54 protein-coding genes and 1 pseudogene (1 of these 55 running past the window's edge) are annotated in these 57,671 nt (G+C 51.3%); 26 read left to right on the top strand and 29 right to left on the bottom strand.

All coding sequences use genetic code 11. The features are described 5' to 3' along the window. The 3 genes in view from DFR42_RS26420 to DFR42_RS26410 are tightly spaced (at most 9 nt apart) and all read left to right on the top strand, a layout consistent with a single transcriptional unit that may run on beyond the window. Positions 1–885, top strand: the 3' portion of a protein-coding gene (locus DFR42_RS26420) for an efflux RND transporter periplasmic adaptor subunit (protein WP_170133703.1). It extends 180 nt beyond the left edge of the window; only the last 885 of its 1,065 coding nucleotides appear in the window; the start codon falls outside the window, past its left edge; its stop codon occupies positions 883–885. 9 nt (positions 886–894) lie between these two features. Beyond that, complete coding sequence (locus DFR42_RS26415; RefSeq protein ID WP_110258066.1) at positions 895–4,104, top strand: efflux RND transporter permease subunit; 3,210 nt, start codon at positions 895–897, stop codon at positions 4,102–4,104. Next, positions 4,101–4,310: a YgaP family membrane protein gene (locus DFR42_RS26410; protein ID WP_110258065.1), complete on the top strand. Its 210-nt coding sequence runs from the start codon at positions 4,101–4,103 to the stop codon at positions 4,308–4,310. Before DFR42_RS26415 ends, DFR42_RS26410 begins: the two co-directional genes overlap by 4 nt. 12 nt (positions 4,311–4,322) lie before the next feature. On the opposite strand, the gene DFR42_RS26405 is transcribed toward DFR42_RS26410, so the two are convergent. Together DFR42_RS26405 and DFR42_RS26400 are read right to left on the bottom strand one after the other, a co-directional pair. Next, positions 4,323–4,631: a hypothetical protein gene (locus DFR42_RS26405; RefSeq protein ID WP_110258064.1), complete on the bottom strand. Its 309-nt coding sequence runs from the start codon at positions 4,629–4,631 to the stop codon at positions 4,323–4,325. Between the two features lie 126 nt (positions 4,632–4,757). After that, positions 4,758–5,468, bottom strand: a complete 711-nt coding sequence (locus DFR42_RS26400) for a queuosine precursor transporter (RefSeq protein WP_110258063.1) — start codon at positions 5,466–5,468, stop codon at positions 4,758–4,760. Positions 5,469–5,647: 179 nt separating this feature from the next. Here DFR42_RS26400 and DFR42_RS26395 point away from each other — a divergent pair, with 179 nt between their 5' ends. Both DFR42_RS26395 and DFR42_RS26390 read left to right on the top strand, forming a co-directional pair. Next, the gene (locus DFR42_RS26395; protein WP_110258062.1) at positions 5,648–6,940 is read left to right on the top strand and encodes a cyclic di-GMP phosphodiesterase; all 1,293 of its coding nucleotides are present in this window, start codon (positions 5,648–5,650) and stop codon (positions 6,938–6,940) included. Positions 6,941–6,990: 50 nt separating this feature from the next. Next, entirely contained in the window at positions 6,991–8,049 is a 1,059-nt protein-coding gene (locus tag DFR42_RS26390; protein ID WP_110258061.1) for a hypothetical protein, read from the top strand. A gap of 33 nt (positions 8,050–8,082) precedes the next feature. Here the strand turns inward: DFR42_RS26390 and DFR42_RS26385 are convergent, their stop codons facing one another. Continuing rightward, on the bottom strand, positions 8,083–8,736 hold the full coding sequence (locus DFR42_RS26385) for a GntR family transcriptional regulator (protein WP_110258083.1): 654 nt from the start codon (positions 8,734–8,736) through the stop codon (positions 8,083–8,085). A gap of 196 nt (positions 8,737–8,932) precedes the next feature. Here DFR42_RS26385 and dctP point away from each other — a divergent pair, with 196 nt between their 5' ends. The 11 genes from dctP to DFR42_RS26330 all read left to right on the top strand — a co-directional run bounded on the left by dctP (position 8,933) and on the right by DFR42_RS26330 (position 18,680). Beyond that, complete coding sequence (gene dctP / locus DFR42_RS26380; protein WP_110258060.1) at positions 8,933–9,955, top strand: TRAP transporter substrate-binding protein DctP; 1,023 nt, start codon at positions 8,933–8,935, stop codon at positions 9,953–9,955. Further along, positions 9,952–10,524 carry a TRAP transporter small permease gene (locus DFR42_RS26375; RefSeq protein ID WP_110258059.1) on the top strand — a complete coding sequence of 191 codons (573 nt, stop codon included), beginning with the start codon at positions 9,952–9,954 and terminating at the stop codon, positions 10,522–10,524. Before dctP ends, DFR42_RS26375 begins: the two co-directional genes overlap by 4 nt. After that, positions 10,521–11,870 (top strand): TRAP transporter large permease, encoded by a 1,350-nt coding sequence (locus DFR42_RS26370; RefSeq protein WP_110258058.1) that lies wholly within the window; start codon positions 10,521–10,523, stop codon positions 11,868–11,870. Before DFR42_RS26375 ends, DFR42_RS26370 begins: the two co-directional genes overlap by 4 nt. Then, positions 11,870–13,534 carry a malonate decarboxylase subunit alpha gene (gene mdcA, locus DFR42_RS26365; RefSeq protein WP_110258057.1) on the top strand — a complete coding sequence of 555 codons (1,665 nt, stop codon included), beginning with the start codon at positions 11,870–11,872 and terminating at the stop codon, positions 13,532–13,534. Before DFR42_RS26370 ends, mdcA begins: the two co-directional genes overlap by 1 nt. A gap of 8 nt (positions 13,535–13,542) precedes the next feature. Continuing rightward, positions 13,543–13,857, top strand: a complete 315-nt coding sequence (gene mdcC, locus DFR42_RS26360; RefSeq protein ID WP_110258056.1) for a malonate decarboxylase acyl carrier protein — start codon at positions 13,543–13,545, stop codon at positions 13,855–13,857. Continuing rightward, positions 13,854–14,753, top strand: coding sequence for a biotin-independent malonate decarboxylase subunit beta (locus DFR42_RS26355; protein WP_110258055.1), 900 nt, complete (start codon positions 13,854–13,856; stop codon positions 14,751–14,753). The genes mdcC and DFR42_RS26355 overlap by 4 nt, the downstream gene beginning before the upstream one ends. After that, positions 14,746–15,459 (top strand): biotin-independent malonate decarboxylase subunit gamma, encoded by a 714-nt coding sequence (mdcE, locus tag DFR42_RS26350; protein WP_110258054.1) that lies wholly within the window; start codon positions 14,746–14,748, stop codon positions 15,457–15,459. The genes DFR42_RS26355 and mdcE overlap by 8 nt, the downstream gene beginning before the upstream one ends. 3 nt (positions 15,460–15,462) lie before the next feature. Next, a complete protein-coding gene (gene mdcG / locus DFR42_RS26345; protein WP_110258053.1) occupies positions 15,463–16,164 on the top strand; it encodes a malonate decarboxylase holo-[acyl-carrier-protein] synthase in 702 nt (233 codons plus the stop codon). A gap of 38 nt (positions 16,165–16,202) precedes the next feature. After that, complete coding sequence (gene mdcB, locus DFR42_RS26340; RefSeq protein ID WP_245937099.1) at positions 16,203–17,081, top strand: triphosphoribosyl-dephospho-CoA synthase MdcB; 879 nt, start codon at positions 16,203–16,205, stop codon at positions 17,079–17,081. Then, a complete protein-coding gene (locus tag DFR42_RS26335) occupies positions 17,074–18,009 on the top strand; it encodes an ACP S-malonyltransferase (RefSeq protein WP_110258051.1) in 936 nt (311 codons plus the stop codon). Before mdcB ends, DFR42_RS26335 begins: the two co-directional genes overlap by 8 nt. Before the next feature lie 86 nt (positions 18,010–18,095). Beyond that, positions 18,096–18,680, top strand: a complete 585-nt coding sequence (locus DFR42_RS26330; protein ID WP_110258050.1) for a carboxymuconolactone decarboxylase family protein — start codon at positions 18,096–18,098, stop codon at positions 18,678–18,680. Positions 18,681–18,781: 101 nt separating this feature from the next. On the opposite strand, the gene infA is transcribed toward DFR42_RS26330, so the two are convergent. The 4 genes and pseudogenes from infA to DFR42_RS26310 all read right to left on the bottom strand — a co-directional run bounded on the left by infA (position 18,782) and on the right by DFR42_RS26310 (position 21,567). Next, positions 18,782–19,045, bottom strand: coding sequence for a translation initiation factor IF-1 (gene infA / locus DFR42_RS26325; protein ID WP_110258049.1), 264 nt, complete (start codon positions 19,043–19,045; stop codon positions 18,782–18,784). Between the two features lie 525 nt (positions 19,046–19,570). Next, positions 19,571–19,681: pseudogene (locus DFR42_RS26320) on the bottom strand (LysR family transcriptional regulator); the annotation flags it as partial. Positions 19,682–19,721: 40 nt separating this feature from the next. Next, positions 19,722–20,594 carry an alpha/beta hydrolase gene (locus DFR42_RS26315; protein WP_110258048.1) on the bottom strand — a complete coding sequence of 291 codons (873 nt, stop codon included), beginning with the start codon at positions 20,592–20,594 and terminating at the stop codon, positions 19,722–19,724. A 43-nt stretch (positions 20,595–20,637) separates the two neighbouring features. Next, positions 20,638–21,567, bottom strand: a complete 930-nt coding sequence (locus tag DFR42_RS26310) for a LysR family transcriptional regulator (RefSeq protein WP_110258047.1) — start codon at positions 21,565–21,567, stop codon at positions 20,638–20,640. Positions 21,568–21,723: 156 nt separating this feature from the next. On the opposite strand from DFR42_RS26310, the gene DFR42_RS26305 reads away from it, so the two are divergent. Continuing rightward, positions 21,724–22,698: an MBL fold metallo-hydrolase gene (locus DFR42_RS26305; protein WP_110258046.1), complete on the top strand. Its 975-nt coding sequence runs from the start codon at positions 21,724–21,726 to the stop codon at positions 22,696–22,698. 69 nt (positions 22,699–22,767) lie between these two features. Here DFR42_RS26305 and DFR42_RS26300 read toward each other — a convergent pair whose 3' ends face one another. From DFR42_RS26300 to DFR42_RS26285, 3 genes are all read right to left on the bottom strand, one after another. Further along, positions 22,768–23,640, bottom strand: a complete 873-nt coding sequence (locus DFR42_RS26300; RefSeq protein ID WP_170133702.1) for an alpha/beta hydrolase — start codon at positions 23,638–23,640, stop codon at positions 22,768–22,770. A 266-nt stretch (positions 23,641–23,906) separates the two neighbouring features. Further along, positions 23,907–24,626, bottom strand: coding sequence for a LytR/AlgR family response regulator transcription factor (locus tag DFR42_RS26290; protein WP_110258043.1), 720 nt, complete (start codon positions 24,624–24,626; stop codon positions 23,907–23,909). A gap of 27 nt (positions 24,627–24,653) precedes the next feature. After that, positions 24,654–26,288: a sensor histidine kinase gene (locus DFR42_RS26285; protein ID WP_170133701.1), complete on the bottom strand. Its 1,635-nt coding sequence runs from the start codon at positions 26,286–26,288 to the stop codon at positions 24,654–24,656. Between the two features lie 140 nt (positions 26,289–26,428). On the opposite strand from DFR42_RS26285, the gene DFR42_RS26280 reads away from it, so the two are divergent. After that, complete coding sequence (locus tag DFR42_RS26280) at positions 26,429–28,681, top strand: serine hydrolase domain-containing protein (protein WP_211324432.1); 2,253 nt, start codon at positions 26,429–26,431, stop codon at positions 28,679–28,681. Here DFR42_RS26280 and DFR42_RS26275 read toward each other — a convergent pair. Together DFR42_RS26275 and DFR42_RS26270 are read right to left on the bottom strand one after the other, a co-directional pair. Next, entirely contained in the window at positions 28,678–30,408 is a 1,731-nt protein-coding gene (locus DFR42_RS26275) for a response regulator (RefSeq protein ID WP_425450906.1), read from the bottom strand. The genes DFR42_RS26280 and DFR42_RS26275 overlap by 4 nt on opposite strands. Further along, positions 30,389–31,903, bottom strand: a complete 1,515-nt coding sequence (locus DFR42_RS26270) for an ATPase domain-containing protein (protein ID WP_110258040.1) — start codon at positions 31,901–31,903, stop codon at positions 30,389–30,391. The genes DFR42_RS26275 and DFR42_RS26270 overlap by 20 nt, the downstream gene beginning before the upstream one ends. A gap of 717 nt (positions 31,904–32,620) precedes the next feature. On the opposite strand from DFR42_RS26270, the gene DFR42_RS26265 reads away from it, so the two are divergent. Continuing rightward, on the top strand, positions 32,621–34,456 hold the full coding sequence (locus DFR42_RS26265; protein ID WP_110258039.1) for a DUF4214 domain-containing protein: 1,836 nt from the start codon (positions 32,621–32,623) through the stop codon (positions 34,454–34,456). A 235-nt stretch (positions 34,457–34,691) separates the two neighbouring features. Then, a complete protein-coding gene (locus tag DFR42_RS26260; RefSeq protein WP_110258038.1) occupies positions 34,692–36,194 on the top strand; it encodes a serine hydrolase domain-containing protein in 1,503 nt (500 codons plus the stop codon). Between the two features lie 204 nt (positions 36,195–36,398). Here the strand turns inward: DFR42_RS26260 and lipA are convergent, their stop codons facing one another. The 5 genes from lipA to DFR42_RS26235 all read right to left on the bottom strand — a co-directional run bounded on the left by lipA (position 36,399) and on the right by DFR42_RS26235 (position 40,180). Further along, a complete protein-coding gene (lipA, locus tag DFR42_RS26255; protein ID WP_110258037.1) occupies positions 36,399–37,382 on the bottom strand; it encodes a lipoyl synthase in 984 nt (327 codons plus the stop codon). Positions 37,383–37,404: 22 nt separating this feature from the next. Then, a complete protein-coding gene (gene lipB / locus DFR42_RS26250) occupies positions 37,405–38,070 on the bottom strand; it encodes a lipoyl(octanoyl) transferase LipB (protein ID WP_110258036.1) in 666 nt (221 codons plus the stop codon). Between the two features lie 235 nt (positions 38,071–38,305). Next, positions 38,306–39,205: a PhzF family phenazine biosynthesis protein gene (locus DFR42_RS26245; RefSeq protein WP_211324431.1), complete on the bottom strand. Its 900-nt coding sequence runs from the start codon at positions 39,203–39,205 to the stop codon at positions 38,306–38,308. A gap of 76 nt (positions 39,206–39,281) precedes the next feature. Then, a complete protein-coding gene (locus DFR42_RS26240; RefSeq protein WP_245937097.1) occupies positions 39,282–39,866 on the bottom strand; it encodes a cysteine hydrolase family protein in 585 nt (194 codons plus the stop codon). Continuing rightward, positions 39,863–40,180 carry a DUF2917 domain-containing protein gene (locus tag DFR42_RS26235; protein WP_170133699.1) on the bottom strand — a complete coding sequence of 106 codons (318 nt, stop codon included), beginning with the start codon at positions 40,178–40,180 and terminating at the stop codon, positions 39,863–39,865. The genes DFR42_RS26240 and DFR42_RS26235 overlap by 4 nt, the downstream gene beginning before the upstream one ends. A 171-nt stretch (positions 40,181–40,351) precedes the next feature. Here DFR42_RS26235 and gcvA point away from each other — a divergent pair, with 171 nt between their 5' ends. Further along, positions 40,352–41,287, top strand: a complete 936-nt coding sequence (gene gcvA, locus DFR42_RS26230; protein WP_110258032.1) for a transcriptional regulator GcvA — start codon at positions 40,352–40,354, stop codon at positions 41,285–41,287. Between the two features lie 107 nt (positions 41,288–41,394). On the opposite strand, the gene DFR42_RS26225 is transcribed toward gcvA, so the two are convergent. Both DFR42_RS26225 and DFR42_RS26220 read right to left on the bottom strand, forming a co-directional pair. Then, complete coding sequence (locus tag DFR42_RS26225; RefSeq protein WP_110258031.1) at positions 41,395–41,676, bottom strand: HP0495 family protein; 282 nt, start codon at positions 41,674–41,676, stop codon at positions 41,395–41,397. A 97-nt stretch (positions 41,677–41,773) separates the two neighbouring features. After that, a complete protein-coding gene (locus tag DFR42_RS26220) occupies positions 41,774–42,733 on the bottom strand; it encodes a LysR family transcriptional regulator (protein ID WP_110258030.1) in 960 nt (319 codons plus the stop codon). 105 nt (positions 42,734–42,838) lie between these two features. Here DFR42_RS26220 and DFR42_RS26215 point away from each other — a divergent pair, with 105 nt between their 5' ends. Beyond that, a complete protein-coding gene (locus tag DFR42_RS26215) occupies positions 42,839–43,504 on the top strand; it encodes an NADPH-dependent F420 reductase (protein WP_110258029.1) in 666 nt (221 codons plus the stop codon). 154 nt (positions 43,505–43,658) lie between these two features. Here the strand turns inward: DFR42_RS26215 and DFR42_RS26210 are convergent, their stop codons facing one another. The 10 genes from DFR42_RS26210 to DFR42_RS26165 all read right to left on the bottom strand — a co-directional run bounded on the left by DFR42_RS26210 (position 43,659) and on the right by DFR42_RS26165 (position 53,747). Further along, positions 43,659–44,507 (bottom strand): D-amino acid aminotransferase, encoded by an 849-nt coding sequence (locus DFR42_RS26210; RefSeq protein WP_110258028.1) that lies wholly within the window; start codon positions 44,505–44,507, stop codon positions 43,659–43,661. A gap of 139 nt (positions 44,508–44,646) precedes the next feature. Beyond that, on the bottom strand, positions 44,647–45,795 hold the full coding sequence (locus DFR42_RS26205; protein ID WP_110258081.1) for a D-alanyl-D-alanine carboxypeptidase family protein: 1,149 nt from the start codon (positions 45,793–45,795) through the stop codon (positions 44,647–44,649). 149 nt (positions 45,796–45,944) lie between these two features. Next, positions 45,945–46,583, bottom strand: coding sequence for an alpha/beta hydrolase (locus DFR42_RS26200; RefSeq protein ID WP_110258027.1), 639 nt, complete (start codon positions 46,581–46,583; stop codon positions 45,945–45,947). A 5-nt stretch (positions 46,584–46,588) separates the two neighbouring features. Beyond that, positions 46,589–46,906, bottom strand: a complete 318-nt coding sequence (locus DFR42_RS26195) for a (2Fe-2S) ferredoxin domain-containing protein (RefSeq protein WP_110258026.1) — start codon at positions 46,904–46,906, stop codon at positions 46,589–46,591. Positions 46,907–46,982: 76 nt separating this feature from the next. Next, positions 46,983–48,176 carry a VanZ family protein gene (locus DFR42_RS26190; protein WP_110258025.1) on the bottom strand — a complete coding sequence of 398 codons (1,194 nt, stop codon included), beginning with the start codon at positions 48,174–48,176 and terminating at the stop codon, positions 46,983–46,985. 59 nt (positions 48,177–48,235) lie between these two features. Continuing rightward, a complete protein-coding gene (locus DFR42_RS26185) occupies positions 48,236–48,820 on the bottom strand; it encodes an ABC-type transport auxiliary lipoprotein family protein (RefSeq protein ID WP_170133698.1) in 585 nt (194 codons plus the stop codon). Between the two features lie 70 nt (positions 48,821–48,890). Beyond that, complete coding sequence (locus DFR42_RS26180; RefSeq protein WP_110258023.1) at positions 48,891–49,832, bottom strand: MlaD family protein; 942 nt, start codon at positions 49,830–49,832, stop codon at positions 48,891–48,893. Between the two features lie 3 nt (positions 49,833–49,835). Further along, positions 49,836–50,627, bottom strand: coding sequence for an ABC transporter ATP-binding protein (locus tag DFR42_RS26175; RefSeq protein ID WP_110258022.1), 792 nt, complete (start codon positions 50,625–50,627; stop codon positions 49,836–49,838). After that, a complete protein-coding gene (locus DFR42_RS26170) occupies positions 50,627–51,751 on the bottom strand; it encodes an MlaE family ABC transporter permease (protein WP_110258021.1) in 1,125 nt (374 codons plus the stop codon). The genes DFR42_RS26175 and DFR42_RS26170 overlap by 1 nt, the downstream gene beginning before the upstream one ends. A gap of 85 nt (positions 51,752–51,836) precedes the next feature. Further along, a complete protein-coding gene (locus DFR42_RS26165; protein ID WP_110258020.1) occupies positions 51,837–53,747 on the bottom strand; it encodes a phosphoethanolamine transferase in 1,911 nt (636 codons plus the stop codon). Between the two features lie 520 nt (positions 53,748–54,267). On the opposite strand from DFR42_RS26165, the gene rpsL reads away from it, so the two are divergent. From rpsL to DFR42_RS26145, 4 genes are all read left to right on the top strand, one after another. Beyond that, positions 54,268–54,651 (top strand): 30S ribosomal protein S12, encoded by a 384-nt coding sequence (gene rpsL / locus DFR42_RS26160; protein ID WP_110258019.1) that lies wholly within the window; start codon positions 54,268–54,270, stop codon positions 54,649–54,651. Positions 54,652–54,796: 145 nt separating this feature from the next. Continuing rightward, a complete protein-coding gene (rpsG, locus tag DFR42_RS26155) occupies positions 54,797–55,267 on the top strand; it encodes a 30S ribosomal protein S7 (RefSeq protein WP_110258018.1) in 471 nt (156 codons plus the stop codon). A 128-nt stretch (positions 55,268–55,395) separates the two neighbouring features. Next, a complete protein-coding gene (gene fusA / locus DFR42_RS26150) occupies positions 55,396–57,501 on the top strand; it encodes an elongation factor G (RefSeq protein ID WP_110258017.1) in 2,106 nt (701 codons plus the stop codon). Positions 57,502–57,579: 78 nt separating this feature from the next. Further along, a partial coding sequence (locus DFR42_RS26145; protein ID WP_005434227.1) for a GTP-binding protein occupies positions 57,580–57,671 on the top strand: 92 nt, incomplete at its 3' end.

The raw sequence follows: 57,671 nt of genomic DNA, 5'->3' as shown, positions 1-57,671 counted from the left end.
GTCATTGCAGCACAGGTGTCTGGTGCCATTACAGATTTACCCGTCAAAGCGGGTGACAGCATAAAAGCCGGACAAATGTTGGCGCGCCTGGATGGCAGCGCCGCCAGCCAGCAGGCCAATGCCAGCCAGGCCCGGGTCGAGGCTGCACGCGCCAGCCTGCAAGTGGCGAGCAAGGATTATGAAAGACAGAAACAATTGTTTTCTCGTCTATACATCAGCCAGGCGCAACTCGATCGTGCTGAGGCACAGTTCAATTCTGCGACAGCAGATGCCAATTCACTCATTGCTCAGGCTGGCGCAGTGCAAACACAATCAGGTTTTTATAAACTGACCGCTCCCTATACGGGCCGCATCGCGGATGTCTATATCAGCCACGGTGATATGGTGACGCCAGGAAAGGCATTGATGGCTGTGTTTGACCCCAGGGCCCTGCGGGTGACTGCAACGCTGCCGGAAGCACAGCTCGCCAGGCTGGCGCATGATCAGGCAATCACTATAGAGATCCCCGCTTTGCCTGCAGAACTGCGCCTCATCAAAGTAGACAAATTCATCATTTTGCCAGTAACGGATGCCAGCACCCATACGGTGCAATTACGCCTGGATTTGCCGCCACTCAATGGACTGGCGCCAGGTATGTTCGCACGCTTGCAATTCCCGGCCAAGGCGATGGTGAAAAGTGAGGATGCGCGTTTGTATGTACCTGTCAAAGCAGTTATCCGCAGGGCAGAATTGCATGCCGTCTATGTCATCAATCCGCAAGGCCGGGCCATGCTACGGCAGATCAAGCCAGGTCCTCTCTCTGGTAGTGAGCAGGAAGTGCTGGCGGGAGTTTCTGCGGGTGAAAAAGTGCTGATCAATCCCCTGGCTGCAGCCCAGCCGCATTAAGGAGATTTCATGCCTGCACAATTGGGATACTCTGGCCGCATCGCACAATATTTTCAAACGGCACAAATAACACCCTTGCTGGCCTTGCTGGCTTTTTTACTTGGGGTGTTTGCCGTCATCGTCACTCCGCGTGAAGAAGAGCCGCAAATCAATGTGACGATGGCGAATGTCTTGATCCCATTTCCAGGTGCATCGGTGGCACAGGTAGAGCAGCAAGTCGCGATACCGGCTGAGCAAGTCCTGGGACAAATTGCCAATGTCGAACACGTAATGTCTGTATCGCGACCAGGCATGGCCATCATGACAGTGCAATTTGAAGTTGGTGTGCCGCGCACCGAAGCGCTGGTGCGTTTGTATGATGTTGTGCACAGTAATCGCGACTGGTTGCCCGCCAAACTGGGCACGCTGGAAGCCATTGTCAAACCCAAGGGCATAGATGATGTACCGATAGTCGCACTGACTCTATGGAGCAAGAATCCGCAGGTCGCAGCCTATGATCTGGAAAGGGTGGCCCATAGCATGGAAGCCGACCTCAAACGGGTCAAAGGGACACGCCAGATCAGCACCATAGGCGGTTCTGGCCACGCTATCAATATTGAACTTGATCCAGCGAAGCTCGCAGCGAACGGCCTGACCGTCACAGACTTGCAAGCCAGCTTACAAGCAGTGAATCTGGGCTCGCCAGTTGGTGAGCTGACGCTTGCCAATCAGAGCATCGCCCTTGATGCCGGGCCATTTTTACAAGATGCACGTGCTGTGTCTGAAGTGGTGGTTGGTGTCAAGGCAGGCAAGCCCATTTTCATGAGTGACATCGCCAGGATAGTCGACGGCTCTTTACCAGGCAGTAGTTATGTCTGGCATGGTCAGGCCGGCAAGGATGCTGCTGAGTATCCCGCGGTCACCATCGCCATCGGCAAGCAGCCTGGCCAAAATGCAGTCGCTGTTGCAGATGCCATTCAACTGCGAGTAGCTGAGTTACGCAATACCTTGATACCGGATGGTGTTGAAATCAGCATGACGCGCAACTATGGCCAGACTGCTGACGACAAGGCAAAAAAACTCATACAGAAATTATTGTTCGCCACTGTATCGGTTGTGGCGCTGGTCTTCATTGCACTGGGACGGCGCGAAGCAGCGATCGTCGGTACGGCAGTGATCCTGACATTGACCGTCACCCTGTTTGCATCCTGGGCCTGGGGTTTTACCTTGAATCGTGTATCGCTTTTTGCCCTGATTTTTTCCATCGGTATCCTGGTTGACGATGCCATCGTCGTCGTTGAAAACATACACAGGCACCAGACACTCTTCCCGGACAAGTCACTGACTGAAATCATACCTGCTGCTGTCGACGAAGTTGGCGGCCCGACTATCCTGGCGACGCTGACAGTGATCGCAGCACTTTTGCCCATGGCCTTTGTCAGCGGACTCATGGGGCCGTACATGAGTCCCATACCCATCAATGCCAGCATGGGCATGTTATTGTCGCTGGCGATAGCCTTTATCGTCACGCCCTGGCTGGCGCGCATCTGGATGAGAGGTGAGGGCGGTACACACGAGAGTCCGTGGCAGAAGACGCTGGCGGGTATGTTTATCAGGGTATTCCGGCCTTTCCTTGATGAAAGCAAGGGACGCATGAATAGCTGGAAACTGACGCTAACTATTTTTACACTCATCGCCATGTCGGTGATCCTGCCAGTGCTTGGCTGGGTGCAATTGAAGATGCTGCCATTTGATAATAAATCAGAGTTCCAGGTCATCGTCGATATGCCAGCAGGTACGCCAGTAGAAAAAACCGCAGCAGTATTACGAGAACTGGGTACTTACCTGGCCAGAGTGCCGGAAGTGGCTCATTACCAGGCCTATGCAGGTATAGCAGCGCCGATCAATTTCAATGGCCTGGTACGCCAGTATTATTTGCGTACTGGTGGTGATGTCGGAGACCTTCAAGTCAATCTGGTAGACAAACAGAAACGCAGTGAACAAAGCCATGTCATTGCCAGCCGCTTGCGCCCGGCACTGCAAGAAATCGGCAGGCGCTATGCCGCGAATGTCAAAGTGGTGGAAGTGCCGCCTGGCCCGCCAGTGATGGCAGCCATCGTGGCTGAAATTTATGGGCCAAGCGATGATGGCAGGCAGCAAGTTGCCAAAGCCGTACGAGCGGTGTTCAATAAGACGGCAGGTGTGGTGGATGTGGACGACAGTAGTATCACCAGTGCGCCACGCAAAATCTTGCTGATAGACCAGCGCAAGGCTGCTGCACTGGGTATCAGTCAGTCCACCATCGTAACGACGCTACGTACTGCCTTGCATGGTGAAGCGGCCAGCTATCTGCACGATCAAAGCAAATTTGCGACGGCCATACAATTGCAATTGCCAGTAACTGAACAAGGTAGTCTGGACAGCTTGCTAAGTCTGAGTGTCAGGTCAGCACAGGAGCGACTGGTGCCTGTGCGTGAGCTGGTCAATGTCTCTGACACTCTGCGCGAACAGCCCGTGTTTCACAAAGACGGCTTGGCCGTCAACTATGTCTTTGCTGACATGGCTGGTGCGATAGACAGCCCGCTTTACGGTATGTTTGCCATGCGTGCTGAGATTGCAAAAATCATCGCACCGGATGGCGGCAAGCTGAATGAATTTTTTATCCATACCCCGTCTGACCCCTACCGTGGTTTCAGCCTGAAATGGGATGGTGAATGGAAGGTCACCTATGAAACCTTCCGCGACATGGGCGCTGCCTATGGCGTTGGCCTGATCTTGATTTACCTGCTGGTTGTGGCGCAATTTGGGTCTTACCTGACGCCACTGATCATCATGATTCCCATACCACTGACCATCATCGGCGTCATGCCGGGTCATGCCTTGCTGGGTGCACAATATACTGCAACCAGCATGATAGGCATGATAGCCCTGGCGGGTATCATCGTCCGGAACTCTATCCTGTTGGTGGATTTTATCCATGTGCAGGTGGCGAAAGGCATGGCATTCAAGGACGCAATAGTCAGCTCGGCCATCACGCGTGCTCAGCCGATTGCCTTGACCGGTTTTGCAGCCATGCTGGGCGCTTTCTTCATTCTTGATGATCCGATTTTCAATGGCCTGGCGATTTCGCTGATCTCCGGCATTTTTGTCTCCACCTTGCTAACCCTGGTGGTGATACCCCTGTTGTACTACCGCGCTTATAAAAACCATCCTGATTTTCAACAAGGAGCTCCATCATGACCAGTTGGCAAATCGTACGCATCATTGCAGGCTGCTTTATCCTCTTAAGTCTGGCGCTGGGCATACCCGGTAGCCCGCTGTTTCTTGACCAATGGTGGCTTGCCTTTACCGCCTTCGTGGGCATCAACCTGTTGCAGAGTGGTTTTACCAAATGGTGCTTGATGGAAACCATGATGCGCAAGCTCGGTGCAAGAGCGGGCAACTAAGAAGGCGCAGCACTAGCCCTTGATGGAAAAATGGATGCGTGAATTTGGTGCTGCGAGTTTGTCGCTCAGGCGCCGGCCGGGGTCTTTTCGCCTGCCTTGTAATTTGCGGGTATTGAGCAAAATGGCTTGCTGTTTTTCGCGGCGATCAGCACTGCGTCGGTTTTCAATTTGACGACGCTCGACATCTGGCCAGGTGGCTTCCTCACTGGCAGATTTACCATCATGTGCTTGCCCATGCGAAACTTGGCGGCGGTACTGGCTGGTGGCATGCGGCGTTTCTGCGGCTTGCTCGAAGATACGGAATACTTTCAATGGAAACATGACATAAGTGCTTGTAGTAAGGCTGTTCGCTCTTAGAACGGTCAAATTGCCTAAAACTTTAGCAGCCCACTTTTGCCGGTGCACTCCAGTTCCAGAAGAATTTCCAGGGTGAAATGTTTTTGCAGCTTAGACTTTTAATTGGAAAGGTGTGAAATTGGTATCTTTGTCATAATAGTCTTCATTCTCTTTACGCTTCAGGAAAGCAACGACTTTATAAGTCACCGGTGTCATGACAACTTCCCAGCTGGTTTTCAAAATATATTGTGCCACCATGACTGTGACTAACTGGCTGTCTGACCAGATACCATAAAAGGCAATCACATAAAACAGGCTGGAATCGACAAACTCGCCACAGATGGTCGAGCCTATAGTGCGCATCCACAAATGCCTGCCCTGCATCGCCAGCTTCATCTTGGCCAATACATAGCTGTTGACAAAACTGCCACACCAGAAGGCCGTGACTGAGCCCAGGATGATCCTGGGGGTATTGCCAAATACTGCATTCAGATGGGTCTGGTATTCGGTATTGAAAGGGTCTGCTGCCGGTGTCAGTGCCAGCACCACCATGGACATGATGGCGGCAAACAGCACCGCACCAAAGCCCGCCCAGATCACACGGCGGTCACGGCCATAGCCATAGACTTCAGTCAGCACATCGCCAAAAATATAAGAGATGGGGAAAAACAGCACACCGGCACCAAAAGTGACCGTCCCCAGCACAGGCAGGGTCACCTGCGCCGCTTTGGCTGCCCCGATCAGGTTGGAGCACAGCAAGACCGTCACAAAAGCGGCCATAACAAAGTCATAATATTTATAACTGGCAAGTGAACGTGTCATCAGATTTATCCTGGAATATCGCTATCGTTATTATGTTTGCAAGCAAAGAGAGTCTTCAGGCATATTCATGCAGGTTGCGCAAACTTGTCAACCTGGCCCGGTGTTTTTGTTGGAAAATGCGCTATCGCATTTTGCTACAATGAGCTTAGTCCAGTTCAATCCAGTTTTTAAGTGTTTACATGTGCGCAGCTTCAACGACGGTCAATGTCCCGGTAGAACAATTATGCATAGGCTTGTATGTGCATCTTGATATTTCATGGCTGGAGCATTCTTTTGCCCTGAACAGTTTCAAGATCAAGAGCCAGGAAGAAATCAATGCGATCAAGCACCTGGGTTTGAAAACCATCAGGGTCAGCCCGGCCAAGTCAGATAATCGTCCATTGCCGCCGCAGCCCAAATCTGCAGATATGGCAGAGCCTGAGCCTGCCATCGTACATACGCCAGAAGAACTGGCGCTGATCGCAGAAAAAAAAGCACGCATAGAACGACTGATCAAGGAGCGTAACGACATCGCTCAATGTGAAAAGCAATTGCTGAAGGCAGCCAATACACTCAAGAACATTACCAGGAACCTGTTTTCACGACCGCAAGAGTCAGTGCGGGAAGCGGACCAACTGGTGCAGCAAATGCTGGATTCCTTGCTGGTTGATAAAGACATTGCCATCCATCTCATGAACGACAAGATCGTTGGCGAAGAGTCTTATTATCATTCCCTGAATGTCGCTGTACTGACCATGATGCTGGCGAAGGAATTATCTTTCCCGGCAGACGACATCAAGCAACTAGGCATGGGTTGTATGTTCCATGACATAGGCAAGATAGAAATCCCTGACCGTATCGTCAACAAGACTTTTGCACTGACCAAGGCCGAGCAAAATCTCTTGCAGATGCATAGCCATTATGGACAGCAAATCGCCGAGAAGCTGAACTTGTCCAAAGGCGCGACAGATATCATCGCCCAGCATCATGAAATGGTGGATGGCAGTGGTTATCCGCAGCAACTCAAGGCTGAACGCATCTCGCCACTGGCACGCATAGTCGCTATTACCAATGCCTACGATAATCTGTGTAATAAACCAAATCCGGCAGATTCACTGAGCCCGTATGAAGCCATGTCATATATGTTTGCCCATCAGCGCAAGCAATTCGATGCCCCTGCACTGAACCTCTTCATACGCTGCATGGGCGTGTATCCGCCAGGCACCATCGTCAAGCTCAGTGATGGCACTCTCGGCATGGTGGTGGCGGTGAATTCTGGCAAGCCGCTGCGTCCCAGCGTCTTGATTTACGACCCCAGTGTGCCCAAGTCCGAAGCCATCATCATCGACCTGATACACGAACCCATACTCGACATCACGTCCAGCCTCAAGCCCGGCCAGTTGTCGCCAGAAGTGTATGACTACCTGAGTCCACGCAAGCGCATGACTTATTTCTTTGATACACAAAAAGCAGAAAATCAGCGCAAGCCATAGTAGAATTATTGGCATTCATAAATGCCAATAATTCTACTGAAGGGACTCTCATGCGCAAGAAGCAGCTACTGCAATACATCCTGATCGCAGTGACATTTGCTGGCCTCGCCAGCAGCAGTTGCGCCGCATCGAATGAGAGCTTGCGTGCCATGTACGAGGCAGATCAGAGCGAGCGCAAATCAGTACAGAATGACTTTTCACACATCATCAATAATGACAGGGATAGACGTGCTGCGGTCCTGCTCATGCTGCAAACTGCGAAACTGAATAGTGCAGAAGATTATTTTCACGCAGCCATGATTTACCAGCATGGCACGACGCTGGAAGATATACGCCTCGCATACAGTCTCATCAATATTGCCGTGACTCTCCAGGCTGATCAGGTGCGTTACCAGCGTCTGCGCGCTTTGGCCTGGGACAGAATGATGATGATGTTGAACAAGCCGCAGTGGTATGGTTCGCAGACTATCCAGCATGGTAGCCTGCAGCCATGGAAATTATATGAAGTCGATGAAACAGCAGTGACGGACCAGGAAAGAAAAGCACTGGGCATACCCACGCTGGCAGAAGCCAGGGCAGATGTGGCCAGACGCAACGCCGATCTGGAAAAAGAACGGAAGCCAGAGACTGAAAAACCAAAAGAAAAAACGACCATCAAACCTGCCGTCGTCAGTTTCCAGCGTGATCCTGGTACAGGGCATCAGTTGCTGGCCATTGATCGCTGCCTGGCCATGTTCTGGATACGACTCAGCGACAGAGGGCTGACAGAAAAATTGATGGCACAACAAAGAACTGCCCAGCCACGCATGATGGTGCTGCGCAAGGAAGAAAGAGATGTGCTTGCCCTGCTGGATGGAAAAACCAAATTGATTTATCCGGAAATGAGTGGCGAAGCCTGCTTTTTTGATTATGTCGCTTATGCAGATGAAAATCGCCATCTGGTCCTGGACCTTATGCTGGATGACAAGGTCGTGCCCGGTCCTACTTATGAAGTGAAACCGTACAAATATTTTCGCATCAGACTGGGGCAACTGGATGCGGATTTACAAGGCAGGCAAGTTAAATTATTGACCGCCGAAAAAATCAAGCATGAAGACCTGGGGCAGTGATTGCATTATTGCCGGGGACACCTGCTTAGTGGTTCAGGAACTTTGGCGCGGTAGCGACGCAATCAAGTCTGCAAAACGCTGACCCTGTATCATGATATGGCCGCGCAATAAATTTGCGGTAAGTTCAGCCTCGCCTTGCAAGATAGCCTGTACCACCTGGTCATGTTCGTTATACGAATTGGCAACACGGTCACGTACGCGCAGTTGCAGGCGACGGTAAGGCCGCAGGCGGCGGTGCAGGTTAATCGCCTGCGTCTCCAGAAAATCATTATGGCTGCCGCGATAAATCAGGTAGTGAAACACTTCATTCTTGTAAAAATATTCGTCCGGGTCTTCCGCATCACGCGCTTCTTTGCAGGCTTCATGGGCAGTTTTTAAATCAGCCTGTTCCTGTTTCGACATGCGGCGTGCCGCCATGCGGCCACACATGGCTTCAAACTCTGCCATGACTTCAAACATCTCCACCAGTTGCTGCGGGCTGATCGTGGCGACTTGAGCCCCGCGCCTTGGCCGCATTTCTATGATGCCCATCGATGCCAGTTGTATCAGTGCCTCACGGATGGGTGTGCGCGATACGCCAAAGCGCTCGGCCAGCTCTGTTTCATCGAGATGATGGCCAGGCTGTAGTTGCCCTGTTGCTATCAACTCTTCTATTTCTTCTCGCAGGCTGGCTGAACGGTTTTTCATTTTGCTGTGCATTTAAGTAATTCATGCGTCCAGTATATATTCAAGTTGACTTTGAATGCAAAATAGTCGATCTTGTATACAAGAATTTTAATAAAGCATACAAAGCAGAGCTTTAAGCGGGATATGCAAAGAGCAAAGACAGGGAAAAACCTTGTCAAAAAGAGATGTCGCATCCATAAAAACCTTAGGAGTAATCATGTCGCAACTGAAGAGAAGAACAGTCTTGCAAGCTTTAAGTCTGACACCCTTGGCGGCGGCATGGTCGCCATCATGGGCGCAAAGCACAGCCTTAAAGATTTCCCACCAATTCCCTGGTGGCACGCTGGAAGAAGGCGATTTTCGTGATCGCCTGTGTCGCATGTTTGCCGCAGAAGTACAAAAGCGCACGAATGGCAGCCTGAAGTTTGAGGTTTACCCCGGTTCTTCTTTGATGAAGACCAATGCGCAATTCTCATCCATGCGTAAGGGCGCGCTGGATTTGTCGCTGGTGCCTTTATCGTATGCCGGTGGTGAAGTACCAGAAGTGAATATTGGCCTCATGCCCGGCCTGGTGCCATCCTATGAAGTTGGTGCAGCATGGAAAAATGCTGAAGTCGGCAAAGAGCTTAATAAACTCTTGCTCGACAAGGGCATCGTTATAGTTAGCTGGATCTGGCAGGCGGGTGGCGTGGCATCGCGCACCAAGGCCGTGGTGGACCCGGATGATGTCAAGGGCATGAAGATACGTGGTGGTTCACGTGAAGTCGATCTGGTATTAAAAGCTGCTGGTGCTGCCGTCGTATCCCTGCCATCGAATGAAATCTATGCTGCCATGCAGACAGGGGCGATGGAAGCAGCCATGACTTCATCGACTTCCCTGATTTCTTTCCGCCTCGAAGAAGTATCCAAGTTCCTGACCAGTGGCCGCGGCCAAAGTTACTGGTATATGTTTGAGCCCTTGATGATGTCGAAAGTGATTTTTGACAAGCTGACGAAAGACCAGCAAAACGCCATCATGACCGTTGGTGCAGAACTGGAAGCTTTTGCCATCAAGGCTGCCAAGCAGGACGATATTGCAGTTGCCACCGTCTATGAAAAGAAAGGTGCCAAGGTCGTCGACCTGAATGCCGCCACCGTCAAGAAATGGCAAACTATTGCCCGCACAACGGCCTGGAAAGACTATGCCGACAAAAATGAAAACTGCGCCAAATTGCTGAAACTGGCGGAGAAATTACTATGAGCCATGGCTTTGAAATGGAAGGCAAGGGAGGGCCTTCAGGTCCCCCGGTTCCGGACGATCCCTTTGTGGCAAAAATAGCGAAAGTGCTGGACTGGCTTAACAAAGCCATCGTCAGTATATCCATGTTTGCCATGTTGCTGACGGCCTTCATCCTCACTTATTCTGTCGTCACGCGCTATTTGTTCAAGATACCGACAGACTGGCAGGATGAAGCATCGGTATTCATGCTGATAGGCGTGACTTTCTTTTCTGCGGCTTACGTGCAGTCTTATCGTGGTCATATAGGTATAGAAGTCTTGTCATCCATCCTGCCTCCGGCAGTCAACCGCTTTCGCCTGTTGCTGGTAGATATCATCAGTGCGACATTCTGCATGTTCTTTTCCTGGAAATCCTGGACGCTGTTCCATGAAGCCTGGGTAGATGGGCAAACGACTTCATCGACATTCGCTCCACCCTTGTGGATACCCTATGCCATGATGGCGACTGGCATGACCCTGCTGTCGTTGCAAATCCTGGTGCAGTTACTGGCTGCCGCCACCAATACAAGCAACAAAGGGAGGCCAGCATGAGTCCGCTTACCCTTGGCGTCTTATATGGCATTGTGACCCTGGTCGTGATGTTTTCCGGCATGCCCATCGCCTTTGCTTTGGGTGTAGTGGCCACTGGCTTCATGTACTTTTTCATGCCTGCTGCGTCACTCGATACCATCACCCAGAACGTCTATGAAGAAATGGCATCGATCACCTTGCTGTCGATACCGCTGTTCATTTTAAAAGGTGCGGCGATAGGCAAATCACCTGCCGGACGTGACCTGTATTCTGCCATTCATGCATGGTTGCACAAGGTGCCGGGTGGTCTGGGTATCGCCAATGTATTTGCATGCGCCATGTTTGCGGCCATGGCTGGTTCTTCGCCTGCGACTTGCTCGGCCATCGGTTCTGCTGGCATCCCTGAAATGCGCAGGCGTGGTTATTCACCGGGCTTTGCTGCAGGCATTATCGCTGCTGGTGGTACTCTGGGTATTTTGTTGCCGCCATCAATCACCATGATCCTGTATGCGGTTGCCGCTGAACAGTCTTTGGGGCGTTTGTTTTTGGCTGGTATAGGACCTGGCATCTTGCTGGTGATTTTATTCTCTGGCTATGCGGTCTACAGGGCGCGTCGTGAGTATGCGATTGCGTATAAGGCTTACGAACAGGGCGGTGTCAAATCAGCTTATCTGGAAGAGGAGCATTTCAGCCTCGCACAAAAAGTCGAGATGCTGCCACGGGTTTTGCCTTTCGTCATCCTGCTCATCGGTGTCATGGTGGCCTTGTATGGCGGTTATGCAACACCGTCCGAAACAGCAGGTCTCGGTGCCTTGCTGGCCATGGTGCTCATCGCTGTCGTGTATGGCGTCTGGCGACCAAAAGATATTTCACCCTTCATCACTTCAACGATCAAAGAATCGACCATGCTGCTGTTCATCATAGGCATGTCGCTGTTATATTCTTATGTCATGAGTTATTTGCACATCAGCCAGTCAGCCGCGCAATGGGTGGTCGATCTGCACCTCAGTAAATGGATGTTGCTGACGGTGATCTTGCTGATGGTGGTGGTGTTTGGTTTCTTCCTGCCGCCGGTATCGATTATCCTGATGATGTGTCCCATCATCTTGCCGCCATTGAAGGTAGCTGGCTTTGATCTGATCTGGTTTGGTGTGGTCATGACCATCGTCATGGAGATGGGTCTCATACATCCACCTGTGGGTTTGAATATTTTTGTCATCAAGAATATCGCACCCGATATACCCTTGAAGGATATCGTCTGGGGTGTCATGCCTTTTCTGTTATTGATGCTGGTGGCCGTGATTTTATTATGCATATTTCCACAGATCGCCACCGCATTTCCTGATGCCTTGATGGGAGCAAAATAATGACCGCAGCCGGTCGCTGGAACACCCTGCAAACCAACCGCCAGCAGCGCCTGCAAAGGGCTGCCGTCGTACTGGGTAATGATTTGCAGGGCAAACTATTGCCGCAGCAGCGCATAGGTGATTGCCTGCATGCGGTACTGGAAGCAGGCGACCGGGTTTGCCTGGAAGGGAATAACCAGAAGCAGGCAGATTTTCTGGCCAAAGCACTCACCAGACTGGATGCAACACGCGTGCATGATTTGCACATGCTGCTATCCGTGCTGGCCCTGCCTGAGCATCTGGATGTATTTGACAAGGGCATCGCCAGCAAGCTGGATTTTTCTTTTTCGGGACCACAAGCGGCACGCCTGGCCAAACTGGCCTCGGCAGGTAAATTGAATATCGGTGCCATCCATACTTACCTGGAATTGTATGCACGCTATTTCGTTGACCTGACACCGCGCGTGGCCCTGGTGGCTGCGCAATCGGCAGACCGTGCAGGTAATTTATATACCGGTCCCAATACTGAAGATACGCCGACGATAGTAGAAGCCACGGCATTCAAATCCGGCATCGTGATTGCCCAGGTCAATGAAATAGTCGATGTCTTGCCGCGTGTCGATATCCCCGCAGGCTGGGTCGATTTCGTCGTGCAGGCACCGACACCGCATTACATAGAGCCCTTGTTCACCCGTGACCCGGCCTTGATCTCCGAGATACAGGTCTTGATGGCGATGATGGCTATCAAGGGCATCTATGCAGAATATGAAGTCAAACGCCTCAACCACGGCATAGGCTTTGATACTGCCGCGATAGAATTGCTCTTGCCCACCTATGCGGCATCGCTGGGGCTGAAAGGCAAGATCGCCAGCCACTGGGCGCTGAACCCGCATCCGGCCCTGATCCCCGCGATAGAAGCGGGCTTTGTTGAATCCGTGCATTCCTTCGGTTCTGAACTGGGTATGGAAGACTATATCCGCGCCCGGCCAGATGTTTTCTTTGTTGGTGCCGACGGCAGCATGCGTAGTAACCGTGCGCTGTCACAGGCAGCAGGACATTATGCCTGCGACATGTTCATAGGTTCCACCCTGCAAATCGATTTGCAGGGCAATTCATCAACGGCTACTTTGGGCCGCATCGCCGGTTTTGGTGGTGCGCCGAATATGGGGGCAGACGCACGTGGTCGCCGCCATGCCAGCCCCGCATGGCTAAAAGCAGGGCGCGAAGCACGTGCAGGCAGCAAGCAGATACCGCGCGGGCAAAAACTGGTGGTGCAAATGGTAGAGACTTTCCGCGAGCATATGCAACCAGCCTTTGTGGAAAAACTCGATGCCTGGCAATTGGCAGAGCAAGCGAAGATGGCGATTCCACCTGTCATGATTTATGGTGATGACGTCACTCATATACTGACTGAAGAAGGCATCGCCAATCTTCTTTTATGTCGCAGTGAAGAAGAGCGCGAACAAGCCATACGCGGTGTCGCAGGTTACACGCCAGTCGGCCTGGCACGTGACAAACGTATGGTAGAAAACCTGCGTGACCGCGGCATCATCAAACGCGCAGAAGACCTGGGCATAGACAAGCGCCTGGCCACGCGCGATCTGCTGGCCGCAAAGAATATGAAAGACCTGGTGCGCGCATCGGGCGGTTTATATCAGCCGCCTAAACGCTTCAGGAACTGGTAAGGATCATCATGGAAACTTTGGTATACCGTTTTGAGCAAGGGCAACGCAAGCTGGGGTCTGCTACGCAACTGGTCGGCGTGGTCAGCTCGGGCAATCTCGAAGTATTGGTGCAGACTGTGGATTTGCAGTTAGCCTGCGAGATAGAAATCAGCACGGCGGCTACTGGCTTTGGTGCGATCTGGCAAGCAGTCATGCATGACTTTAACCAGCGCTGGCAACTGGCTGATTGCCGCATTGCCATTAACGATATGGGGGCCACTCCTGCGGTGGTCAGCCTGCGCATGGACCAGGCCATAGAAGCCTGTCTGGAGCAAGTCAAATGAGCAGCTATCTGGAAGCAACGGCCAGGCAAAGAGTGGCCGCACTGATCAGCGATTTCACAGAATTTTTACCGCCTGCAAAAGAATGGACCAGCCCACATCTGCCACAACTGAACGCACCGGTTTCTTTTGATGATGGCGTCGTCATCGGTCGCGGCACTATCGATGGCAGACAGGTCTATGTCGCTGCTCAGGAAGGTGGTTTCATGGGCGGTGCAGTTGGCGAAGTGCATGGGGCCAAGTTGGTTGGGCTCATGCGTGCTGCGGTCATCCATAAACCGCAGGCACTGGTCCTGCTGGCAGAGTCGGGTGGTGTACGCCTGCATGAAGCCAATGCGGGCCTGATCGCCGTGTCTGAAGTCTTGCGTGCCTTGCTGGCTGTGCGTGCGGCGGGCATACCTGTCATTGTCGTCATCGGCGGCAGTAATGGCTGCTTTGGTGGCATGGGCATAGTCTCGCGCTGCGCGAATGTCATCATCATGTCGGAAGAAGCGCGCCTCGCCATGTCTGGCCCCGAAGTCATAGAAACCGCGAATGGCGTAGAAGAATTTGACTCACGCGACCGTGCGCTGGTATGGCGTACCACAGGCGGCAAGCATCGCTACCTGTTAGGCGATTGCCAGATGCTGGTGGCTGACGATGATGCTGCCTTCAAGACCGCGATAGTGCAAGCCATGCAGGAGAGTGTACAAAGCGAAGTTGCCCTTAGTCTGGCTGCACTGGAAGCAGAACAAAAAATGCTGACTGCACGCCTGCAAGATTTTGCTAACAAGACCGAACCTATGGATATCTGGGCTGCCATGGGCATAGAACATCCTGAAGATATTGCTATGCTCGATACCGACGCTTTCCTGCAACTGAGCGCCAGTATTAAGCAGGCGGAGCGCCAACATGGATAGCTTGCAATTGCTTGCACAATTATTCCCGCAAGGCCATGAGGTCACTATCGTTGATGATTTTATCTCTGGCACAGCGAATGTAGCTGGACAAGATGTCAGCGTCATCGGCACCAGCGGCCATACACCCATAGGTGTGGAGATCGCACTGGCACAAGCCAGGGCAGTGCTGGCGACGGTGCGTGATCATCCGCAAAGGCCGATACTCTTGCTGGTAGATACCCAGGGCCAGCGTTTGCGCCATCGCGATGAGATGCTGGGCATTAACAGCTATATGGCACATCTTGGTATGTGCATAGACTTAGCCAGACAATCTGGTCACAAGATCATCGCGCTGGTCTATGACCAGGCCCTTTCTGGTGGCTTCATCACCAGTGGCATGATGGCCGATGCCTGCTATGCCTTGCCAGCAGCCACCATACGCGTCATGGGTTTGCCAGCGATGGCACGCATTACCAAGGTGCCTGAAGAAAAGCTGACTGCGCTGGCATTGCATAATCCCGTATTCGCCCCCGGCCCTAAAAACTATGAACGCATGGGCGGCGTGCAGTCGATATGGGAAGGCGATCTGGCACTGTGCTTGCGCGAGGCCCTGCTGCAGGCAGATGCAACTGACAGACGCAGTGAACTGGGTCAGCAGCGTGGTGGACGCCGCAAGTCGCAGGAGGTAATAGAGGCTGTTCTATCTCAGGCGGCACAAGTACAATAAGGTATGGACAGTATCGCGCAATATCAAAGACATGATCTGGTCTGGCTTGCTGACGAAGCATGGCTGGCTGTTTTGCAGTCTTTTGGCGCACCAGAGCTGCTCAGGCAATGGCAGCAGGAAGAATGGCCAGCCGTAGTCACACGCCGTCATCCTGATGCGGCGGAAGATGAAGTCTGCATAGGTTTCCCGCTACCGCCTGTCAATGGCAACAAGCCGCGCTTTGCTGCGATAGTAAAAGCCGAGCACATCGCCATCCACCAGTCTGCCTTGTCCCTGCATACTGTCATCGCAGTTGTGCCACATGCCTGGCAGGCAGGCTTGCAAAGTCTGCATCAACAAGCCCTGATGGCGGGTATCAAGCTACGTGTGTATGGCTCGGTCGCCATGCAATTTTTGACGGGGCAAGATTATCTGAGTGCGACTTCAGATATCGACATCCTGTTCCGGCCTTATCACCAGGCGCAATTGCGTGCGGGTCTGGCGCTGTTGCAGGAGCAGCAGCTGGAGCAGCAGGGCTTGCCTATTGATGGCGAGATTATCTTCCCCGGTGAGGCCGCAGTGGCCTGGAGAGAATGGATACAGCCCGCCCACCCAGGACAGGATTTTAATCAGCAACGCGTGATGGTCAAGGACATGCATGGCGTCAGCCTGCGTACGCGGCAAAGCTTATGCGAGCTTTTAGCTGAGGGTGAATTGCCATGCTAAGGCAGGCACCTGTGCAGCTTGAGCGATATTCAGTTCAAGTGCCGACAGTTTCGCGTCAAAGAACAAATAGCTCGCAGCAGATCGCCATACTCGCAGTGCGCAGCCTGTATGCCGAACTGGTCTTGTATCCCAAGCCCGGCCTGGTATCCCTGCGCGACAATGGCAGCCATGCAGACATGGATGCAAGCTGCTTCATGCGCAGCCTGTTTTCGCTACGCCACTACTTCAGGGACATTGCACTCGCCGGTGCCGCTGGTGCTGAATTCAAAGTGCTAAAGCAACTGGGCATAGCAGCAGAACAGCGCATGCTGAAAGCGACCAGGGGCATTAATACGCATCGCGGTGCCATTTTTGCCTTGGGTATGCTCAGTGCAGCGGCTGGATATTGTTTATCGAATGACGGTGTATTGACGGAGGCAACTTTACGACTAGCCCTTATTTCGCAATGGGGGCAGGCATTGGCTGAGCATAGTGCTCCAGAAGATGCGCCTCATCTCAGTCACGGTTTGCAGGCCGCAAAACAATACGCGGCCAGCGGTGCCAGGGAAGAGGCTGCGTTGGGATTTCCCTCCATCTTTGAACTTGCTTTGCCACGTCTGCAGCAAAGCCTGCGAGAAGGCCGTAAGCTGCATCTGGCGCAGATAGATTGTTTCTTCACGCTGATGGCTCACATCAGCGACACCAACTTGTATCACCGTGGTGGTGCGACAGGTATAGCTTACGCCAGGGATGCTGCAAAAAATTTCCTGCAGCAGGGCGGCACAGCCAATTCAGCATGGTTGCGTCTGGCAGAAAACTATCATCAGGAATTTATCACGCGCAGGTTGTCGCCGGGTGGTGCGGCTGACATGCTGGCAGCAAGCTGCTTTGTGCAGCTATGTCAGGAAGAATTTTCTACGGCGAGGATACATGAATAAGTTTGCCCTGCTATGTCCGGGGCAGGGTGCGCAATCTGTCGATATGTTCGCGCTGGCAAATCAGCATATGCAGGCAGCCAGTTTTTTGCACGGAGTCTTGAACCGTAAGATAGGGCAACATACACTCGCAGATGCACTTTCATCGCCAGATCTGCTATTTGAAAATCGCTATGCCCAGCCTTTGATCGTCGCAGCCACGCTGGCCAACTGGCTGGCGTTACGGGATAATTTACCGCAGCCAGATTTGATTGCCGGATATAGCATAGGCGAAATCGCTGCACATGCGGTCAGCGCTAGCATGGATGCACAAGCTGCACTGCAACTTGCCACTACCCGCGCCAGTTTGATGCAGGCTTGCGTGCATGATCCGCAACGCATGCTGGCAGTGTCTGGCGTTGCCATCGCCGATATAGAAAAATTTGCAGCAAGCCATGATCTGCACGTCGCCATCATCACGGCTGACAACAAGGCCATCATCGCTGGACTGGCAGAACACATCAGCGCGGCAATACCAGAAATAGCCAGACTGCCAGGGCATGATATTACGCGTACAGAGATTGCAGTACACATCGCCTCGCATACTCCCCTGATGCTGGCTGCTGTGCCGGGTTTTGCGCAAGCGCTGAACGACACTCCCATGCATGAAACCAGCGTTCCTGTATTGGCAGGTATCAACGCCGAAAAAGTCACAGAGCCAGCGATCATACGCAGCAGCTTGCTGGCACAATTGACGCGGACCATACAATGGCATGCCTGCATGGATGCACTGGCTGAAAACGGCATCAGCTATGTGCTGGAACTGGGGCCGGGTTCTGCACTGTCCAAAATGCTGCAGACCCGCCACCCGCACATTGCCTGCCGTTCCATCGCAGATTTTCGTAGCCTTGACGGCGTAATTCAATGGATACGACGCCAGAACGAGAATTGAATTTCATACTGCTGAATGCGCCAATGACAGGAGAGCTCATGAAACGTATTACACTGGCACTTACTATCATTTCTGTTTAGATCACCATGACGATCAACACCCAGGCCCAGGCTGCCGAACGCCTTCCTGCGATACCGCCATCGCAATACACAGAAGAACAAAAGAAAGCTGCGGAAGAATTCCTGGCAACGCGCAAGGTGCCAGTCTTTGGCCCTTTCGAGCCCTTGATGCACAGCCCGCAAGTCATGAGCCAGGCACGCGCTATGGGCGATTATCTGCGTTACCAATCCGCATTAGGCACCACACTCAGCGAACTGGTGATACTGATCACTGCTAGAGAATGGTCGCAGGATTATGAATGGTATGTCCATCATCCCATCGCTCTTAAGGCGGGTATCAAGCCAGAAGTGACAGCAGCAATTGCCGATGGCAGACGCCCGACAGGCATGACAGACGATGAAGAGATCGTTTATGACTTTTCAATGGAGTTACACAAGAACAAACGTGTGTCCGACCACAGCTACGAACGTGCAGAAAAGCGCTTTGGTAAGAAGGGAATAGTGGATCTGACAGGCATCAACGCCTATTACACTTTGCTGGCCATGCAGATGAATGTGGCGCAGTATCAGCTACCCAGGGATGGGAAGAAGCTGGTGCGCTTTCCTGAATAAATCAAACAGCCTGGAAATCAAAATAACAAGACAAAAAAATGGGGCCAATGCCCCATTTTTTCACATCTGCAATATTTGCTGCCAGCTACGATGAGCTGCGATCAGTAACGACGACGTTGCTGACCACCACCTGATGGCCCGCGTGTTTCAATATGGCGGAAAGTAATTCTGCCCTTGCTCAAATCATAAGGGGACAATTCCAGTGTCACCTTGTCACCGGCCAGTATGCGTATGTGATGCTGACGCATTTTGCCGGACGTGTAAGCGATCAGTTTGTGACCGTTTTCCAGATTCACACGAAAACGTGAATCGGGCAGCACTTCTTCAACTTGACCACTCATTTCCAACAGTTCTTCTTTTGCCATGGTTTTTTCATCTTTATAGTAGGGCGTGACACCTGTGCACAGACTGCGTCACTGATGGCAGATGATCACATAATCATCTGCAAGGGATTACGGTGAACTCACTTCTGATTGCCTGAAGCTAAAGCCGCAAGAGTGTGAGTGTTGAAAGAGGCTGTGCACCGATGGTTTTGCCATCACATCAACACAGTACTTGGATACCAGCGAGAAGAATGCGCTAAAGGCCAGTAGGTAATACAGAAGTTCTCAACAGCTTGTTACTGGAGACGCTTATTTCAGGAACACAGCGCAGAAACACAGCAATTTATCAGAAGATAAGAATTCTTTTGCAATAGGATTATACCCTGAATACCATACTTTCCTCGTGATTTGTCGATAAATCGCCAGAGAAATGAGCAAAATGCTGTCTTTTTATTGTCAAATTGCTTTGTTAAGCCGCAATCCGCTGTCATTGATGCAAATCAATTTCACATGCACTTGTCAATTTCAAACCAAACAGGTTTTTAAGACATCTCAATGCCTTGCTGATTAGCGATGCCTCAAGGCTTCCACCACCAGATTAAAGGCCGGTGAAGAATGCCTGCGGCTGGGATAATACAAATGATAACCAGGGAAGACCGGGCACCAGTCCTGCAGCACTTGCATCATGCTGCGCATGTAAAAACATCGACCTTATATTTCAAAGACTGACTTGTTGTATATATTCGCAATAGGCTTTTTGCACATCGGTACGGCGTAACAAGCCTGTGTGTCCAGCGTCCTTGATGAATAACTGGCGCTTGGTCTTGGACGGAATTGCTTCATATACCTTTTGCCCAAGTTCTGCCGGAGTCTGCTTGTCTTTTTCTGCCGTCAGTACCAGCGTTGGCCCCTGGTAGTGCGACATCGCCCTGATGTTATCTACCTGCTGCAAGCTTTCCTGGATATTGATGCTGACAAAAGGCTTGGCATACCACGGAGTGGACAGCGACACCATGTCCCTGACATTGCTGGCCGTGGTTTCCAGGACGATGCCATCTGGCTGGCGCTGTTCCGCAATAAAGCCAGTCGCAAAACTGCCCATGGAGTGCCCGTGCACGACCAGTTTGCCAGTAGTTTTGGCGCGCACAGCATCATAAATTTTCAAGGCATCTTCCTGCAGGTTTTTAATGTCAGGCATACCTGCAGTGCGACCATAACCGCGATAGTCAAAGCTCACCAGATTGACATTGCAACTGCCTATGTTTTTCAACATGAAAGGCAATGAGTCTTCCACATGAGAGAGGTTGCCACCAAAATACAGTACGGTGACTTTGCTGCCATTTTGATGGAATGCAGCACCTTCCAGCCTGGTCTGGTCGGCGGCGATGACAGTTTCATCCTTGAGCTGTACCGCCGGATTGATTTTCTGTATATCGTCCTGCGTCAATTTTTGCCTGAGCTTATAGCCGGTTGAACTGTCGGGACGTATGTATTGCTTGTCAGTGATGTCAACATGCATGCACGCCACCAGCTGGCTGCTGGCTCCAACAACAAGTGCAGCTAAAAACCAGTTTGATTTAATAAGGCGCATGCTGTCTCCGCTATTTCACTATGAACAAGTACGGGCAATATTATCACGTGGATTCTTGTATTATTCTGTCCCAATAAGGCGGCTCACCAAATGTGCTGCGCAGGTGAGCGATAAACAATTGCGCTTTTGCTGCATGTGAACGGCCAGGCATGCGCACTGCATGTATGCCTGGCCGTATCTTTGCTTGGGTGTTGCTGGCGTTGGGGAATAGGGAGATCAAATGCCCGGCTTCCAGAGCGTCACAGACCATCCAGCTGGCCAGGTGGACTATGCCTATACCTGCCAGTGCAGCCTGCAGCAATGACTCGGTATCGTCAGAGCGCAGGCTGCCGCGTATTGGCAGGCTGGTCTCGCGATTTACGCCGGGGTAGGTCCACCAGCCAGTTGGTATCGGTGGTGTGGCTATCGTCAGGCAATTATGCTTGAGCAAATCTTGTGGTGAGGCTGGCCTGCCATGGCGGGCCAGATAAGCCGGGCTGGCGCAGGTCAGTCTGTACAGTGGTGCCAGTGTGGTCGCCACCAGGTCACTATCCGGCAGCACGCCTATGCGTACTGCGACATCGACTCTGCGCGTGGACAGATCAACGATGTCATCGCTGACATGTAAATCCACTTCCATCAAGGGATAACGATTGAGGAAGCTGGCAACAGCCGGGGCAATATGTCGTCTGCCAAACGCGGAGGGGGCAGTGACCGTCAGCAAACCACGCGGATCAGCATTCAATGCTGACATGGCTTGCCGCGCATCAGCCAGCTCTGCAGCGATGTTTTTTGCTCTTGGCAAAAACTGTTCGCCGGAATCGGTCAGCAGCAGCCGTCTGGAACTGCGGTGGAATAATTTGATGCCCAGCTCTGCTTCCAGCGCATCTATCTTGCGTGAGATGGATGACACAGCCACATCATGTTTTTTCGCCACGGCAGACAGGCTGCCCGCTTCATATACTTCCAGAAAAACCTGTATTGCATCGAACATGGCGGGCTCTCTTTAGTTTGCGGAAATCGCAAAGATGATTTGCATATTGGATGATTGTACTGATTTTTGCAAAGAAATAGAATCTCTCACATCAACAAACCTTCTTCAACAAACCTTTTTCAACAACACCTGGCGAATAGCCCCAAGGAAGAGAACATGATCAAGAACACTTTGCATAAATTAGCCCACGCTGCCATATACCTGTCCATCGCCGGCGCATTCGGCATGACTAGCGGTGCAGCTTATTCAGCAGCACCCATGGTAAAAACTTCTGCTCCGGCGTATTACCGCACTATGCTGGGCGCGTTTGAAGTGACGGCACTCAGCGACGGCACCGTCAAACTGCCAGTAGAAAAAATATTGATGGAGCCTGAGCAAAAAACCAAAGATGCCCTGGCAAAATCATTTTTGCAGGCACCGTTGGAAACCTCGGTGAATGCCTATCTGATTAACACTGGCAACAAGTTGATACTGATAGATGCTGGCACCAGCAATCTGTTTGGCCCCAGCCTGGGCAAGCTCATCGCCAATCTCAAGGCATCTGGTTATGAAGCTTCGCAGATAGACGATATCTATTTGACGCATTTACATCCTGACCATGTGGGTGGCTTGATGGTCAATGGTGCAATGGCTTTTAATAAGGCCACTATCCATGTGCATCAGGCAGAAGCTGATTACTGGCTAAGCCAAAAAAACATGGAGCAGGCACCAGCAGATGCCAAGTCTTTTTTCCAGGGTGCGATGGCTTCGCTTAATCCCTATAAGGATGCGAACAAGCTGCAAACCTTTAGTGCTGATGGGGAGTTGCTGCCAGGTCTCACCGCGCATTCCACGCATGGCCACACTGCTGGGCATACCTCTTATCTGGTTGAAAGCCAGGGAGAAAAAATGCTGGTGGTTGGCGACCTGATCCACGTCGCATCCGTGCAGCTCGACAAACCTGAAGTGACAGTGACTTTTGATAGCCATGCCAAAGCAGCCTCTGCCATGCGCCAGAAAGTATTTGCGCAGGCAGCAAAAGACGGTGTCATCATCGCTGCCTCACACATACAGTTCCCTGGCATGGGGCGCTTGAAAAAGACGGGTAACTCTTATCAATGGGTACCAGTCAATTTCACTCTGATGCCTTGAATTACTACAAACCAGTAAAGCCCGTTGCGGCAGTTGGTGCACGTGCACCTGACTGCCGCATCAGCATGATCAACTTATTTGCTGTAGATATTCGCAATAGGTTTTTTGCACATCCTCACGCTTTAACATGCCCGTGTGCCCTTGATCTTTCAGGAGCACAAGACGCTTATTGCCAGCGGGGATGGCGTCATACACTTTTTGTCCAAGTTCAGCCGGGAATTGCACATCTTTTTCACCGTTAAAGACCAGGCTGGGGCCATGGTAAGTGGATACAGCTTTGACGTTGTCCAGTTTTTTCAGACTATCCTGAATATCCAGATTTACAAAAGGCCTCAAATACCAGGGCGAAACGTTCATTGCAATGTCTGTGACATTGTTTGCTGTGGCTTCTAGTATGATGCCGTCCGGCTTGCGCTGGCTGGCGATGTGCGCAGCAGAAAAGCTGCCCATGGAGTGGCCGTGGATGATGAGTTTGCCCTGGGTTTGTGCGCGTACTGCATCATAGATCTTGATTGCGTCGTCAAGCATGGCTGTGCTGTCAGGTACGCCAATGGTACGGCCATAGCCACGGTAGTCAAAATTCACGAGATTGAACTTGCAGGCACTCAGATTCTTTAGCAGGTAGGGCACACTTTCGTCCACATGGGACAAATTACCGCCAAAATATAATATGGTGACCTTGCTGCCCTCCTGCTGCAACGAGATACCTTCGATCTTGGTCTGGTCTGCCGCGACCACAGTTTCATCCTTGATACGGGCAGCAGGATTGATTTTCTTTATTTCTTCCAGTGCCATCCTCTTGGTGGACTTGTAACCAGTTGCGCTATCAGGGCGTATCAACTCTTTGTCGGTGATGTTAACGTGCATGCAGGCTGTCAATTGTGTTGCGGCTGCAAGCAGCAAAACTGCTCCCACATATTTCCCCGTTTTTTTTGTGTACATTTTGCCTCCATATTGTAAAAGGGAGGAAAATTTTAGCATGCGGTTTTCTTGAAAAGGAAGCCATTTTCATCGCAATTTCTGCCAGTATTTTTTGGGCGATTTCCGACAGAAAATTTGATAATGGATTTCAAGCATGGCGTCCGCATACAGCCTGGAAAAATGCAAAATGCAAAATGCAAAAGGCAAAATGCAAAAGGCGAAGGGCTTTTAAATGCGCATGATTTCAAGGCAGTGATGGATGCAAGGGCAGTGCATCCCTTTATCAATCAGGTAGCCCCAAGCATATCCTTGATTTTTGGGTAGATGGAACGCGAAACGGGTATCTCCTTTGAAAATGTCGTATCCATGGAATACTTCCCACCCGCAGCGATAGACAAGCGTTTGAAGTGCTGCATATTGACTACATAAGAGCGATGTACGCGTACAAAATTCTCAGGCAAGGCTTGCAGCATATTCTCCAGGGATTTTTCATGGAAATGCTGTTGACCATCGCAACAGATGATCTTGCAGTAGTGTCCGTCTGCCTGCAAGAAATCGATGTCGGCAATCGACAGTAGTTCTATGCTACCCATTTTTTTTACCGCCAGGCTGGCACTATGATTATCTGTTAGTGGCCGCTGCTCATAACGTTCAAATGCGAGAAATAAACGCTCCTGGCTAAATGGTTTGGGGACAAAATCGACAACGCCAAAACCAAAAGCAGTCACCGCCTGCTCAGTATGTGCAGAAATAATAATGACCTGAAAACTGGTGGCCTTTTCATTGCTCGCCATATGCTTCAATTGCAAAATCTTGAAACCATCTTCGCCCAGCACATTCAAGTCCAGCAATAACAAGTCAAAGCTGCTTGCATCAAGCAGGGCCAGGGCATCATCAAGATCATCGCAATGATGCAGTTGACTGAGTTTGCTTCCAAAATAGTGCCGGGTCTCGCGCAGCAGGCGCTGGGCGATCAGGGGTTCATCCTCGACGATCAATAATTTCATGGGCCTTCTTTTATCTGCGGTCAATTCTCAGACAGATGGCAATTGAAATCGTGCTTGCCATATCTCGCCAGTTTGCTCTGTCACATAAGTGGCGCGGCCATCAAAAACTTCTTGCAGGCTTTGCTGGATATAGTTGTGTCCCGTGCCTGTACCAACATGTCGCCTGGGGCTGACGACAGGTAGTTTCATGATGATTTCCACCGATTTCTGGTCGCGATGTATGGTCAGTTCAAAGCGTGTTTCCTGCTTATATTTATTGTGAGAAAATGCATTTTCCAATACCGTCAATAGCATGGCAGGCGGGATCATGATGGAAGATGCATCCCCCTGTATCTGCAAATAGCATTTCTTTTGCAGGCGGGTGCTCATGATCTCCAGATAATTCTGGCACAAGTCCAGTTCCTGCGTCAAAGCGATGCTGGTGTGACTGGCATACTCATTCAGCATCCTGAATTCTCGCCCCAAGGCTTGAATAAATTCTTCCGCCTGTTGTGGTGACTGGTGTAGCAATTCCGTCACCAGGCTCAGGGAATTCATGAGGAAGTGCGGTTGCAAACTGCGTCTTAGCAATTGATTTTCCAATTGCGTGGCCAGTGCTGCCTTTTGCCTGTCACGGGCAAACTGCTGGATTAATTGCAGCAAGAGCGTCAACAAGACAAAGCAAACGCTCAGAGCAAAGCCCGTTTCTGCAAAACGAAAAGCGGGTATCAGAAACAACAGCAAAGAACACAGCACTACGGCCAGGCTTATCCTGCTGGTATTTTCCTTACGGCGATATGCGATGACATTGATGATCAGGCTGGCCAGAAGCGCCACCGCAAACATCATCAGGCTTTTGAGATCAAAATAGGGGCTGATGAAATTCACGCTAGCGGTAAGCAAGGCCAGTGTGCTGACAATTTCCCATACGTGTTTAAACCTGAACAACAGCAGGAAATACAAGGGTAATAAAATAGAAAAAATCCAGGTCAGCCCAGTCACCAGATATAGCCTGGTTATGTGAAATGGATAAGCATAGCCGACCAGGTCGCGCCAGCTTTCGACCATGAGCAGGTTACTCGCGATCAGGCACAGTATTGAAAAAATTATCCAGTGCGCATGCCGCTGATAAAACAAAGTCAGGCCAGTAAATAACAAGGCCACCAGCAGCAAAGCCCCTGTCAATAATAGCGGCAGGATAATTTGCTTGTTTTTGTTTGCATGCGGGTTTTGTTGCTCATTGACGGAAAAATCATAGAAAGGATTTTTTACCTGTTCACTGCCCTGATGGCTGGAAATTTTTAATACCAGCAGGTGCATGCCCTGTTGCAATTGCCCTGGTCTCAGGCTGATGCTGTAATCAATCAGTCCGGGTATTTCTGCTTCACTCGTGATGGCAGGTTTGCCATTGCTGCCCACTTTGACACCATCAATAAAAACCTCCGTAGCAGCCAGCAACGATAAAGACAAGCTTGGATTTTCACCAGGCATCGCTGGCATCATGAAGCGCGCTGCCAGGCAATAATGCTGCTTTGCTTTCAAATCATGCAAAGAGAAACCGGCTTGCGCAGCTTGCTCAGGCAGGGAGACCAAACCCGATTCCCCACAGCGAGAAAAGTCTCCCGGCAAGTGATGGAAACGCAAGCCCATCAAATCCACTTGTGCCAGACAGGGTTTGAGCACAAGGAAGAAAAGAAAAAATAGCAGGCATTTTGTAAAGTGTGAACTCATGCATGGATTGTAGCCATGTTTTTCTATTGCCAAGTGCAAATCAGGCTGCGCAAGTGCAATTCGTGTGGTTTTTACTTTTTTATTGCAGTCGCATGACTAAGATGATTGGCCTGCCACTTATCGACATCTCAATTATGCGAAACATCATCCTGCTTTTCTGGGTTTTCATGACGATTTTTTCTGTGAATACTTCAGCGGCGAGTTTGCCAGTTGACCCAACTGACGCAGCTACCCAGAGCAGGCTGAAGAAATTTGAGCAGTTCGTCAGCAGTCAAATGGCCAGGGACAAGATACCAGGTTTATCCATAGGCTACTTGCAAGGCACTCAGATGTGGGCCCGCGGTTTTGCTTATGCTGACCTGGAAAACAAGGTACCTGCAACGGCCAGTTCCAGTTATCGCCTGGCTTCAGTGACTAAACCCATGACCGCGGCAGCAATATTGCAACTGGTGGACAGCGGCAAAGTCTCGCTAGATGCCGAAGTGCAAAGCTATGTGCCTTACTTCCCCAGAAAACCATATCCCATCACTGTGCGTCAGTTGCTGGGTCATCTGGGCGGTATCAATGCCTATGTCAATCCACAACTGGAACAGCATTTCAAAGAACATAAAAATACACGGGAATCCATAGCCGTATTTGAGAATTTTGATCTGATCGCTGAGCCGGGTACGCGGTTTCGCTATACCAGCTATGGCTATAACTTGCTGGGTGCTGTCATCGAAGGTGCTTCTGGCATGTCGTATGGCGAGTACATGACAAAGAATGTGTGGGCACCTTTGGGCATGACAGCTACCCGGCTGGACGATCCCTATGACATTATCCCTGAACGGGTGCGTGGTTATCAGTTACAGAAGCAGCAAATCAAGCATGCCGAGTTCATTGATATCAGCAGCCGTTTCTCTGCTGGCGGAACACGCTCCACGGTCGTCGACATGCTCAGGTTTGGCGATGGCATCATCAGTGGCCGTATTGCATCCAAAGAGGCACAAGATCTGATGTTTGTATCCATGGCGACCAGGGCAGGCAAACTCAGCAATTACAGCGCTGGCTGGATCACCAGCCCTGTCAATGGCAGGTTTGTCATTTCTCACGATGGCGTGCAACCAGAAACTTCCACTTACTTATTCTGCTTCCCCGCTCGCAATCTGAGCATTGCGGTTGCCGCCAATTTGCAAAGAATCGATACCAGCATTTTTGCCACACAGTTATTTGAAGCTGTCACGGGTGAGGCATGGGAAATACCTCTGTATATCCATGACAGACAAAAGCGAACTTATTACGAGGCCATGAAAGCAGTGTTCAATGAAGGCAATGCTTATTTTGAGCGCAAGCAGCAAGCCTATCTTGATGAGCGTAGCGAAAGCAAAGCACTGGCTGCGGCATTTGGTGTATTCAATCAGCATATGCAATCTGTGGCTGCTGGCAAGGATGCAAAACAGGCTGAGCTTTTTATCAAGGAGGCGCAACATCCGGCAGGTGGCATGCAGTTGCGCAAACTTGGTTCACATATGGCGAAAAAACTGCATCATGCCGGGCATAAATTACCCTCATATGCCAATAGCAGTGCGATGGCCTTCTTTCATGACTATATCGCCTTGTACAAAAAAGACAGCTCTATTGACGCTGCATTCCGGTTTGATACGGCATTTGAACAGCAAGCAGAGCAGTTGCAGGCAGACTGGAGAAAATCCAGCCATATCAAATTCGCCAGACAGGATTTTGATGTGCAAAAGTATTTTTCCAGCAATGGTGCAAATGCAGCTTCTGATGATGCGGCCTTATTGAAAGCGCTGGCGACACTACGTCAGACCATGAAGAGTGCATTTCAGGATGCCGCCGTAGCTCCTGACTACCTCGCAGAGCTGACGATGCTGATACAGGATTTGATGCGTAATGGTAGGGCTCACCATGCGCTGCAAATCAGCCAACTGGCGCAAGAGATTTACCCAGCATCAGATGCCGCGCATGCACTTGCGGGTGTGCTGGAAATTTCAGCCGGAGATAAAAGCAAAGCAATCGCTGCACTCAAAACAGCGATCCGGCTTGATCCAACTGGTGCGGCCAGCCCTGTTGCACTCAATAATGCGGCTTACCGTGCAAGAGAAAACAGCGGCCCTGAATCGGCGCTGAAAATACTTCAGGCAGCGACAGAGTTGTATCCGGATGATGTCAATCTGCACGATAGCCTGGGTGAATTTTATGCTGCATTGTCCATGAACAAGAAGGCGATACAGTCTTATCAAAAAGCCCTGGATATCAACCCTGCTTATCCAAATGCAAAAGCAGCGACACAAGCAATACAGCAGGCAATACAGGAATTAAGCACAAACAAAAATGCGCATTAAGCAGGAGGTTGATCAGCACACCGGCGCAGAGCCTGGTCTACGCTGGAGGCAAGTTCAACCAGCTGGAAGGGTTTGCGCAAGATGGTATTTCCTTCGATGACCTGGTCTATCGCTTCCATGTCGGCGTAACCGGTGGCGATGATCATGGGCAGGCCAGGAAATTCCTGGTTGGCGATATCCACCAGCTTGGCACCTGTCATACCCGGCATCAGATAATCAGTGATCATCAGGTTGGGTTTTTCGCGCCTGAGTTCACGCAAGCCCGCTTCACCATCTGCTGCCTGGCTGACTACATAGCCCAGGGCTTCCAGCGATTCCACCATGGATTGCCGCACCGAGTCATCATCTTCCACCACCAGTATGCGGGTGCCGGCAGCGACCATCCTCAATACAGGAAATGCGCCTTGCTTGTCGGTATCTGAAAAGTCTTCCGCTGCCCTGAGCCATATTTCTATGGTGGTGCCCACATCTATTTCACTGAGCACCCGCGCTGTGCCACCAGATTGTTGTGCCATGCCATATACCTGGCTCAGGCCCAGCCCTGTCCCTTTGCCCACACCCTTGGTCGTAAAGAATGGTTCAAACACTTTGGCCAATATGTTAGGGGCAATACCATGGCCGGTATCCGTTACCGTGATAAGGCCGTATGTGCCAGGCGGGAGCAAATCTTCCGGTGGGATTGCCCTGGATGCTCTCACTGTTAATCTACCACCCAAAGGCATGGCATCGCGGGCATTGATGGCCAGATTGAGCAAGGCCATTTCCATCTGGTTTTTGTCGGCCATGACAAATTCCAGCTCGTCGTCTATTTCAAAGTTCAGTTCTATCAATGTCCCCAGGGAAGTTTTCATCAATTCCCTGACGCCCTCGAATAGCGCAAGTACATCGGTCGAGCGCAAGTCCAGTCTCTGGTTGCGGGAATAGGCCAGCAACTGCCCCGTCAGCTTGCCACCGCGTTCGCAGGCACGCCGTGCCACTTCTGCCTTGCGCCTGGCGATGTCGTCCTTGGACAATAGCAGGATCAAATCCATGCTGCCCTGTATCACATTCAGCAGGTTGTTGAAGTCATGTGCGATGCCACCGGTCAGACGGCCCATGGCTTCCATTTTCTGGAATTGCACCATGGCTTGTTGCACCCGTTCACGCTCTATGACTTCATTCATTAGCCTGTCATTTGCCTGTGCCAGCGCGCGCGTGCGTTCTTCTATGCGCGACTCCAGGGTCTCATTCAGTTGCAAAAGCTGGGCTTGGCTGTCGCGCAATTTTTCAGTTGCCTGCATCCTGTCCTGCAATATCTTACGCATATCGTATTGACGACGGCGGCCCCGCAATGCTGATGATGCAGCACTGCGCAGCGTCTCTGAATTCAAGGGACGTTCCAGCAAAACGATATTGCCTAGTTGATCAAAAATGCTTCTGGTTGCGCTACTTGCAACGCTGCCTCCTTTTGAAATAAGTATTACAAAAGGAAAATCGGACCAGGGTTCCTGTGCGTTGAGCCAGTCAATAAGTTGCCTCACGCTGGAGTCTTGCAAGGTCTCTTCTGCAATCACGCATGCGCCAGCACTGGTCGATAGTTCGTTAACCATGGCGTCAAAATGCGGTATTGCCCCGCATTCGAAACCATTACGTAACAGGAATTGATAAATGACTTCAGCATCCCTGCCGTGCGGAGCCAGAATCAGAATGCGCTCATCCAGCGCGTTGTTATCGTCCGGCATCAGCATCTGCCGATAACATCGGTGTTACACCGCGATAGGTCGGTAAACCAGTTAGTACGCCTTCAAAACCTTCAAGTGCCTCACCAATGATAATGCCACTGCTGCCAAGTTGTAGTTCATGAATAGTCAGCAAGTGATTACTGGTTCTGCTCTTGATGACGGTGATAGCGCGGCGCAATCTGCCATTAGATTCAAAAAACCGTAATAAGACCGTGGTGTCACTCAGATAGCTCAAGTCAACATCAGTACGTACTTCACCAATCAATCCGTGCTGGCCTAACACCAAGACTGTGGTAACGCCTTGCTGATTCAGATAAGACAGCAGCTCATGCATTTGCAGCGTTAAAAAATGCTCGCCAGGCATAGCCTGCAAGTAAGCATTCAAGCTGTCGATGACTATAAATTTTACACAGGTCAACTCAACTGCATCGCGCAGCATCTGTGCAAATTCACCCGGTGCCAGTTCGGCTGGGTCTATATGCTGGATAGCGAGTTGACCACTGTCAACGTAAGATTGCACATCAAGTCCCAGCGACGCAGAGCGGGCAAAGAACGTGCCCAGGCCTTCATCAAATAAATAGAATGATGCCTTTTCGCCGCGTTCCAATGCACTCAGCAGACAGCGTACCGACACTGTCGTTTTACCTATGCCAGAAGGCCCAACGATAAGCGAGTTGGTGCCAGAAACCAGGCCACCCCCCAGCAATTTATCGAAACTGGGCAGGCCTGTCGAACTGGTACTCGCTTCAAATTGCTTATTGTGCTCTGCCGCCACCAAGCGGGGGAAGATTTTAAGTCCACCGGTTTCAAGAATATAGTCATGATAGCCGCCACGGAACTTGATGCCGCGCATTTTTATCACGTTGACACGACGCCGCTCTTTACCAAATTCCTGTGCAATTTGTTCCAAGCTGATAACACCATGGGCAATACTATGCAATTGCTGATCGGGGCTATTGGATTTATCATCCAATAGCAGCACCGTGCAATCCCGTTGTGCAAAAAATTGTTTTAATGCCAGAATTTGCCTCCGGTAACGCAGAGGGTTTTGCGCCAGCAGGCGCATCTCTGACAAGCTGTCAAAAACGACCCGCAAGGGCTTTAATTCATTCACGCGCTCCATCACGGTTTTGGTGGTTTCACCCAATTCGACTTCAGATGGATGGAATACCGATTGCTGGGCATCAGGATGGAGTGAGTTATCATTGGCCAGCTCAAACACTGTGATCTTGCCTATATCCCAGCAATGGCTTTCTGCCACAGCGTTGAGTTCATCAGCCGTTTCTGACAGGGTAATGTAAAGCCCGCGTTGGCCATGGGCCACACCTTCAAGCAAGAACTGTAAACCCAGGGTTGTTTTACCAGTTCCTGGTGATCCTTCCACCAGATAAACACGCTGAGCAGTCAATCCACCGCAGAGGATATCGTCAAGTCCAGCGACGCCAGTAGAAATGCGTGTGGTGGGGCTGCGCGTTTCGTGCGAATAAGATTTTTCTATCATAAATTGTCAACGTATTGAACGTAGAAGTTGAACAAGGTATTTTGTGAAACAAGGCTGAATTACATAAGTCTTTCCAGGAACTGTTCACTGCCCGCTATGTCTACGGTTTATTTTAATTCTTGTCCGGCTCTCCGTATGTTCGCGACCATACATAGCTCCCTATTGTTTTGTTAAAAAAATAAATAAAAATTTAATCGATACATGTAAAAATACCAACCACAACTTTAGCTCACTGAAGTGGATATAGACCAGCCCTCAGAATACAGCTCAAGGCTTGATGCCAGGATTTTGCATAACACCGGGCGAGGCTGGTCATTTAATTTCGTCATCGGAATTCTGATAACAGTTCAGGCGGTGGCCAATGGAATAGCATGTTGCCTTTCATCAGTAAGCGTTGCGCATCCTGCGCATCTTCTGGTGAATTTGCATCATCTGCTCCTACGCAACAACATTCGTACTTATCTCGTCAAAGCCCCTATGACTGACTTGGAAGTCGCGAAATTATTGTCGGCACTGTAGTAGTCAATCTTTATTTCTGTTCTGGAGCAAAGAATATTCGCCAGGATGATGTACTTTACACTCGAAGTTTGAGAGAATTTGCGCGACTTTTTTATTCGTGCCAGTGCAGCACAAGGCCTATGTTTTTTGCGCATGTGAAATATTTTCAATGCCTAGAAAACTGTTCTTCTTTTATCCCCATCTTCCAGGGCATCTTCCATGGCAACAGCTAGTGATATCCAAAACCTCTACATCGCATATTTCAATCGCCCGGCAGATGTTGCGGGTCTGGCTTACTGGCAAACCACCCCATTTAGTCTCTTGCAGATTGCGCAAAGCTTTTCTCAACAGGCAGAATATGCGAAGTCTTTCTCAGCTTATACGACTACGCAAACAGTCAATGCCTTGTATGGCAACCTGTTTAATCATGTTGCTGACTCTGCTGGACTGGCGTATTGGGTGGGGCAAATTGATAGTGGTGCTGTCAGCATAGGAGCAGCGGCGATTGCTATTCTGGGAGGTGCAACAGGTTCTGATTTAACGACGGTACAGGCAAAGAATACCGCTGCCACTGCATTTACAGCATCAATGGTAAATAGTGCGCAGGCCCAGGCAGCATACAATGCAGCAAATGGTTCCTTCACCTTTGCCAAGACCTGGCTTGCGGCCGTTGTTGATACATCGACTGGGGCAATTGCCACAAACGGCCTGGCTACTGCCATCAATAATAATTACAAAAACACAGGTGGTGACACAGTTACTTTGGGTGCAGGTGCGCAGACAGTCAACTTCTACAATACCGTGGGTAATGAAACCGTTGTGACTGGCGGGATAAATCAAACAGTGAATCAGGTAACGCTGACATCTGGCTCCTTGACGGTGAACACCAACCATGCCAATACGGTGGGCCTGAGCATCAATGCAGCAAATGCCAGCGGCGGGGCGAGTATCAATTTCAGTGACGCTGGCAAAGCAACATTGGCTGCTGCAGCCTTGAATGGTGTCAACAACATCAAACTGTTTGCTGCTACTGGCGAGGTGCTGACATTGAGCCCTGCATCCGCATTGACGATCCAGCAGGCCGAGGCTGCGGCAACACTGAATGTGACGACCGCACAAAACGTCAAGGTGAATCAAGCTTCAAGCTGGGGGCTAACCCTGGGTGGTGTTGCCAACTATACTGTTTCAGGTGGCACTACGGGGGCAATTACTGCCACTGGTACAGGCGGCTCTTTGAAGATTATTGATACCGCCAATGATCATACAATTACCAGCTCGGTCACGACGACGATAGATGCAAGTTCTGCGAATTACCATGCTGATACGGTGGCGGGCACGGGCAATTTCACGGTGATAGGGGCAGGTGAAAAGAATATTCACATCTTCGATGGTGGCTTGACTGGCAGCTTGAATGTCATCACTTCCGGGCAAAACCTGGTCGGCGTGATGGAGAGCGTGGGTTCTGGAGCAGTTAAAGTCACAGTAGGTGGCACTGGCATGGTCAGCATCTCCACCAATGCAAGTCATACCACCACCATTAATGCAGTCAATGGCGTCAACGCTTTTGTGTTTGTCAGCGGACAAGGTAGTATTACCTACAACGCTGCTGCAACTGGCAACACCATGATGTCGGCCAGTGCGTTAAATAATATGAACATCAACCTGTCAGCTACCGGTAACGGCAATGATGACATCACTTTGAACACGGGTGGTGGTATCCGTATAGGAAGCATCCTGACCGGGTTGACGACGATCACCAACTTCAAAGCCTCGGGCACGGACAAAATACATTGGGGTAATACAGCAAGCTCTTTAGGTACAATCAATATTGCCTCTTCAGACCTTGCCAGCCTGGCTGGCTATATTCAGGCTGGCGCAGGTGTCTTGACTGCGGGTGACTGCAAGGCATTCATTGTCAACGTGGCGGCTGGTGCAGCGACAGGCACCTATGTGTATGAGCACATCAATCAATCGACGGCAGTGACTGGCATAGACATGATAGTCAAACTGGTTGGCGCAGGCACTATCCTTGTTGGCGACTTGATGGGCCTTTGATAGCGGTTTGCGGGGTGCTCCTGCATCCTGCTGTTTTTTGGACTGCGCTAGCTAATTCTACAGGTACAAAGAACTATTTCTTTGTGCCTTGGTCGAACGAATGCCTATGCAAGAATGTGGGCGCAGTTTGATTTCTCAAGATTTGATCTCTAAGTAGCAGAAATTTTACTTCCCTGTCCAATTCACCGACTGCTGCTTCCATGCCTCAGTTGCATCTTTTTGAAAGCAGATTGAAATGACAAAACTGATTGCTTCACTTTGTGTAGTTTGTAGTTTGATGGGAGCGACAGCCACTGCTTATGCAGCTAATTATGCAGCTAGTGCGAATGAAGTTGCTGCAAAAATTCAGATGTCTGACGCAGAAATCAAACAGCAAATCGACCGCTATATAAAAAGCGAAATGCAGGAACGCCGCATCCCTGGCATGCAACTGGCTGTGGTTAAAGGCGGCAAGATTGTTTTGTTGAAGTCCTACGGTCTGGCTGAGATTCCCAATGCTGTGGCGGTGAATGACCAGAATGTGTTTTCCATCAATTCTGCGACCAAGTCATTTACTGGTGTGGCCATCATGCAGTTGGTGGAAGAAGGCAAGCTGGATTTATCTGCCCCGGTGTCGCGGTATCTGGATGGCTTGCCTGTGGCCTGGCAGGCGGTGACGGTGCGGCAGCTTCTGACACATACCTCGGGCATTCCTGACATTATCAGCAGCAAGATACCATCGCTGGCGACACCGCAAGAGGTGGATGCTGCCTGGGCTGCGATCCAGACCTGGCCTATGGAATTCAAGACAGGTGAGCGTTACCGCTACAACCAGACCAATTATATTTTGCTGGGCAAGATCATAGACCGTCTGAGCGGCATGCCGTTTATAGAGTTTTTCCAGAAGCGACAGTTTGCCGTGGCGGGTATGCGCAGCGTGGGTTTTGGTGAGTCACGTGATGTGATACCGCGCAAGGCGGTGTCTTACAGGTATGAAGAACCGGGTGGCAGCTTGCGACATATCGTTGAGACCTATCCACCTTTCTTGCGCACGGGTGCGGGCATGAATAGCAGTGCGGAGGACGTAGCCAACTGGCTCATCGCGCTGCAACAGGGCAAGCTGATTTCCGCTGCGGGTTTGAAGCAACTCTGGACGCCGGGTACTTTCAATAATGGGAAGCCAACTGTATGGGCGCTGGGCTGGCCAGTGATGCGTCAGGGTGAGTATGCAGCGGTGGCTGGCGTGGGTGGTGCGCGTTCGGCATTCTATGTATATCCCGGCCATGATCTTGCCATCGTCACGCTGACCAATCTGGCAGGTGCCGATCCACAGGGCATGATAGATGATATCGCTGGCTTCTATTTGCCGGGCTTGAGAAAAGCGCATGGTGGTGCTTATGCCGGGCATCTCTTGCGTGAGCAAATTTCGCAGGAGGGTTACGCAGGGCTGGCGGCGAAATTGAACAAGATCAAAATCGATAAAGGCTTGCCTGATCCGTCTGAAGACGATTTCAATTCATGGGGCTATCGTTTGCTGGGCAAGAAGATGGCTGATCAGGCAGTGACAGTGTTTGGCCTTGGCGTGCAGGTTTATCCCAATAGCGCAAACCTGCATGACAGCCTGGCAGAGGTATATGAGTTTCAGGGGGATAAGCTGGCGGCTTTGAAGCATTACCGTTTGTCGCTGGGGCTTAATGCGCAGAATAGTCATGCGGCGGAGCGGATTGCGGTGTTGGATGGGACACAGAAAAATCGCTAAGGGTTTAACTCCATGATTTTCTGACTCAACTATTTTGTAGGAGCGGCTTCAGCCGCGAACCGCATGCCGTGTCAATCATGCGCGGCTGAAGCAGCTCCTACAAACTGACATAGACTTGCAGGAATTAGTGCGATCGCATGAATGTGTAAACAAAAACGGCTCATTATCCTGAAAATAATGAGCCGTTTTTTTGTGCTTCTATTCTTAAACTTTTACATCTGTCCCGACACCATGCGCCTGCTGATCTGCATGGTAGCTTGACCTCACCATTGCGCCAACGGCTGCATGGGCGAAGCCCATTTTGTAGGCTTCTTCTTCGTACATCTTGAAGACGTCTGGGTGGACATAGCGGCGTACTGGCAAGTGGTGGCCGCTTGGTGCCAGGTACTGGCCTATGGTCAGCATATCGACGTTGTGGGCGCGCATGTCGCGCATGACTTGCAGGACTTCTTCATCGGTTTCACCCAGGCCTACCATGATGCCGGATTTGGTCGGGGTGTTGGGGTGTTGTTCCTTGAAGCGTTTCAGCAGGTTCAGGGAGTATTCATAGTCAGAACCCGGACGCGCTTCCTTGTACAAACGTGGGGCGGTTTCGAGGTTGTGGTTCATGACATCTGGTGGTGCCATGTTCAAAATTTCCAGCGCACGGTCCATGCGGCCACGGAAATCTGGTGTCAGGATTTCTATGCGTGTCATTGGGGACAATTCACGCACGCGGGTAATGCACTCGGCAAAGTGGGCAGCGCCGCCGTCGCGCAAATCGTCGCGATCCACTGAGGTGATGACGACATAGCTGAGCTTCAGCGCAGCGATGGTTTTTGCCAGGTTGGCTGGCTCATCAACATCGAGTGGGTCCGGGCGACCATGGCCTACGTCGCAGAATGGGCAGCGACGGGTACATTTGTCGCCCATGATCATGAAGGTGGCCGTGCCTTTGCCAAAGCATTCGCCTATGTTGGGGCAGGAAGCTTCTTCGCAGACTGTCACCAGTTTGTTGGCGCGCAGGATGTCCTTGATTTCATAAAAGCGGGTCGTCGGCGAACCGGCCTTGACGCGTATCCAGTCTGGCTTGGGCAATCTTTCCATCGGGATGATCTTGATGGGGATGCGCGCAGTCTTACTTGCCCCTTTTTGTTTCTCGGTGGGATCGTAAGCGGCGGTGGCGACGGGTGTGTTTTCGGTTGTCATGGTATGAAGCGATGTCGAAAAATCAGGGGGCAGTCAAAAGATCTTGCAAATTCTGTGCGAGTGCATTCTGGACTTGGCTTAGCGGCAAGGTCACGCCCAGGGTTTTCATGTCCACGGTGGCAAGACCAGCATAGCCACAGGGGTTAATCCAGGAAAACGGTGTCAAATCCATATCTACATTCAGTGATACGCCATGATAGGTGCAGCCGTTTCCGCGCACTTTCAAGCCCAGGGCGGCGACCTTGGCACCTTGCCACTGGCCATCGCTGACATAGATACCGGGCGCGCCTTCCTTGCGTTCACCAGCGAGATTATACGCTGCCAGGGTGTTGATGACTGCCTGTTCTATCTTGTTGACGAATTCGCGGGCGAATAATCTTGCCTTGGGATGGCTACGGCGCAAGTCTATTAACAGGTAGATCACAACCTGGCCGGGGCCGTGGTAAGTGACTTCACCACCACGGTCGGTCTGTACCACGGGAATGTCGTGGGCAGCCAGCACATGTGACTGGTCAGCGCCCAGGCCCAGGGTATACACGGGCGGGTGTTCCACGATCCAGAATTCATTTTGCGTATGCTCATCACGGGCATCAGTAAACGCGCGCATGGCGTCGAACGTGAGCTGATAGGGCTCAATGCCGCGATGGATGATGCGGGGTGTGACGTTGGGGGCGAGGGCAGCTTGCATAGGCTGCTAGTGTAACATTTTGTGGGGGCGAGGTCTTTGCTTGTGTAAATGCTATGTTAGATGGATAAGTGATAAGTTTATGGTGTTGGCGGGGATTGTAGGTTGGGCCGGGCCTCGCTAGGCTGCGGGGTATCAGCCCAACACTGGGCCTTTAATAAGCGAATACGTCATTGATATGCCGAGTGTTGGGCTGGTGAAGCGTAGCCCAACCTACGAGTGACGACCATTTCGTCAATCAAATCCTAACCGCCATGGTTTTTGCCACTCTGGCACGCCCTCCTACCATGAGACTCGGTATCTGCCCCTTGTGTATCTCCAGTTCCACCTTGATCAGGCTGGGAGAGGCGGGTTCCATGAGTACGCCTTGTTCTATCTGGAAAGTGGGGCCGGGGATGTTGTACTGGGTGTAGAGCAGGCAGGCCAGAGGGCCGGCGGCAGTGCCGGTGGCGGCTTCTTCGCCTATGCCATAGCGTGGGGCGAACATGCGGGTGCTGGCGGCGTGGCTGTTGTCTTGTACGTCAAGCGTAAAGGGGTAGAAGCCAACCAGGTCAAGCTCTTCGCTGATGTTGCCAATTTCTTCATGGTCGGGCTGGATATTGGCCAGGCATTCGCGGCCTATGATGGGGATGGCGAGGAAGGCATTGCCGGTATTGATGATGCTGGGCAGGCGGTCACGCAGCAGGTCATGTTCGGTCAGGCCCATGCTTTGCAAGATGCGCTCATACAGGTTGGCAAAGCCATCACTGTCGTCAGCAGAAATGCTTTGGTAGCGCGGCGTGCTTTGTTGCATGAAGGCCAGCTCACCCTTGATGAGGATGTCGCGGTTGCCGTCTATGGTTTGCTTGCTGCACAGGCCTTCGCTTACCTTGCCCAGTTCACGCAAAAGTGAAAACGTGGCGACAGTGGCATGACCACAATGGGCAATCTGGCGGTTTGGGGTGAAAAATTCCAGCTTGTAGGTGGCGCAGTCCGAGTTTGAGACAAAGGCAGTTTCTGACAAGCCTACGGCGCGGGCGATCTGTAGCTTTTGTTCTGTCGTGTAGCTATCGGCATTTAATACTACTCCAGCCGGGTTACCACCTTCATTTTCCTGGGTAAATGCGTGAACGATATGTACTTCTATCGGCTTTACCATGTCCATTCCTGAATTTATTGGAATGGACATTATAGGTGGCTAAGTCATGGATATGCCAGCCAGATTTCTAGAGCACTTATTTGGTATGCGCAGCAATGACGTCAGCAGTATTCCTGACGATGCAAAATTCATTGTGCAGGCTGGCGAGATGGACGCGGTGGATTTCTTCTGCTGGTATCAGTTCACCATTGACACCAGGGCGGTCAAAGGTGGCGCAGGCATCGGCCACAAGTTCAACGCTAAAGCCGAGGTTACCCGCCATGCGGGTGGTGGTGGATACGCAGTGGTCTGTGGTCAGACCAGCAATAACAAGCTGTTTGATGCCCTTGGCTTGCAACCATGCTTCGAGCTCAGTACCGATGAAGCCGCTATTCACTTTCTTGGTGAAGATGGTTTCACCTGCCAGCGGGCGTGCCAGTGGCTTGAATTCATAGCCTTCTTGCCCGGCACGCAGAGGTGAATCTGGCTCTTGTGACTGATGACGTACATGGATCACAGGCAACTCTTGCTCACGCCAGTGTTGCAACAATGTAGCCATATATTGCTCGGCTGCCGGATTATTGCGCTGTCCCCACTTGGGATGATCAAAGCCTTGTTGTACGTCAATCAAGATCAGTGCAGTCTGTGCCATATTCGCCCCGGTGCTGCTTTTAGTATTCAAGCGAATGCCTGGCTTAATTTGCGTGTCAGTTTTTGCAGATAGCTGGTGCCAGCCATGGTTTTAACATTGATGACACTGGATACTGCAGACAATTCAACGAGGCTGGCCTGATTTTCAGCTTCGATAACCACGAATTGATCGGCAGGTATGACCATGGATTCGCCAGTACTGAGCCAGTAATCATCAACCTGGCCAGCGATAGTCAACCAGACGCGGCCGCATGCTACTTCAATTTTGCGGGCGTGTTCAGCTGTGCCAGACAATGTGCCACCGGCGGCGATCATGTATGATGGGTTTGCGAAATTATTTGTCATTTCCATGCTCCTGATATTTTACTGCTAAAGTGGCAATGCATTCTGCTGATCAGAGAGTGATATTCACTTTGTTGCACTGCGATGAAAGCATTGTAGTCTTGCATCACGAGAAAATAAAACGAGTAATTTTTGAATGCCTTGCTAAAATAATTCACAATCAGCCTGGATTATATGGATTTCCGAAGACTCCCCAATTTAGCTGCCCTGCGTGCCTTTGAAGCGGCGGCGCGCCATCAGAATTTTTCCAGGGCGGCGCAAGAAATCCACCTGACCCATGGGGCCATCAGCCATCAGGTCAGGGCATTGGAAGAAGAGCTGGGTGTACCCTTGTTCATCCGCCATGGCAAACGCATCAGCATCACACCTGATGGTGAGCAGTTTGCTGCGACCATCCGAAAAGCACTGATGGACCTGGGGGATGCTGCTGATTTGCTCAAGAAACGCAATAAGCAAAAGCGCCTGGGCATTACCTCACTGCCTTCATTTGCAGCACGCTGGTTGTCGCCGCGATTGGGGCGTTTTATTGAGCATCATCCTGACCTGGAAGTCAGCCTGCAGTCGAGTAATCATCTCGCTGATTACAATATGGAATCGATAGACGTGGGCATACGCTTTGGCCTGGGCAATTACCCCGGCATGGTCAGCGAATTATTGATGGGAGATTATTATTACCCTGTTGCCAGCCCGCATTATCATGGCGGGCGGTTGCCACAAACACCAGCCGAACTGGCCAGTATGCAGTTATTGCGCTGTGATGGTGAACCCTGGGAGCCGTGGTTTCGCGCAGCAGGTCTGAATAATGAAGAGCCTACTGGTGGCCTGGTATTCCAGGATTCATCGATGCTGGCCCGTGCCGCGGTAGATGGCCAGGGTATAGCACTGGGCAGGCATATAATTGTGCAGCCGGATATCAAGGCAGGCTTGCTGCAGCGTCTGTTCAATGTCGATATTCCGTGTGAAGTTGCCTACTACCTGGTCTATCCGCCAGAGGCGCTGGCCAAACCACAGGTCAAGGCTTTCAGGGAATGGTTGCTGGCAGAAGTTGCTGAAGAGAGAAAGCAAATGAACATGGCCGAGTCACCAAGTACCGACCTCCATCCTTTGTAGGAGCGGCTTCAGCCGCGAATATCCAATATAGCCGGCAATGACCTGCACGGCAGACTGTTCGCGACTAAAGCCGCTCCTACAATTTAAGAAGTATTAAGGAGTATGATTTACAGCACGAATTTCACCATAGGGTGAGAAGACAGCGCACGGTACAGATTATCCAGTTGCTCGCGGCTGGTGGCCAATACCGTCACCGTTACCGAGATGTAGGCACCTTTGCTGGATGGGCGCATCTCTACCTTGCCTGCATGAAAGGTCGGGTCAAATGAAGTCACGACTTCCACCATGGTCTGGGTGAAATCATCATGCATAGGTCCCATGACCTTGATGGGAAACTCACTAGGATATTCAATCAGACTTTCTTCGGGGGGGATGGGTCTCATTTCCATAATGTTTCCAAATCTCAAAATAACTTAATGTCAGTATATGGGGTCTTGGGATTAAATTCCAATAGCATCGCTCGCTGCTCGAGCCCCGGTTTTTGCTTCAGGCATGAAAGGCGGCAAGAGATGCCAAAGGCACATGCAAAGACTCGGTCTGTGCCAGCTCTTCCAGCAAGAAATCCACCGTCGCCTTGACGCGTGGCGCAATCAGGGCGCGATGTGGATATTGCAATACCATCTGCCTATTACCTGCTTCATGAAAAGTGCCCAGCACGATCTTGAGCTTGTTGTCGCGCAAATAACGCCATGAATGATGAACTGCCACCTGGGCAATGCCCAGGCCCATGACGGCTGCCTGTACCGCAGATTCTGGCGCTGATACTGTCAGGTCGGGCTCACGCGGGTAGGGGCGGTTTATCTCGCCCTGCCTGAGCTTGAGGTTCCAGGTCGTCATTTTGCCATTCAAAAAACGCACGGCGATTTGCTTGTGATGGTCCAGGTCACTGATCTGTTGCGGCACGCCGTGCTGTTCCAGGTAAGAGGGCGCAGCCGCCAGTATGGTGTGCAAAGGGCAGACTGCACGCGAGATGATGCTGGAATCTTCTATCATGCCGCCGCGCAAAGCCAGGTCATAACCATCACGCACCATGTCTATGCGATGGTCATCAAAGTCTATCGCCAGCCGCAAGCCAGGGTGGCGCTGCCGCAATTTGGGCAACAAAGGTAGCAGGTAATGCTGACCGAAGGCATTACCTGTCGAGATCCTGACCTGGCCCTCCACTTCTGCATGCTGGCGGCTGACGCTTTCTACTGCATGGTCGAGGGCATCTATCGCTGCACGCGCGTTTTCCAGAAATGTCTGGCCCTCGCTGGTCAATTGCAGAGAGCGTGTGCTACGGTTCATGAGACGCACGCCCAGGGTTTGCTCCAGTCCAGCCACATTCTTGCTGACCGCTGCTGCCGAGATATGCAGCGCCCTGGCCGCAGCCGCAAAGCTGCCACGATCTGCCGCCTGTATGAAAGACAGCATGGCGGGAATACGTTGAGAGGCATCGAGCTTCATATTCGTAACCTGAAGTTGTGAGTGAAAATAAGAATAGCTGGCTTATCAGCATTAATCAATGAGATCACAATCACTTCCATCAACACACATACATGGGAGTGAAAAATGCAAACAGCTACAAAGACAGTCACAGTTCTGGGTAATGGCATCGTCGGCGTTGCCGTCGCCAAGGGTTTTGCCAGCCTCGGTTATCAAGTGATCTTTGGTACCCGCAATCCTGACAGCGATAAAAGTCGGGACGCACTGAACGCAGTGCCAACAGCAAAGGCCAGCAGTTATGCCGATGCGGCCAAGGCTGCCGACCTGGTTTTCCTGGCTCTGCCATGGAATGGTTTATCTGAAAGCCTGACACTGGCTGGCCCTGACAACTTTGCTGGTAAAACCGTCATTGATGCCGTTAATCCACTACTGGACTTTGCTGCAGGTTCACCAAAACTGGCGGTAGGTTTCAGTGATTCTGCCGGTGAACTGGTGCAAAGACTGTTGCCGCAGGCGCGAGTGGTCAAGGCTTTCAATACCATCGTCTTTACGCACATGGTGCAGCCAAAATTCTCAGATGGGCAGCCGGATATGTTCATTGCCGGGAATGATGCGGCAGCAAAGCAGGAAGTGACAGCCATCCTGCGCGACTTTGGCTGGCGTGGCGCGATCGACATGGGTGACATCACGGCAGCACGTTTGATTGAGCCGCTGGCGATGTTGTGGATCAGTTATGCATTCCAGCGTCAGCATTGGACGCATGGGTTTAGTTTGTTGGGGCAGGCGAAGTAGACAAGTTAAGACCTGATGTAATGCACCGTAATGAGTGGCAATTTTCGTAGGAGCGACTTCAGTCGCGAACAGCAGGCCGTGCCAACCATTGCCGGTGGTGTCCGGCATTCGCGGCTAAAGCCGCTCCTACGAGGAGAATACATATTCGGAATTACTAAGCCGCTTTGGCCGCTTGATAAGCCGCATACAACTGATGATAAACCGTGCCGGGTTTGCCATCGCCTATCACCGTGTCATCCAGCTTCACCACCGCCAGTACTTCTTTGGTGGCGGATGAAAGCATGACTTCATCTGCCGCAAAGACTTCTTCGCGGGTAATGCGGCGGGCCTCAAGCTTGATCTTGTTGGCTGCACACAATTCTTCTATCAGACCATAGCGTATACCTTCAAGTATCAGGTTGTCTTTCGGTGGGCCCATGAGCACGCCATCCTTGACTATCCAGACATTCGAGGCCGATGCTTCGGTCAGATAGCCATCGCGGAATTGTATGCTTTCGACCACGCCTGCTTCAGCAGCATGCTGGGCTGCCAGCACATTGCCGAGCAAGGAGATGGATTTGATCTCGCAACGCAGCCAGCGCTTGTCTTCCATCGAAACGCAGGCAACGCCATTTTCACGTGCTGCGCTTGTTGGCAGGACAATGGGGTTGGTCATGATGAAAACGGTAGGTGTGACCTCGTCCTTGGGGAAGGCGTGAGCGCGTTTGGCAACACCGCGGGTGACTTGCAGATACACCATCTGGTCGTCTGAATCATGGGCCGCCATGACTTTGGCGATCAGTTCCAGCCAGGCTTCCTTGCTATGCGGATTTGTAATACCTATGGCGGCCAGACTGCGGAACAGGCGCGCCAGATGCTGGTCAGCGCGGAACATTTTGCGTTGATAGACAGGGATGACTTCATAGATGCCATCGCCAAAAATAAAGCCGCGGTCCAGCACCGGGATTTTGGCTTCGGACAGCGGCGTCATTTCGCCATTCAGGTATACCAGGGGATCATTCATGATGTCTGCGCAAGTGGTGAGTAAGAAAACTTATTCTCACACAGAATCATGGCCATGTTTATGCAAATAAAGCATACAAGCATAGCCAGAAGTGATGCGCGATTTTAACAGCGCGCATCAACTGGATGTGTCCGACGATTTATTTGAACATCAAACGTATGGAATCCCAGGCGCGGCCAAACATGCTGGCCTGGTCTACCTGTTCCAGCGCAATCACCGGGACTTCGGCGACGACTTTGCCATCAAGCATCATCTTCATGGTGCCAACCTTGCTGTTCAAGGCAATCGGGGCTACCAGAGGGTCTTTGCGTTCCAGTGCCGGTTTCAGATTGGCGGCCGCGCCTTTGGGCAAGGTTACATACAGTTCGCGGTCAAAGCCTATCTTGACCTGGGCCTGCGTACCTTTCCAGACCTCTGGTGTGGCGATGGACTGGCCCTTGTCGTACAGCTTCAGGGTGTCAAAGTTGAGATAGCCCCAGTTCAGCAATTTCAGACTTTCCTGCGCACGCACCTGGTCGCTTTCTGTACCAATGACAACCGAGATCAGACGGCGTGTGCCTGTGCCATTCGGGCGATTCGCAGAAGAGACCAGGCTATAGCCACCAGCAGTGGTATGGCCGGTTTTCATGCCATCGACACTAGGGTCCAGCCACAACAGGCGGTTGCGGTTAGGCTGGGAAATCTTGTTATAGGTGAAGTTCTTGGTTGAATAATATGTTTTGTAAAAATCAGGATGATCAATGATCAGGCGCGCTGCCAGATTGGATAAGTCCTGGGCTGTCGAATAATTATCCTTGCTGGGCAAACCATGCGGATTGGCAAAGCGTGTGGATTTCAAACCCATGCGCTCGGCTTCGCGGTTCATCTGCACGACAAATGCTTCTTCACTGCCAGCCACGGCTTCTGCCAGGGCAATCGCAGCATCATTGCCGGATTGTACGATCAGGCCATACAGCAACTCATTAATGGTGACTGGCTTGTTAGGCTCGATATACATCTTGGAACTGGTGCCATCAACTTTCCAGGCACGAACAGAGACATTGATGCTTTGTTCCAGGTTGAGTTTCTTGTCCTTAAGGGCGGAAAACACCAGGTAGGCCGTCATGATCTTGGTCAGCGATGCTGGCTCTACACTCATGGTGGGTTCTTTGGCGGCGATCACCTGGTTACTGGTAGCGTCCAGCAAGAGCCAGGCTTTGGATGCAATCGTAGGTGCAGGCAGGGTTTGCGCGACGGCGGCTGTCATGGTCAGCAGCGAGACGGCAATGGAGGCAAGGAATTTTTTCATTGATGAGCTAATAAAACAAAGGGTGACAAAAAAACAAATAATGGGGTCGGTAATTGCATGGATACCCGTGTACGCACTTGTGTGCGCCATCGGGCATGCAGCAGAAGCATGCTCTGCATATTGCCTGCATGCATCTGCCCGCAACAGCATCAGGCTTTATCCCACATGCTGGTGATATGTTGTTTGATGAGATGCAGACGACGGTGGAAGAAATGGTCTGCACCCGGGATGACGGTGACGGGTATGTCTTGCGGGCGCAGCCAGTCCAGCACGGCGCTCAAGGGAATGGTTTCGTCCAGTTCACCGTGGACCAGGATGGTATTGGCCGGTATAGCTGGCATATCCCATTTACCGGCAGCTGCACCGACCAGGGCCAGGCGTTCTGCTGGCGTGCCATTTTCTTGCAGGCGCTGTTGCAGGCGGGCCTGGACAAAGGTGCCAAAGGAAAAGCCGGCCAGTGCCAGCGGCAAACCGGGGAAGCGTGCACGCATGGCAGTCAATAAGACTTCCATGTCGTCGGTTTCGCCCATACCTGTATCGTGCACACCAGCTGATTCACCTACGCCGCGGAAGTTCATGCGTACTGCGGCATAACCCAGGCCAGTGAAAGTACGTGCCAGGGTTTGTGCCACCTTGTTGTCCATGGTGCCACCAAACAGCGGATGCGGATGGGCGACCAGGGCAAGTCCTATGGGGGCGGCATGGGTTTCAGGATCAGGCAAGTCCAGCGCGCATTGCAAATTGCCAGCCGGACCCTGTAGGGAAAAATGTTCAGTCTGCGCATTCATGATGATCAGACTTTCAGACGTTCGACGACACCGCCGCCTATCAGGTCGACATCAATGATTTCATCAATATCGGATTGATCGACAAAGGTGTACCAGGTGCCTTGCGGATAGACCACCATGACCGGGCCATCTTCGCAACGGTCGAGGCAACCAGCTTTATTGATACGGATTTTGCCCTGGCCATTCATATCCAGTTGTTTGATGCGGCGTTTGGCGTGTTCCTGGGCGGCTTGCGCACCACGGTCAGCACAGCAAGGGCGACCGTCTTCGCGCTGGTTCAGGCAAAAAAAGACGTGTTTTTGAAAATAGAGTGCTTCAGACATAAGATATCCAGCCTGCGGTTGATACCGCCACCGGGTGGCGGCGCTTGTTGCCCGCTATGATACTGCAATTGTGAAGTCAGGGGACTTTTACCACCGGGCGTGGCTTGCGTAATAGCGCCCAGATTGCCAGAAAAGGCCAGAACAAGGACAGGAATTGTGCCGCGCCATTGAAGTTCAAAAACTTGCCCTGTACCCAGGTTTGCATGGTGGCGGCAAAATAGGGGTTGTCCGTAACCAGGTTGATGACTACCAGTGAAATCGTCAGCATCAGCAGGGCCAGTCGCCTTTGCACATGGGAAGGAGCAAAAGAAAAGCCGTAGAGCATGATGAAGCTGATCAGCAAGCCACCGCGTGCACCCGGCGTCAGCCAGGTAAAAGCATATTCAGGCTTGAACAGCAGGGCACTGGCCAGGGCCTTGATAGTGAGTGCTGCCGCCAGTAACAAGAACGACAGGATGGTTTTTGGGGCATGCCGGTTCAACAGACTCAGGCAAATCAGCAGGGCGCCAGTACAACTACAGGCGGTGATAATGGTTTCTGATAGCAGATATTCCTCTGCGCTCAGTTCGAAACCTTGCAGCAAAAAGCTGCTGATATCGATATCCATCTCCATCATTTCGCTCAGGGTTTGCGAAATCACCGGCAAGACCTGGCCCAGGCCAAACAGGTAGGCTTGCGGATATATTTGCGCCATCGCCCACAGGCCCAGTACCAGGATTTCACGGCTGGATTCTTTATGTGTCCAGTGTTTGCGCAATAATTGCAGGCGGCCTTTTTCCAGTATCAGGGGTGTCAGCAAGGCTCCCAGTATTGCACCCACTACGGCACCTGAGGTATTGGTCAAAAAATCCAGTAAGGAAGTTACCCGGCTGGGTAACAGGTTTTGCACAATTTCAGCCAGGGCAGAAATCACAGCGCCGCCCAGGCTCGCCAGCAGCACAGCCCACCAGCGCCGTATCAATGGGTAAAGAGAAAATACGATCAGCATGCCAAACGGTATATAGCCAATCACATTGACGACAGCATCAAAACCACCCCAGTAGCGTGGCCATTGTCGTATGACTTCAGGCAAGGTGGCCCAGCTATTGGTTTGCCAGCCGGTAAACGGAAACCAGCTTGCATACAGTATCAAAAACAGATAGGCGACCAGGCTCACCCTGGCAAAGGGGGAGCTGCGCAAGCTCGCATGCGGCGGGCTGGCCTGCGGGCCGGGTGACGGCACAGGAGCAGGTTCGGCCTGGGGCGTTTCTATGCCTTGTTCTGGCTGCATGAGGTCGGCTTGTTTTTTCAGCTTAATTTTTGACTTGATTTTGGCTAGATAAGTCGGTGTTACTTCAGTGGCAAACTCATGATCCAGCTTTGTATTTCCATGATACTGGCGTCGGCAGCTTCACGCATGGCTCTTGCACCTCCGGGTGCATCGGCTGTCGTTGCCGCTATTTTTTGCTGAAAACTTCTTTGGGCGACCAGTTTGTGTCCCTTGATGACAGAGGCACGCAGGCTGATTTGTGCATTGCTTTGGCTGGCGGATGTGAAAATCTGCGAAAACTCATCGACTTCCAGACGCAGGACAGGCAGGTTTGCCGCACCGTCGGTATTTGCCAGCACATCTGCCCCCTGCGCGACCAAACCGGCTTTCAGCCTTTGCGCCAGCAATTGTGCTGGTGGCATGCTCCAGCGATGCAGGGTGTAAGCCTTGAGCTGCTGCACATTGTCGTATTGCAAGCGGTATAGCATGGCATTGCTGTCCAGTGCGGGAGGGATACCTATGTCTGCGATACTGATTTGCAACTTGGTCTGGCCTGCTTGTGCCGGTGTACTGGAGGTCAGTGGCCCAAAATCATATTGCTGGAGTTGCTGCGCTACGGGTGTGCTGCTGCAGGCTGACAATAGCATCAGCAAAAATGCTGCCATGCCAGTGCTTCTCAAGTTGCTTAAGTTTCTTAAGCGCTGAAAAAATGTCGGATAAGTCATGCGTATTCCTTTACTTGGGAGCGACAAAGCCAGGCTCACCCGGGCCAGGTGCAGGGACGGGGTTACCAAACAAAAGGCTTTGCGGCCTTTCCTTGAGTGATTCTGACAAGCGACCAAAAGAGCGCAGGCTGACTTTGGCTTCGCCGGCAGCACTTTGTACCTTGGGCAGGGTATCGAGTATCAGGCTGTTGCTGACATTGTCCAGCACCAAATTAAATCTTGCCAGCGGGCCATCATCAGCTTGCAGGCTGGTCGCCAGTTGATTCACGTTATTGCTGAGCTTGCTGACATTGCCGGTTAACGTGCGTACCTCTACCATGGTCAGCTTGGCCTGGTCTGCAAGTTCAGGCAGGCGCGCCAGAGTAGGCTCAAATTTTGCAGGAAGTGCTTTCCAGGCGGCAGAGGCCTGGCCAAAATTTTCTACCGCAGTCATCAGCGATTTTTGGTTGGCCGGGTCCAGCATGCTGTTCAGGCGGCGCGTCAGTTCTTCAGTTTGCACCAGGATGGCCTGGCCGCGCTGTTCCAGGTTTTGCATCATGCCCGGGCGCATGGGGATGCGTGGCACGGCATCCGGGTTAGTGCTGGCTGTCAGCAATTGCTTGGAAGTGCCAGTATCATCGAGTTGCACAAAAGCGATGCCAGTAACACCCTGGTAACCCAGTGTGGCGAATGTCGAGCTGGTGACTGGTGCATCAGGCACGATTTCCAGGCGCAAAATAATTTGCCCCGGGTTTTTTTCATCAAAGTCGATATCTGTGACATTGCCGACCTTGATACCTTTATAGCGCACGGCGGCCTGCAAGTTCAGGCCGGAGACGGCGTTCGAAGTGACGACGTCGTAGGGGACGCGCTTGATCTTGTCCCGTCCCAGCCAGATAGCCAGCACAGTGGTCAGTGTCAGCAAGGCAATGGTGAAGAAACCGGCCATGAGCGCATGAGATCTGTTTTCCATAACTTATATTTCCTGATGCGTTTGTGGTGGCAGTGCCTCCAGCGCGCGCTGTCCGCGCCCGCCAAGGAAGAAACTGCGTATGAATGGATGCTGGTAAGCCACGACTTCCCTGGGTGTCCCTATGGTGACTACATGCTTTTCTGCCAGCACGGCAATCCGGTTGGACAGCGCAAACAGACTATCCAGATCATGCGTCACCATGATGACGGTCAGGCGCAATTGCTGGTGTAGAGATAGTATCAACTCAACAAAACTGTCTGAACGGTCAGGGTCCAGCCCTGCCGTTGGCTCATCCAGAAATAATAATTCGGGGTCAAGTGCCAGCGCACGTGCCAGGGCGATACGCTTGATCATACCGCCTGACAAATCTGCCGGCATCTTGCGCGCATGTTCAAAAGCGATGTCGACCATGTGCAGCTTCAGGTAGACCAGGTCATTGATCAGGTCTTCTGGCAGGGTGCCCAGCTCACGCATGGGCTGGGCCACATTGTCGAACACGCTCAGGGCAGAATACAGGGCACCATGCTGGAACAGCATGCCAGAGCGTTTGCGCAGATAATTCAGATGCCGCGCCTGTGGGTCATGCAAGTCTTCACCAAATACCTTGATACTGCCACGGGCAGGTGTTTCCAGCCCCAGCATTTGCCGCATCAGCACCGTCTTGCCTGAGCCTGAACCACCGACGATGGACAAGATCTCGCCGCGTTTGACATCCAGCTCCAGTTGATCATGCACTACGGCACGACCAAACTGGGTGCGCAGATCGCGGATTTCTATGATGTTTTCGCCCGCCATCAGTAACCTGCCTTGCTGAAAACGATGGCATAAATGGCATCGGCAATAATCACCACAGTAATCGCCACGACCACAGAACTGGTGGTGCCACGCCCCAGGCTTTCGGTATTTGGTTCTATGCGCAAGCCATAATGACAGGCAATCAGGGCGATCAGTATGCCAAAGGTCACACCCTTGGACAGACCTATCCAGAAATTAATGAGGGGTACGGCTTCTGGTAATTTATAGATAAAAAACTCTGGTGACATACCCAGCAAAGCCTGTGCCGAAATCATGCCGCCTGCCAGGGCCATGATATCTGTCCAGATCACCAGCAGGGGCATGGCAATCGCCAGTGCCAGCACCTTGGGCATGATCAGGCGGAAACCATGTGGTATGCCCATGACGCGCATGGCATCAAGTTCTTCCGTCACCCGCATGACGCCTAGTTGTGCCGTGATGGCAGAACCAGAACGCCCGGCAACCAGAATGGCAGCCAGCATGGGGCCAAGTTCGCGGATGATACTCATGCCCAGGATGTTAACTATATAGAGATCACCACCAAAGGTGCGCAATTGCTGGGCCGACAAATAAGACAGCACAACACCGATCAGGATACCGACCAGGGCAGTGATACCCAGTGCCTGGGCGCCAGTGTGATAGACATTGGCTGACAATTCTTTCCACGGCGCTTTCATGGGATGGCGCACAAAGCGGAATAAATCCAGCATCAACTGGCCGAGCAGGGCAGTAAAGCTATACAGATGCTGGATTAAACCCAGCATCTTTGCGCCCAGTTGCATGGTACGCGTCAGCCGTGGTTTGGGCGGGCCTGGCACAAGGATCTTGCTGACTGCTTCCAGGCGCGCAAACAGGCCTTCATGGGCGGGCTGTATGCTGACATATTTTGGTCTTTGCCTGCCCCAGGCGCGCCACAGCATTTGTGCACCTATATGGTCCAGGGTAGTCACCTGGCTTAAATCCCAGTGCAACTCAGGTCGTGTCGCAGCCTGGTTTAGCTGGGCACTGATGTCGTGCATGGTGGCTTGCGGGGATAAGGCATGCACCAGCCAGGAGCCAGCGACGATAACGCTGGGCTGTGGCTGATGGCTGAACTGCAGGGTGGGCGCGATCTCTTGAGGCATATTCCGCAAGTGTAAGTGAGAAAGTGCTTTTACTGCAATCAAGCATCCTTGCATTCACCGGGTATAAGAATCTGATACCTGACGCCTATTTTTCTTGTACTAATGGTGTTTTTTTATCCATGACTTCGCGGCAATCCCCTTTCAGGGTGGCATTGTCATAATTGGTCCAGCCATAACTATCGACGTAGCGGGTATGGGTTTTGAGTTGTTTGCTGAGTATGCTCCACTCCAGTTTTTCATCGGGATAGCGAATATTGGCCATGTCCAGCAAGCTATGGAAGACGTTTTCTGTCGACAGTCTGGCTTTCTGGTGCAGACGCAGTTGCACTATCTTGTCCGGAAAGTGTTCCTGATAGGCATCGGAATACCACATGAAAGCCGGAACATGGAATTCATACTGGGTATTGTGGCCATGGAAAGCCAGGTTGCAAGTGCCGTCATATAAAGTCTGGCCATGGTCAGATATATAGAATAAGGACGTGATTTGCGAACTGGTTTTCAGTTTTTGTATGACTTCTGACAGCATCCAGTCTGTATACAAAATGGAATTGTCATAGCTATTGTTCAATGCCTGCTTGTTCTTCAGGTCAGTATAGGCGGGGTTGACGACGCCATACAGCGATGGCTTCCAGTGATCAAATGATTGTGGATGACGGTGGCTGTAATTCCAGTGATTGCCCAGGGTATGCAGGACGATCAGTTTTTTCGGTGCTGCATCGCGCATGGCATTTGCCATAGGCTCCAGCAAGACCTGGTCAAGATTGGAGTTATTGGTAAAGCCACCCAGATTTAAAAACTGGGTGACATCAGCTTCCTTGGCGAACACCGAGGTTGGCGTGTCAAACTGACCAAAGCTCATTTGATTCGACAGCCAGTAAGTCTTGAAGCCTGCTTCCTTGAAGGCGGTCAGAAATGACTTTTCAGAAAATCCGGCCTTCAGGCTTTGTGCCGCCGGTTTGCGCGAGACGATGATGGGTACCGACAAACGCGTGGCAGACACGGCAGTCACCACATCACTGAAACTGACCAGATTGCTTTCTTTCTTCAGCAGGGGATTGGTCTCGCGCTCATAGCCATTCAGACTCCAGCGGTCAAAGCGCGAAGATTCGCCTATCACCATGATGATGGTTTGCGGCGTTTCAGGATTGCCATCCAGATGCGCCTGGAAGCGGAAAGCACGGCTTTTCTCTGACAGCTTGGCCAGGTAATCGCGTTCTATCCAGAAATCATTGGCACGCAAGACCAGACCAAATGGCCAGGTACGTATATAAGTCTCTTCGTCGTAAGGAATCCTGGCCCAGTGCGGCAGTGGCGGCAAATGTTTTTTCAGGCTGCTGCGCCAGCGACTCAGGGTATCTGCTGATGTTGCTGATGCACTAGCACTGGCAGAACTTGCCTCTGCGGAAGCGCTGGCTTCCTCCTCTTCATCTTCCTCTGCTGAACTTGAGCCTGAGGCCGCACTGCTACTGGCCGAAGCTGCTGCCTTGGCAACACCAATGTGTTCTCCGTACGTCCAGGTTGCCACTCCCATGGCGAACAGCGACAGCACCAGCCAGCGTGAACGATGCGTCCAGTGAAAATGGGTATGACTGCGGGCGATGCGCAACAGACTCCACCACCAGGCAGTCACCGCTACCACCAGTAATAATAATAGCCAGACTTTATTGCCCAGGAATTCCATCGCCTCCTTGGGACTGGTCTCCACCATGATGCCAAGATGGTGGGTAGAAATACCTTGTCCAAAATACAAGCGCAGGTAGATTTCTATGGGCACAGCGAAGAATGCCGGCAATAGCAAATAATGAAACCAGCGTGGTCTTTGCAGCAAGGCCCAGAAACCCAGCCAGGACACCAGCTCCATTACCAGCAAATGCCAGGGCTTTTCCACAGTCTGCCCTTGCAGCAGCGGGAAAAATGGCAAAGCGGAAATCAGCAGGTAACTGCTGAACAGATAAATAGAGAGATACAGTGAGGCTGGACGAAACTGGACTGGCATTGTGTTTGCTTACTTGCAACTTGGTTGGTGGCTGAGCTGTGCAAAGTCTGGCTCCGTCAAGGATGTCCCGGGCTTGCAGCGAGCTGGCGTTTAAGGGCGTAAATAGTAAATGATTTACCTCGCCCGGGCGGACCTAATTTGGGATTTAAGCATATTTTGCTTTTTAGCCGCCTATGTATTCGCTGGCGGCCATGGGTAAACCTTGATTTTTCCCCGAAATTCTCTACTCTGAAAGGCCGTCCATTCCGTCGCGAAATACGCTAAGCGCTTGAATTGTAGAAATAAAAAGCGTTGACACGCTTGTGCGAAGCGACATAAAATTGCGAGTTCTCGATTTTGGGTTTGCATTTGCTATTCTTGTTTTGCCCGGTTTTATCAGGTAGACAATGCTTAAAAAGCAGGCAAAAGCAGGTGGCTGAGTCGGGTTGGTCTGAGGATTCAGGCCGAAAAATGATTTTAAGTTCCCGGGCAACCGTTTCCGGGTTTGTGTTTAACGTTGTATTTTGTTGGATTAAAAACGATGCCAACCATCAATCAACTGATTCGCCAACCACGTGTTTCTGCACGTGTGAAAAGCAAATCGCCGGCGCTGGAAAACAGCCCGCAAAAACGTGGCGTTTGCACCCGCGTTTATACGACAACTCCAAAAAAGCCTAACTCGGCTTTGCGTAAAGTTGCCAAAGTTCGCCTGACTAATGGTTTCGAAGTTATTTCGTACATTGGCGGTGAAGGCCATAACTTGCAAGAACATAGCGTGGTATTGCTGCGCGGTGGTCGTGTAAAGGATTTGCCAGGTGTTCGTTACCATATGGTTCGCGGTGCTTTGGATACTCAAGGCGTTAAAGACCGTAAGCAAGCTCGCTCCAAATATGGTGCTAAGCGTGCTAAGGCAGTTAAGAAGTAATTATCTCGTAATTTAATCTCCGTAAGCTATTGCGGATCAGTGTCGGTTTGGAAATGAGCCGAGTAAGTGACCGGTTATGATGGCCTGTCGCGAGCGTGAAGCAAAATGTTGCTTTGTGCTCAACTGAAGATTGAAAGGAATTGAAATGCCACGTCGTCGTGAGGTCCCGAAACGGGACGTACTGCCGGATCCAAAATTCGGTAATGTAGAAGTAGCAAAATTTGTAAACGTTTTGATGTTGTCCGGCAAGAAATCTGTTGCTGAAGGCATCATCTACGGCGCATTCGATCACATCCAACAAAAATCTGGTAAAGATCCTTTGGAAGTGTTTGCGCTGGCAATCAGCAACGCCAAACCACTGGTTGAGGTTAAGTCCCGCCGTGTTGGTGGCGCGAACTACCAGGTGCCTGTAGAAGTGCGTCCGGTTCGTCGTCTGGCTTTGTCTATGCGTTGGTTGCGTGAAGCCGCTAACAAGCGTAGCGAAAAATCCATGCCACAACGTTTGGGTGGTGAGTTGATGGAAGCCGCAGAAGGCCGCGGCGGCGCAATGAAGAAACGTGATGAAGTCCATCGTATGGCTGAAGCCAACAAGGCCTTCTCTCACTTCCGCTTCTAAGAGTAAGAGTAAGGAGCTGTTGTATGTTTTTAATGCAATGGCTCTGGCAAGTATTTTGAATCAGGCCGGGCGCGATTTTTGTAAAAAAATGCGCTCGGTTTTGTCCATTAAAAGATTTAGGATTAGCTATGGCCCGTAAGACCCCCATTGAGCGCTACCGCAATATCGGTATTTCTGCTCACATTGATGCCGGTAAAACAACAACGACAGAACGCGTACTGTTTTACACAGGTGTAAACCACAAAATTGGTGAAGTGCATGATGGCGCGGCTACCATGGACTGGATGGAGCAAGAGCAGGAACGTGGTATTACCATTACTTCTGCTGCGACGACATGTTTCTGGAAGGGCATGGCGAACAACTTCCCAGAACATCACATCAATATCATCGATACACCAGGCCACGTTGACTTCACTATTGAAGTTGAGCGTTCCATGCGTGTTCTGGATGGCGCCTGCATGGTTTACTGTGCAGTAGGTGGCGTTCAGCCTCAGTCTGAAACCGTATGGCGTCAGGCTAACAAGTACAAAGTCCCACGTCTGGCATTCGTCAACAAGATGGACCGTACTGGCGCGAACTTCTTCAAAGTGTACGATCAAATGCGTGCACGTCTGAAAGCCAACCCAGTTCCTCTGCAAGTACCTATCGGTGCTGAAGACCTGTTCGAAGGCGTTATCGATTTGGTCAAGATGAAAGCGATCATTTGGGATGCAGCATCTCAAGGTATGAAATTTGAATACCGTGATATCCCTGAAAACCTGTTGGCTGACGCACAAAAGTGGCGTGAAAACATGGTTGAAGCAGCTGCTGAAGCCAGTGAAGAGCTGATGAACAAATACCTTGAAGAAGGTGATTTGACTGAAGCCGAAATCAAATCTGCTTTGCGTCAACGTACTATCGCTTCTGAAATCGTTCCTATGATGTGCGGTACTGCATTTAAGAACAAAGGCGTTCAGGCGATGTTGGATGCGGTTGTTGAATACCTGCCATCCCCATTGGACATCCCACCAGTTCCTGGTGTGAACGAAGATGACGAGCCAGTTGTCCGTAAAGCTGAAGATACAGAGAAATTCTCTGCTCTGGCATTCAAAATCGCAACTGATCCATTCGTTGGTCAATTGTGCTTTATCCGTTGCTACTCCGGTACTTTGAATTCTGGCGACAGCGTTTACAACTCTGTTAAAGAGAAAAAAGAACGTATCGGCCGTCTGGTTCAAATGCACGCGAACCAACGTGAAGAAATCAAAGAAATGATGGCGGGTGATATCGCTGCTGTGGTTGGTCTGAAAGACACAACGACTGGTGATACGCTGTGTGACGAAAAAGCTATCGTTGTTCTGGAACGCATGATATTCCCAGAGCCAGTTATTTCTCAGGCTGTAGAACCAAAAACCAAAGCTGACCAGGAAAAAATGGGTCTGGCATTGAACCGTCTGGCCGCTGAAGATCCATCTTTCCGCGTACGTACTGACGAAGAATCTGGTCAGACAATTATCGCCGGTATGGGCGAGTTGCATCTGGATATTATCGTTGACCGTATGAAGCGTGAATTCAACGTTGAAGCGACAGTGGGTAAACCACAAGTTGCTTACCGCGAAACTATCCGCAAAACTTGCGAAGAAATCGAAGGTAAATTCGTTAAGCAATCCGGTGGTCGTGGTCAGTACGGTCACGTTGTTCTGAAGATCGAACCGCAAGAACCAGGTAAAGGCTTTGAATTCGTTGACGCGATCAAAGGCGGTACAGTTCCACGCGAATACATCCCTGCAGTTGAAAAAGGTGTTCGCGAAACACTGACTTCCGGTGTGTTGGCTGGCTACCCAGTTGTTGACGTTAAAGTCACATTGTTCTTCGGTTCCTACCATGACGTTGACTCCAACGAAAACGCCTTCCGTATGGCGGGTTCGATGGCGTTCAAAGATGGCTGCCGTAAAGCAAGCCCAGTTATCCTGGAACCAATGATGGCTGTTGAAGTAGAAACACCTGAAGACTACGCTGGTACAGTCATGGGTGATCTGTCTTCACGTCGCGGTATGGTTCAAGGTATGGATGAAATCGCTGGCGGCGGTGGCAAGATCATCAAAGCTGAAGTGCCTTTGTCTGAGATGTTTGGTTACTCCACATCCCTGCGTTCTGCTACACAAGGTCGTGCAACGTATTCCATGGAATTCAAGCACTACTCTGAAGCACCTAAGAACGTGATTGACGCTATCGTCACATCCAAGGCTAAGTAATAAAGAATCAAAGGCCTGCCCCATGCCGGGGTAGGTTTTCTATTGTTGATAAATCGTTCTTTTTGAAGGAAGAATAAAATGGCAAAAGGTAAGTTCGAGCGCACCAAGCCGCACGTAAACGTCGGTACAATTGGCCACGTTGATCACGGCAAAACCACACTGACAGCAGC

This window comes from Undibacterium pigrum (assembly GCF_003201815.1).
GTDB classification, from domain to species: domain Bacteria; phylum Pseudomonadota; class Gammaproteobacteria; order Burkholderiales; family Burkholderiaceae_D; genus Undibacterium; species Undibacterium pigrum.
The sequence above is the reverse complement of the archived record's forward strand: the minus strand, read 5'-3'. Positions and strand labels throughout refer to the sequence as shown.

Bases quoted from the DNA above. Each gene is read 5' to 3' on its own strand.
- DFR42_RS26415 (WP_110258066.1), top strand. From the start codon at position 895: ATGCCTGCACAATTGGGATACTCTGGCCGCATCGCACAATATTTTCAA.
- DFR42_RS26410 (WP_110258065.1), top strand. From the start codon at position 4,101: ATGACCAGTTGGCAAATCGTACGCATCATTGCAGGCTGCTTTATCCTC.
- DFR42_RS26405 (WP_110258064.1), bottom strand. From the start codon at position 4,631: ATGTTTCCATTGAAAGTATTCCGTATCTTCGAGCAAGCCGCAGAAACG.
- DFR42_RS26400 (WP_110258063.1), bottom strand. From the start codon at position 5,468: ATGACACGTTCACTTGCCAGTTATAAATATTATGACTTTGTTATGGCC.
- DFR42_RS26395 (WP_110258062.1), top strand. From the start codon at position 5,648: ATGTGCGCAGCTTCAACGACGGTCAATGTCCCGGTAGAACAATTATGC.
- DFR42_RS26390 (WP_110258061.1), top strand. From the start codon at position 6,991: ATGCGCAAGAAGCAGCTACTGCAATACATCCTGATCGCAGTGACATTT.
- DFR42_RS26385 (WP_110258083.1), bottom strand. From the start codon at position 8,736: ATGAAAAACCGTTCAGCCAGCCTGCGAGAAGAAATAGAAGAGTTGATA.
- dctP (WP_110258060.1), top strand. From the start codon at position 8,933: ATGTCGCAACTGAAGAGAAGAACAGTCTTGCAAGCTTTAAGTCTGACA.
- DFR42_RS26375 (WP_110258059.1), top strand. From the start codon at position 9,952: ATGAGCCATGGCTTTGAAATGGAAGGCAAGGGAGGGCCTTCAGGTCCC.
- DFR42_RS26370 (WP_110258058.1), top strand. From the start codon at position 10,521: ATGAGTCCGCTTACCCTTGGCGTCTTATATGGCATTGTGACCCTGGTC.
- mdcA (WP_110258057.1), top strand. From the start codon at position 11,870: ATGACCGCAGCCGGTCGCTGGAACACCCTGCAAACCAACCGCCAGCAG.
- mdcC (WP_110258056.1), top strand. From the start codon at position 13,543: ATGGAAACTTTGGTATACCGTTTTGAGCAAGGGCAACGCAAGCTGGGG.
- DFR42_RS26355 (WP_110258055.1), top strand. From the start codon at position 13,854: ATGAGCAGCTATCTGGAAGCAACGGCCAGGCAAAGAGTGGCCGCACTG.
- mdcE (WP_110258054.1), top strand. From the start codon at position 14,746: ATGGATAGCTTGCAATTGCTTGCACAATTATTCCCGCAAGGCCATGAG.
- mdcG (WP_110258053.1), top strand. From the start codon at position 15,463: ATGGACAGTATCGCGCAATATCAAAGACATGATCTGGTCTGGCTTGCT.
- DFR42_RS26335 (WP_110258051.1), top strand. From the start codon at position 17,074: ATGAATAAGTTTGCCCTGCTATGTCCGGGGCAGGGTGCGCAATCTGTC.
- DFR42_RS26330 (WP_110258050.1), top strand. From the start codon at position 18,096: ATGACGATCAACACCCAGGCCCAGGCTGCCGAACGCCTTCCTGCGATA.
- infA (WP_110258049.1), bottom strand. From the start codon at position 19,045: ATGGCAAAAGAAGAACTGTTGGAAATGAGTGGTCAAGTTGAAGAAGTG.
- DFR42_RS26315 (WP_110258048.1), bottom strand. From the start codon at position 20,594: ATGCGCCTTATTAAATCAAACTGGTTTTTAGCTGCACTTGTTGTTGGA.
- DFR42_RS26310 (WP_110258047.1), bottom strand. From the start codon at position 21,567: ATGTTCGATGCAATACAGGTTTTTCTGGAAGTATATGAAGCGGGCAGC.
- DFR42_RS26305 (WP_110258046.1), top strand. From the start codon at position 21,724: ATGATCAAGAACACTTTGCATAAATTAGCCCACGCTGCCATATACCTG.
- DFR42_RS26300 (WP_170133702.1), bottom strand. From the start codon at position 23,640: ATGTACACAAAAAAAACGGGGAAATATGTGGGAGCAGTTTTGCTGCTT.
- DFR42_RS26290 (WP_110258043.1), bottom strand. From the start codon at position 24,626: ATGAAATTATTGATCGTCGAGGATGAACCCCTGATCGCCCAGCGCCTG.
- DFR42_RS26280 (WP_211324432.1), top strand. From the start codon at position 26,429: ATGACTAAGATGATTGGCCTGCCACTTATCGACATCTCAATTATGCGA.
- DFR42_RS26275 (WP_425450906.1), bottom strand. From the start codon at position 30,408: ATGCTGATGCCGGACGATAACAACGCGCTGGATGAGCGCATTCTGATT.
- DFR42_RS26270 (WP_110258040.1), bottom strand. From the start codon at position 31,903: ATGATAGAAAAATCTTATTCGCACGAAACGCGCAGCCCCACCACACGC.
- DFR42_RS26265 (WP_110258039.1), top strand. From the start codon at position 32,621: ATGGCAACAGCTAGTGATATCCAAAACCTCTACATCGCATATTTCAAT.
- DFR42_RS26260 (WP_110258038.1), top strand. From the start codon at position 34,692: ATGACAAAACTGATTGCTTCACTTTGTGTAGTTTGTAGTTTGATGGGA.
- lipA (WP_110258037.1), bottom strand. From the start codon at position 37,382: ATGACAACCGAAAACACACCCGTCGCCACCGCCGCTTACGATCCCACC.
- lipB (WP_110258036.1), bottom strand. From the start codon at position 38,070: ATGCAAGCTGCCCTCGCCCCCAACGTCACACCCCGCATCATCCATCGC.
- DFR42_RS26245 (WP_211324431.1), bottom strand. From the start codon at position 39,205: ATGGTAAAGCCGATAGAAGTACATATCGTTCACGCATTTACCCAGGAA.
- DFR42_RS26235 (WP_170133699.1), bottom strand. From the start codon at position 40,180: ATGACAAATAATTTCGCAAACCCATCATACATGATCGCCGCCGGTGGC.
- gcvA (WP_110258032.1), top strand. From the start codon at position 40,352: ATGGATTTCCGAAGACTCCCCAATTTAGCTGCCCTGCGTGCCTTTGAA.
- DFR42_RS26225 (WP_110258031.1), bottom strand. From the start codon at position 41,676: ATGGAAATGAGACCCATCCCCCCCGAAGAAAGTCTGATTGAATATCCT.
- DFR42_RS26220 (WP_110258030.1), bottom strand. From the start codon at position 42,733: ATGAAGCTCGATGCCTCTCAACGTATTCCCGCCATGCTGTCTTTCATA.
- DFR42_RS26215 (WP_110258029.1), top strand. From the start codon at position 42,839: ATGCAAACAGCTACAAAGACAGTCACAGTTCTGGGTAATGGCATCGTC.
- DFR42_RS26210 (WP_110258028.1), bottom strand. From the start codon at position 44,507: ATGAATGATCCCCTGGTATACCTGAATGGCGAAATGACGCCGCTGTCC.
- DFR42_RS26205 (WP_110258081.1), bottom strand. From the start codon at position 45,795: ATGAAAAAATTCCTTGCCTCCATTGCCGTCTCGCTGCTGACCATGACA.
- DFR42_RS26200 (WP_110258027.1), bottom strand. From the start codon at position 46,583: ATGAATGCGCAGACTGAACATTTTTCCCTACAGGGTCCGGCTGGCAAT.
- DFR42_RS26195 (WP_110258026.1), bottom strand. From the start codon at position 46,906: ATGTCTGAAGCACTCTATTTTCAAAAACACGTCTTTTTTTGCCTGAAC.
- DFR42_RS26190 (WP_110258025.1), bottom strand. From the start codon at position 48,176: ATGCAGCCAGAACAAGGCATAGAAACGCCCCAGGCCGAACCTGCTCCT.
- DFR42_RS26185 (WP_170133698.1), bottom strand. From the start codon at position 48,820: ATGGCAGCATTTTTGCTGATGCTATTGTCAGCCTGCAGCAGCACACCC.
- DFR42_RS26180 (WP_110258023.1), bottom strand. From the start codon at position 49,832: ATGGAAAACAGATCTCATGCGCTCATGGCCGGTTTCTTCACCATTGCC.
- DFR42_RS26175 (WP_110258022.1), bottom strand. From the start codon at position 50,627: ATGGCGGGCGAAAACATCATAGAAATCCGCGATCTGCGCACCCAGTTT.
- DFR42_RS26170 (WP_110258021.1), bottom strand. From the start codon at position 51,751: ATGCCTCAAGAGATCGCGCCCACCCTGCAGTTCAGCCATCAGCCACAG.
- DFR42_RS26165 (WP_110258020.1), bottom strand. From the start codon at position 53,747: ATGCCAGTCCAGTTTCGTCCAGCCTCACTGTATCTCTCTATTTATCTG.
- rpsL (WP_110258019.1), top strand. From the start codon at position 54,268: ATGCCAACCATCAATCAACTGATTCGCCAACCACGTGTTTCTGCACGT.
- rpsG (WP_110258018.1), top strand. From the start codon at position 54,797: ATGCCACGTCGTCGTGAGGTCCCGAAACGGGACGTACTGCCGGATCCA.
- fusA (WP_110258017.1), top strand. From the start codon at position 55,396: ATGGCCCGTAAGACCCCCATTGAGCGCTACCGCAATATCGGTATTTCT.